Source organism: Pseudomonas sp. PS02290 (assembly GCF_029960075.1).
Lineage (GTDB): Bacteria > Pseudomonadota > Gammaproteobacteria > Pseudomonadales > Pseudomonadaceae > Aquipseudomonas.
Genome location: NZ_JASCOY010000016.1, coordinates 1 through 56,478, shown reverse-complemented (window position 1 = coordinate 56,478; position 56,478 = coordinate 1). Strand labels below are relative to the sequence as shown.

The following is a 56,478-nucleotide window of genomic DNA, read 5'->3' as shown; positions in this document are numbered from 1 at the left end:
CGGCCTGGCCGTAGATCGTTGACGCATTGAAGCGACTAAGCAGCATCTCTATTGCCTCGACTTCGGCCTCTGGCAGAAGAATGGTATCACCGTCAAAAAAGACCTGGCGGGTGCCTTTCAAAGCCTCCACAGCTTCCATGTAGCGCGATGGATCTACGCTTGCCAAAACCGAAGGGTATTCGGGGTAATCATGTTCCACGGCGTCGTTTCCTATTGTCCGTCAGGGTCAACAGCGACCCACGCTTTCGCCCCGTTGTAGTCGTCGCCACCTTCGGCCTTGAAGACCAATCCGTCCTTGTCCACCGCGTAGACGCCTGGGCGTTCGCTTGCCGGATCACGCAATTCATTCTTCCAGCCGTACACATCCCCCTCCCACACCAGGACGACGCCGCCGCGGTGCTCCTGATTCCCTGCTCGCCACCTGGCAGCGGTTGCGCGTAGCGCCTCGATCGGCTGTGTCATGGTCGTTTTCCTACCAGTCCGATCGTTGAAGGCGGTACGTGCCCGGAAGGTGGTTTTCAAAGTGGCTCAATTTCTTCTCGGCCTCGTCCTGGTCATCCGCTCGATCAATAGCGAGCCAATCACCATTTAGCTGACGCTCTTCGACAAACCACACCGGATCGGACTTGTCGTCCCCCAATGTCGATTGTCCATCGCTGCTATTGGCACATAGGTGCTCCAGCTGTGCCCTGTCTTGAAGACCGGTCTTTACAAGTACCGGAAATCCATTTTTTTGCATCTGCGCAGCGGCTTTAGCAAACACGTCAGGCTCGTTGTCTTTCATGCCGTACTGCTCCTTATGGGAGTACCTGGGCGGCAGATCCGCCGCGTTCAGCTCTACTTCAGCGCTTTGTTCAGACCATCACGCAGACAGTGCGCCTGATCGTCGTAAACTTCAGAACGATCCAGAACCTGACCGCTTGCATCCGTAACCTGCCAAACGCAATCACCGGAAAACACCTGGTCGACCAACAGCTCAAGAATCCGGCTGTCGTCAATCTGCACACTGAATACCAGCTCGAAGCCGTCTAGATCCTGTTGTTCAATGCTCATATTCTATTTCCGTAGTATTTGCGACTGTTGAAAACCGACTTAAGAAATAGGGCTTTCGACAGTCCCCGCGAACCGGGAAAGCTGGTCACTCGTAGATTTCGTTATGCAGCTCGTACAGCTCCGCGCAAAGTTCACGATAGCTTGCGAGCGTCATGCTAGGGTCTTCCGCACCGATGTCGTAGCCGACGTTGTCGATGTACCAGACCGATAGTTCATGCCTGGTCATGTTGCTGAAATCAGGCATGGTCGTTTCCGTGTCAGTGGATCGGCCCGGCGTACCGGGCCAATACCGTGTTAGGACTTAGCGTATTGGTCGAAGTGGTGAGCCACAACTTCTGAGTCGGCGCCGTTGTCCGAATCACTGCCATCCATCCAGAGCGCAACTGATTCGCCTTCGATCGACCTGAAATCCGCAGCTGCCTGGTGATCGTCGATGTCGTCACGGTCATGGCTAACGAAAACGATTTCCACCGGCTGCTGTGCGTAAACCGCGTGGATTGCTCCACCCGTGACATCAACAACGATCTTTACAGCAACTGGTAAACCCATTTTTCTGACCCTCAGTGATTTGCTTCAGTGAGGATAATATTAGCCTATAGACTAACTTGCATCAACAACATATTAGCCTATAGGCTAACTATTTGTACTCTCGTAGACCTCTCACCGCGTCGTCCCAATGCGTTGGACGCTCAGGATCATTGACGATTTTGCTAAGCGACACCGGGTGCTTACCCCAGTGCGCCGCCAAGTCCTTTCCGCTCCATCCCCGGCGCCGGTACTCGGCTTTGAACTCTTCCGGGGTTAACCTTTGAATCAACATCAAAAAATTCTCCGCACTATGTCGTGGTCCGATTGGGCATGATCACCCTCCCAGTCTTTCTTTTCCTAGCGCTTCAATATCTCTTCTTTAAATTCGGCTTCGACCGGGAAGCTTGTAGAACCGCGAGACTCAGGCTGATTTGCTCCTCGTGGAGCGCTCTGCTTGCTTGAACAATGTCCGGCAGCCGTGGCTATCGGCTCATTGCGCCGCTCCCTTCGGTACCGAAGGTGTACAGCCCAGCTCAAGCGGCCCGGCCAAGCGCGCCACATAGCGAGGCTTGGGATTGCGGGACCAATCATTTTCTTTCGCGCAAGTCGCGGCACAGAGCCCTGTTCTTGCTCGCACGTACATGGTGCGGACGACTTTCTCTTTCTTGCCCCGTCCCTGCACCAGATCCACGGCGTAAGTTTTCCACTCCTTGTTCTTCCAGAAGGCATGAGCGTCAGCTTCATCGCCAAACAGCATTCGCTCTTGCTTCGGTGCTGGAGTCTCGGCCCTTTCCTCTGCCTCCATTTGAGCCGCTTCTATGATCCTAGCTGCGGTGATCTGCGCATCCATGCCATTGCCCCACGACTGCTGCATGTAAAACGGCTGCGCCTCAATTATGCCCGAGGCAGCGGAACTACTGATGGCCATAATCTCGGCCACCGCCTCGGTCACTGAACCTTCCCACTCGAAATACTTCATCGCATCGTTCCTTGAAAGCCCCGGCAAACCGGGGCGAGCGGGTTAAGCTGCGAGCAGCTTCGGCACTTCACGCAGGGCGGTTTGTATCAAGGCGCTGAAGTAGCGCGCCGTGTTGCCCTCGGGGTCCGCTAAGACCGCATCCATGATTACCTTCGGCTCGACGTCAGATTTTTTCGCCATCAGCTCCAAGGCCTCCAGCGCGGCTAGGGTTGCGATGTTGGCCTTCAGTTCCTGTTTACGTTCTGCACGAATGTCACACACCGCCTCGTCGACCAGCCATTCCTCGGCTTCGAGGTACTGCCGCGCTACTTCACGGGAGACGTGCGCCGCCTTCACGACCGCATCAATTTTGGTTTGCCTGTTCATTCTGGAGCTTCCTCAATAATTCGCTTTGACGAGGAGGATATTAGCCTATAGGCTAATTCTTCACCACTAAAAATTAGCCTATAGGCCAACTATTTTTACTGACTTAGACTCCTCACCGATTTGCTCCTTACTGTGGGGCCCTGGTCACTTCAGTGCGAAAGGGTGGAAATCCCGCCTGGCCCGTCGGGGTGATCCGTATCCCCAGGAATAGCGCGGTTGTCCCATTGAAAAGACGCAACGGCGCTACTGCACGGAGTATATTTGCTACCTGGCAGCGTTTGGCTTGCCACCCATGCCCCAGAACTCAAGGAGCCGTAAATGCCAGCTGTAGATGAAGACCAATCGATTGCTGAGTGGGACAGAATTTTGGGCGCACTTTTCGACGGCGCCATACCAGTCAATGCGGAATGGACAGCGCCTGCCGAAATCGTGGCTGTACTAAACGCAATATCCAGCCGCTCAAACCATATGTTTTACCCCGACGGAGGAGGTATGGATCTGCTTGGTGCCCAGCTCGACTCAGAGGGCAACATTGAATGGGCGGTCGATGAAGGTGGCCTGCAGAGCTTCGTGCACGTTGCTCGCCCTTTGAGACTCACCTTTTGGAATCCAGGACCGTATGGTCATGAAGCGAACTTTATATTTGAAGTCGATGCGCTTGCGCCTGTAGGTCCGGAAGCTTCTAGAGGCGAGTATGTTGAAGAACTGACGGAGATTTCAGCCGGCGAGTATGAACCACTGAGCTCCTGGGAAAATGGTCACAGCCGGAACGGCGAACCGCTGGATGGCGCTCGCCGAGTGGTCAGGACAATCAAGGCCGCTCGCTATGCCATCTTTGGGAAAGGCTCTTTGTATAACCGTCACACCAGCACGGGTTTCGATGCCTATAGCGCGGTCCATAATCACCCGGGCAACTTCACCAGAATAGTCGAGGACATGGCTCAAATAGAGCTTTAAAGCCGATTGAGCAACAATCTACATTGTCACAAGGCCTCCAATATGATCGATGCTGGGGGCCTTCTTGATACAGAATCTGATGCACCGCTAATCGATCTGCTAAACACAAAATTCTGCTGCACCATGGACTCGCTGGCTCTCCTATAGCGTTAGTCCCCGCCTCTAATCGCTTCAATCAAACGTGGCCCCTGGTTGCGCACATTCCCGACGTCTTTGTTCACCTCGAACCACGTAAACTCCTCAGTTGGCCTGCAGCACTCTTTGGCGATCTCAGCGGCGCGCTCTGGCGTCGTCTGCGGGTCTACCCATTCCCGAGCGTGCTCTGGGCTCAGCACGACCGGCCGCCGATCATGAATGTCGACCATGCCTTGATCGCTGTTGGCCGTGATGATCACGAAACCGTCCTGCGGGTCCGGCTCAAGGCCGTGATGCACTTCTGCCAACGCAGCGAAGAACATAGGACCTTCCTCTTTCAGCCTGATGAAGTAGGGCTGCTTCTTCTTCGGGTCTTCAGGATCCTTCACCCATTCAAACCAGCCATTCGCGGGAGCCAGGGCTCGACCTCTTGGCCACAGCTGCTTGAAGAACTTCCCTGTCATCACCGTCTCGACCCTTGCATTGATCGGCGCCGGCCACTTCCCTTCACCTTTTGCCCAGAACGGCGACCATCCCCACCGCACCTTGTCCACGCTTAACCCTTCCTCAGTTGGCCTAATGATCTCCACGCGGGTCGAGGGCGCGACGTTGTAGCGCTCGATCGGCCACAGGTCGTATCCATTGATCACCAGCTGCTCTGGCGCAAGAGATTTGAGGTAATGGTCCATCGGCTCGTAGATCGAGTAGCGTCCGCACATAGGGTCACCTGTCGCAAATTGGCTTACACAGTGTTGACCGCAACCGCACCGCTTAGTTAACTGTACGCATATACAGCATCAGAAAAGCGAAGCCTCACCATGTACGTTCTCATCACTCCACGGCGCCAGATGGGCGTCGCCCTGCCTAAAGACCAGCTCAGCAAGATCCCGCCGTTCAAAGGCGACGTACAGATCGTTGAGTGTCAGTGCTCCGCCCTTGGCCGCATAACGCGTGAAGCATTCATCCTGAACAGCGTTAGCCATACGCAAGATGCTTTGCCACGGCTGCGGGATGCCAACGTGACGAGCATGGGTACCCAAGGTCTGATCATCTCCGGCATCGAGCAGGTGGATGAGGCATTTTACTTTCAGTCGTGGTGGTGCCGCTTTGAATGAAGATACGATTCCAGACCATCTCGACATTTCACTCGATGAGTTTCTGAACATCCGGGCGCCTGGCACTTACTTGGTGAAGGTGGAAGGCGACAGTATGGAGGGGGCAGGTATTTTCTGCGGTGATCTGCTGATCGTCGACAAGGGGATCTATGCCAAGGCAGGCCAGATCATCATCGGCGTCGTCAATCAGCAACCCTTGGTCAAGTACTTGGCGTTTGTGGGATATCACACGGTGCTGCGCTCGGCCAACCGCAAATATCCCGATCGCTTTATCATGGAAGGAGACGACTTCGATATCTGGGGCGTCGTCACTCACAGCATTCGGGATCACTGGAGGAATTGAGCATGGACGTGAAAGAGCGCGAGTTGAAACTCTGGAACAATCTGCTCGAGCATGAGGCCCGGCGCGAATGCGCCATCGATCACTGGGTTGGCGAGCTTTCCGGGCATGCCAAAGCTTTGTGCAGGTTGGGCATCATTGACGAGGAAGAGTTGCGGGAAATGCTTGATCTTGCCGACGCAGCTTATGCACACGTCTCAGAGGAGCTGGTACACCAGGAATGGCTTCAATCTGGCCGGCCAGCCCGGTGATCTGAGGGAATCACCCGCCCGGTACGCGACTGCTACAAAGTGAGGCCGTATCCTGCCCCACCCTCCCCTACCTGCTGATCTGTTCCTGGCGCTCGGCGCCGGGGCTGAACGCTTTGTTCCAACACCACTTTGAGCGCAGTGAAGCATCCTCCTGTGGTGCTGCCGCGTCTAATGACCTGCCCTACCCCGCGTCCTTAGCCGCCAGTTTGCTGCGGTCAATGGTCTTCAAGAATTCTTCGAATTCCTGCATCAGCAAGTTTGGATCGATACCCTTTTCACACTTCAATTCGAGCTTTTGACCGGCAAGTTTTATTGTTCCAATGCCTGCTACCGGACGTGGAATAAATACCGGACGAGCTTGATTAGAGCAGGCGGCAATTTTCAGGGCGATCTGCCGAAGTGCTTGCTCTTGCTTGGTCCCTTTTTCAACCATGCTCAAGACTTGTCGTTCGACAATATGAGCATCCTGCTCCGCTAAATCGACGAACTTTTTAGCGTAGTTGGCAGTAATTAAACCCGGGTGCTGGTCGAGGACTTTGCGGATCGACACTGGGAGCTTCATCAGGTCCAGGCACCGACTGACCACAGACCGGTTGATCCCCAAGCGGCGCGCAATGGCGCTTTGACTCTTATCGTTACCATTTTGCAGATATCGATCATAGCTACGAGCGAGCTCATAGTCAGTCAACTCTTCATGTTCGTTGTCTGCCAACGCGAGCAACATTGCCATGTCGTCGCTCATAGGCTTCACAACGGCTGTTATCCTGTCCCAGCCCAGGATAGTGACAGCTCTCCAACGTCTTTCACCCCCGACAAGCTCGTATCGTCCGTTTGGGAGGGGTCTCACAAGGATGGGTTTACCCAGTCCAATTTCACGGATTGACGCCACAAGCAGCGAGATAGCCAGCTCGTCAAACACTAACCGGGGCTGGTATGGCGAGACATCGACGCCTGAGACAACGATATCCTCCAGGGTTTGGTCTTTAGCTATCCACTCCCCGACCAGTGGTTCCTGGGCCTTCTCATCCAGCTTTTGAAGCATTGCCGCCCTCCCCTGCGCGCTCGACGGAGTTCCTTCAGGGATTTCAGCTGGCTTGCGAACACCAAGAACGCCCGTCTTCGGTTTTCCAGGGTAATCATTCGACTTCATATTTTTAGTCTCCAACATGCTGTGTTGCTAGTAGCAACACGGGTTATCTAATGTTGCTACTAGCAACAGCTCAAGCTGATGCGATTTCGCGCATTCTGTTGAGGATTTCCCGATGTACGTCCCGAATTGGACCGAGACTTTTAAACGTTGCCCCTTTCCACAGCAGCAGAGGGATCCCCTCATCCAAAGATTTGGTGTACTCCTCAGAGAGATAGATCTTTTCTTCCGTTACCCGGCCTGGAAAAAGCTCATTAAGCCGGAAGAGGTTATTGATCAGAGACGGCCGGTTTCGGATGAACATCGTCGGGATCGCAAGCATTTTGGGTGCGTAGCCATATTCCCGTGCAAATCGGGCGCACCAGTCGTTCAGCCGGAGAAGGGCCCGAAATGAAAACTTGTCCATCCTAATTGGACAGAGAAGTAAGTCGCTGGCCGCAACGGAGTTCTTGGTCAGCCGTGAACCGGCTGGAGCATTGTCGAAAATGATCAGGTCGTAGCTCGACAGGTCACAGCCAGGAATTTCACCCGATTTAGCCTGTTCGATCCAACGGGCATACCACATATCTGGGTTGTTCGAAGCGTCTAGGGCGACGCCTAAATCCTCGATGTAGGAATCCGCAGGAATGAGGTGGATGCCATCCTCGCCAAACGGTTTCTTGATGACCTCATCAAGAGTTTTCGGATCAAACGCTCGCATCCGCAGTAAGGGGCTGATCAGGTTGCCAAGATGACCGTCAACGAGTCGATCCTGTGGGATACCCATCTCGGTCAAGTCTTCCGGCCCCAAATCAGGGTCGTATCCCAGCATGCTCGAGGTGTCGCCCTGTGGGTCGTTGTCGATTATCAGCGTTTTCAGTCCAGCGAACTGTGCCGATAAGGCCAGGTTTACAGCTGTAGTTGTCTTATTCGTGCCGCCTTTCGGTACAAATATAGAGACAACCGTCTGGCGAGCCAGGCCTTTTGAATGCCCCAAACGCCGACGTAGCGCTGCGATTGCAAACAGGTCGGCAAGTCCATAAACCCGCGCTGTGGAAGAGCCCCGAGGTACTCGTCGAATCTCTATCCCGTTTTCCTCTTCAATGTCCTTTAAGCGTCTGGTCGTAAGCCCGAAGCATTCAGCAGCAAACTGCGGCGAAAAAGTTAAGCCTGCAAAGTCGACAAAGCTCTGCAGCTCCAGTTGGGATTCTTCGGTTGGATTCATGTAGATGGCCTTCTGCAAGTTGTGAAATTATTATAGTTCCTGAATCCCACCTGTAAAGCGATAGGTTCAGGAATAAACAATTATTTCATCGGAAAAGCTGAACCGTAGCCGTTGCTAGTAGCAACAACCCGGTCGCCCAGCTCCATGCTGGGCGACCTCGGCCGGTACCTAGAAGCTCATCGCCACCTGCCCGCCCTTATCCACAAAGCTGTCTAGGTTGCTTCCACGCAACGAGACAGCTTCGCTCAACAGCGAATGTGCGCTGTCGTCGTCGAGGTCCATCAGATATGCGTCGTCGATCAGTTCGCTGATCTCGCGGGGTCGCAAACCTGCGTCGATGGCCTGGCCCAAAAGGCGGGACGACAGACGATCGTACTTTGCGCACAGGGCAAACTGAGGGTTATCAAGTTGGTTATTGGCCATAAAGAAAGCGTAGGAAAACCCTTCAGGGGTTACGCTTCTCGCGTTCTTCGTCGCGAGGCTACGGCCTCCATACTTGAGGTGCATTTTGGAGCCTTCAACCGGCATAACTGGCGCAACAGGCAGGTCTGCGTTGAATCGACCCCAGAGCAGTGTCTTCTTCGTATATGGATCTCCCACGTGGCACGGATCGAATGACAGCCTCCATGCGGGCAGCCCCCCTAATCTCTCAATACGACCTACAGGGTTCTCTACAGCCCACAATGCTGGTTTGTAATATTCGATGACACGAAGGGTTTGGTGAACGAGTTCGACCGACGCCTTGGTTCGCCCGTCCAGATCCTTACTCCCGAAATGCCTGCAGCCCGAACGGGCGAAGTCTGTACAAGGGCAAGCAGCAAGAATGGCGAATACCTCTTGGCCGTAGAAGTCACCGAACCACTCTGCGAAGAACTCGACATTGAAATTGTTGACGTCGCCGAGCTCAGGGTTGTCCTGAATGTCAAAGCGATAGACCTGGTAGCCGGCTTCTTCCCATGGTCGGGACCATTCCCCGGAGGTATCGAACAGCGAAAGCACTACCTTGTCAGAGTTCTCCATGCCGGCTGATTGCCTTCTGGCATGAGCGATCCAGCCTTCAATCCGCTTACGGGCCTCGGCTGGCGGTAAAAAACATTGCGCTTTATCAGCCAGGCGAACTACATCGGACTTCAACGGATGGTCGAAAAGATGGTGAAAACCAGCCGCTTGCTCAAGGGCTTGAGCGTCCAAAAATCCCGATACCAGTGAATCCAACTCGCAAGCCATACCCATGCAAAATGCTCCTAGACTGGTGGAAAGCAGTGCAGTGGTAGCCGCCACTGCACTGATTTGTCTTGAGCATTTTAAATAATATACGTGCGTATGTACATACGTACGTACGTATTTAGGCGATTTGTTGCTACTAGCAACAGAGCTTTTGAACGGACGCTTATCAGTGGCCTCGTGAAGTGCGCCGGGTCTGATCGCGATATGAATCAATTCCCAACTTTACGCGCCGCAACCTTACAGCCTCTTTAGAACAGCCAATAACGTCTGCGAGCTCCTGATCCGGCTGCTTGCCCTGTAGATGATCGTAGGACGAAATGTCAGGCCGAGGTTGTTGGTAGGGAGCAACCCCTAAGGACTTGATCAGCTTAGAGACCTGTTGCAGAGGGACATTGGCAGCACTTGCCAGCATAGCGGCTGGGTATGAGCCAAGAAAGGGAATGAGTAGCGCTAAGGCATCCTGGTGGGGAGGGGGAGGGGTGTAAGCAGGTTTGCCGATCCTGATCCTTCGAGCACGGACAGCTTCGGTCGTTGTCCCGGCCATCTGAGCGATGACAGGATCCGACACTTTTCCCATCAGTCCATCGTAGCGCTCAAGCTTTGAGTACTTAGGCATTCACGTGCTTCCAGACCTGGACGCTGTAGCTACTGGTGGATGCCCCACATTTCGGCGAGAGCTTTCTCGATAAGGGCTGATGCGGTTGTTTTGTTCTTATAAGCTTCATCCCGCAAACGTTCATTAAAATCGGTTCGTAGGCTTATGGTTTTGTTAGATCGTGTAGGGGCTTCACCCTTTAGGGTCGTAGCTGCAGGTTTATCCTTCATTACTTTCACCTCGAAAAAGTTGAACCGGTCAGGCTTGAAGATTATACATGTACGCACGTACGCAAATACATACGTACGTACACGAATAGTGAATTACTTTGCCTGCTCGTCCTTATCGATCCGGTGCAGCACAGAGGCCCTTCGGTAATCCTGCAGTTGCTGGATTGTGTGGGAGAGATTCCGGATTACGTACTCAGGAAAACCCTTTTTACCAGCCTGATGTCGCGCTTCAAGTTCACTTATACGCACCGGGTCCAGTCCCAATCGAATGAGGGTAAGCTCATCACCCAACTCTAGAGCGCGATTTGCTTCAAGCATGATGCTCTGGGCCGATTGGAGCTTATCAATTTCATCCTGAAGGTGCTGGGCATCATCTCGGTCGACAGATCGCAGAGGAATACGCTTCATTTGTTCACTCCTAGACTTCGTTTTTCCCCGGTAGCCGCCGGGGGCCGCTCGACTGAGCCGCGCCTTTATTATACGTACGTACGTACGTATGTAAACAGAGTTCACAAAAAAGGCTGCATCAGCAGCCCTAAAATGTCGGCGAAATACGACTAGGTGGGCTCGGATCGCTCAAGAGATTCAAACCAGACAGCCTTGTCGGCATCGACTAGCTCACCCGCCAGAAGCTGATTGTTTCTGGTGTAGAAGACGATTTTATGTGGTTTGCAGGTGGTATCGAGGGCCATTCTGTAGTCGGGTAGTGAGTCCCGCTTGATAATCTTGCGTACATCAGCCCGGAAATGCCGCAGATCTTGCGTAGAGCCGCATTTTTTCTGCATCAACTCAATATCTGCCTTCCAAATTGCCTTGTTGCCTACATGCTTACGGGCAAGCTCGTATAGGCGTCGCTCAAGGGGCATTCTTAGCGCGAAATAGCGCCGGTCAATGGTCAATACCTCATAGTGGAGGAGCGCTTTGTACATCCAATCGGAGATCTGCACGACGCACTCAAGGACGCCTCTGCCGTTCCCGGTTTTCTTCGTGATGGTGTAGTCATGGATCCACCCAAAGCCCTTGGTCTGCTCCTCGCCACCAGTAACGATGTTCGTCTCGATCTGAGTGCCTTTCAGTCGACGGAGCATATCCAAAATATTCGCGTAAGCATTGCCGCCTGGCTCCCTACCGGTCCCGATCAGAAAGTCGTAAGAATCGAATTTGACTGTGTTTGATATGGGTAAGTTGGCCTTTCGGCCCTCGATAATCTGAGAGCCTATGAACAACAAAAGGTCTTTATCAAAGACCGTGGCCGCACCGATCACCGGAGGGATGATTCGGACGTGCTTGTTGGTGCCCGGCTGGTGATACTCCCGGATTGCCGTATCTGGAATGGTGGAGAGCGAGAAAAGCGGGAATTCCATGCTTGCCAGGTCGTCTTTTACCGGCCACTCGACCATATTGGCCTGGAACATGTCCGTCTGAACGTAAGGAACCAGGTTCGGCTTACGACCTCGCTTGGGTTTGTGCTCGAGTTCGTCACTCATAACTAATCTTTTTCTCCGAATCGCTAGAGTTTACACAGGAACTCGATCCTCGACGCTCCGGACGAGCTATGTTGAGCAGACTCAAGGGAGTCGCTATCATGGAAGAATCCAGACGCTCCTAGACGAGTTCACCCTGGTAGAAGCCCAGATCGGTAGCCGCCGTCTGGGCTTTGTTTCAACTGGAATCTACAAAGCCGAGTGGTCCGCTAAAATCACCATTTCGGAAAGCACGCAGATTTCACCGCGGATTTTAGCCAAAGTACCGCGCTGATCACCACGCTCCTTCCTTCCGGCTTCCATTTCTTTAATGTTCTCGTCATAGGTGAAGCTTGGCCCGGCCCAATCGCAGAGTCGGACAAAAGCCCACGCCTCACCTTCGCGGTATTTCCGGCTGTATACAGCGCTGGTAACCACGTATTCACGGCCTTTGACCTTCACTGTAGGCACAGATGGAACCGTGTCGCCGGCAGAAGAAAAGTGCATGCATGAAACGACGTTTTCCCAGCTGCTGTACGCCTCTGAAATCACTGAAACAGCGTCCCGAAAGCTGGGCCTGAAAAAGCACGAGCGCCAGGGCAAGAATTCAGCCCAGTATCGGCAATCGCCAGTGCTCTCCCATCCGTGAACAATGAGCGAGCCAACGCCTTCAACGTAGACGCCTATCACCTTTGATCGGGGGGCAGTACGTACCTTGCACTCAGCACCCGAGCCTAAGCCGGGAGTAGCTACGGCATTTAATCCCAGCCAAGTGCTGTCATTGAAATGCGCGACAGCACGCCACTGGGAAGGCCGGTCCTCAGGTGTAGACCCTTGAGAAATTGATTGCTCACTGGACTCAACGCCAAGAAGAAAATACGGCAACAGATCTAGTGGTACGCGCGAAACATTCGCCCGTGCCTGAACCACCAGGTGTTGATATTCAGCGAGGTTAAAACAAGGAAAATTCCAAGACCCAGGCTCACTAATAGCGATGTCGACACTCGACTCATCGAAGAACAATCCCATTTGTAACTGATTCATGTGATACCTGCTCCTAGAACATTAACCTGGTAGCCGCCAGGCGAGCTTCGCGACGAGACTCTAGAGCAAAGAATAACAGGGTTGCGTACGTACGTACATACGTATTCGACTAAAGGGGAGATAGCTAAGTCGATCAAGAGATCCGTGTGCCGAATCACTCCCCATGGACGTTAGGAACTGTCAGCTACGTCAATCAAACTATCTATAAGCACAGGCATGGTGGGTGTTGTCTCCCCCTTCGGGGTCGAAACCCCACCAGCAGGTATCTGATTGACACCATGCTTAACATGCGAGGTGGCGTCGATCTGGCTCGTACAGCCGGTGGTATTCCTTACTGAAGAGCGGGCCAACTCAGGCAGCGGTTGCAAAGCGACAATGACGTTTGAGCGTGTCTCGTTAATGACATGCCGGTATTTGGCCACGGTCTGCCTGGTGATCCCTGAGAGAGCGGCAATGGAGGCGATTGCTAAAGGCTTATCCTGGTGATGCAGAGCACGGCACGCTGCGCGGATTTTGGATTCCGTAGCTTGGTGACGTACTGCGTGGGTTCGTTTCGCTGAGAGCTTTTGCCGTTCTGGAAGGGGCGCCGACTTGTCCAGCTCCATGACACCCCTATGACATCTGCTGTTACCTGTATAGCGATTCCAGGTCCAACGACCGACCGATCGGACGGTGGACCGGATCGAGGAAGTGGGCAAATCGTCACGAAAAGAACCCCGGCCACCAAACTGATTGCTGTTGTGAGCATGTGCGGTGAGACGCTGCATGAAATGCTCGTAGCTACCATGCTCGCGCTCATTGTTGACGATGCTGTAGGCAAAAAATCGCAGGTTCTCGAACAGCATGCAGTGCCGTGAATGTGACACAGCATCCAGATCCGGGCCTCTGCCCCATGGGGTGATGGATTCCAGCTCAACGCACTCTGCTAGGTCTGCGAGCTCATAAACGTCGCTGTGCAATTCCCGGGTATGCCACCAGGGATGCCCCGGCGTTTTAGCGACCGGCCCACCATGATATTCAGGATCAGCTTTAAGTCGATCAACGAAAGCCTTGTAAATGGCTTTCATGTAACGGATTGGTTTGTCCCGGGCGCTATCCGACGTACACACCGGAATGATCGCGTAGTAGAGGTGACAAGACCCTGAATGACGGTTGCGGACAATGAGGTTGGGCGGTGGCAGACCTGCCTCGTCCCAGATGAGGGAGTTAGGGTGATCGAGATCGAAAATGAGCCAGGACACCCGATCTAGACGGTTTACCTGCATGTAGGGATAGCGAATCGCGTGCTCACGCGGGCGCACGCGCATAGCCGTCTTATTGTCGCTGCACCTGGCCAGATACGAAGCCTCCTCAAAGACTCTGTTTAGGGCGGTGTGGGCGATAAAGAAACGTGGGTCGACAGGCGTCTGCAGAGCACCAGGTTTGCCCGGATTCAAAGCAGGTAATCCGGAGTGAGAAACAAGGTATTTTCAGCGCGATAGAAATCGCGGTGTACCTTGCACGCGAAGGCGCAGGTGTCCATAATCGAGCTACCTAATCGGTGAGCCTCACGTCGACTATCTGCCAGGATGAGACGTGATGGCTCTTTTTTTTGCCCGGCGTTCGCCAGGGTGTTTGTGCGTACTCTTTTTCTTCAGCCGGGTAGGCCGATCTCCTCGGAGTGGTTTGCAGTGCTTCTAGAGGCCAAAGGCATCCACGGACAAGAGGGGAGGGGGGGTGCATGGCACCATTACGCCCCTTCAAAACCACTTACATGCATCTAGATTCCGGCGAAGGCTAGAGCCTGAAAAAGCCGACGTCAACCCTCTGTAACCCGCGTGATACGCGGCCTCCAGCATTTTCCGATGAGTCATAAAATCTTTTTTCTTTGCTGGTTCTGCAACGCTACGTGCGCGTGTTATGGCTAGGCCGTGATGGCTACAAGCCGCGTGAACGTTACGTTGGCGCTTGACCGTGTGTCGGCGATATACGAATAGAGCGTCGGCGATATACGACAAAAGCGTCGCCGGTGTACGAAACGATCTGTCGGCGATATACGAGTCTGGCCACAGGGAAATAAATTTTGTCGCCGATGTACGAGTAGAGCCTCAAACGCCCATCTATCGGCTTAGCCAGCCAATCCCGCTCGGATCGACCTGCTAACTCCTATCAAAAGATCGTTCTGGCAGGCGGAATCGCATCACCTGAGGCTACAAAATGTCGGCGATATACGACGGAGCTAGTGAAACGTCGGTGATGTACGACTGTCCATATCGCGTTTCTGAAAGCAATATGCCACTAATGGCGATTCCGTATCGTAAGCACCTTGAGAACCACATTCTGAGTGGGAGGCCTGATTTGAGGCTTTCAACATTGAACATTAGCTATTGACCGATTCCGCATCATGGTTAGAATACGGAAAACGGAGGGGATTTAATGACCGAATTGCGAGAGCCAACATCGGACGTTCAACGCGAAGCAGCGGTAGGCACAGGCAGCGACGACGGTCGCACGGAATATGAGCAGGAATTGCTCGCACTCGTGAAGACGTTGAACCAGAACGTCGATGCCGTAGACCCAGTGCTTCAGGAACAAAAGGATCGCAAGCGTCTTAGCAGTCTTTCGAGCTCCCTCGCGAAGTCGAACATAGTTCTGACATGGGGCCTTGTGGCCTCAGTGGCGCTCAACGGGATGCTTGGTTGGTTCGCTGTTCATCCTGATCGCCAATACTTTGCAGCAGATGGCACGCGAGTGGTTCGCCTGGTCCCACTTTCAGAGCCATATCTAAAACCAGCCGACGTAATCCAGTTCGCCCGAGACGCGATCAACCGGTCGCTGACAATCAATTTCCAGCAGTACCGCGGCCAGCTGGAAGAGGCGCGTGAAGATTGGACTCGTGAAGGATTTAAGCAATTTCTGCAACAACTCGAAGCTGGGGGATACCTGGACTCGATCAAGACCAAGCGCATGAACATGACCGTCACCGCAGGTACAGGCGTAATTGTTAGCGACCGGCTTGTCGACAACGTCTGGGTTCGCAAGGTGGAGCTTCCAATCGAGATAAAGCTGACTGGGCAGGTTACTGAACAACCCGCTCAGAACTTCATCGCTCTCGTGACAGTGACTCGCATTCCCACGCTCGATTCTCTAGTGGGCGTAGCCCTCGACAACATCGTCATCAAGCCCCGTTAAGGGAGGAACCATATGAAACGATTTCAGCTTGTAGTGCCGATGCTTGTCTTGGCAATCAACACTGCGTTTGCGCAAGACGGACAGGCGCCTCAAAGCGCTTCCCTGGTCCCCGGGGCGGTCCAGCAACCGGTGCAACAACCAGTGCAACAGCAACCAGCACCGCCTCCTGGACAGTGGGTTCAGGTGCAAGGACCAGGCACGCCTGCGAATTTTCCTGCAGCGCCAGGCCAATCTAATGCGAACGTAAATCCTCAGATGCAAAATGCTTTCCCGCAGACGAACTACGGCGCGGCGAACTACGTAGTAGGTGGCCAACCACAGGGCCAGCCGCAACCTCAAGCTCAGGGGACCGAAGTAAATCAGCCGCAGCAAAATGGTGTCGCACCTATGCCCCCTCTGCAGGCTCCAGCGGGTTCACCAGATTTTGACGAAGCCATGAGAGTGGTTGCTCCATTTACACCTGACCAAATTAGGGAGATGCGCGGAAGTCTTGAAGAAACTAGAAAAGCGAAGGCGTATCAGCCTGTCAGAGCTATCCCGAGAATTACGAGTGTCTCTGTCGACCTCAGCCCGGGTGCTTCACTGCCGGTACTGCGAGTGATGCCTGGAGAAATCTCTAACCTGATCATCCTTGATTCCACCGGCGCGCCGTGGCCTCTGGCAGTCACACCGAGAATTTCCAAACCAAACATTTTTACGGCCGAATGGTTGCAAGGTTCGCACCTAGTGGTGGTGTCGACCACATCCCCATATGAATCTGGGAACCTCGCCCTTTTTCTGCAAGGTTCTACAACCCCCGTTGTCATCAAGCTCGTGACTGGCGAACCTGACGGAAAAGGCGAGCAATCGCGGATCGTTGATGCACGCCTGGATGTGCGCGTTCCTGGCCGTGGCCCAAACGCAAAAGCACCTATGATGGGACCGGGCAAAATTGCTCTGTATGACGACACACTTCAAGCCTTTCTTGACGGGATCCCGCCCAAGGATGCCCGAGCCGTGACTGCGCATGGTGATGTCCCAACTCATACGAAGGTTTGGCAATACAACGGCGACATCTTTGTCCGCACTCAGCAAGACATCCAAACCGCGTTCGACCAGAGTTTATCTTCAGGGGATGGGACGAAAGTGTATCGGCTCCCGGCAACCCCGTTTGTAACACTGTCTCAGATGGGCCAGTCAGTTACCCTTCAACTTGACATCAACTGAGGTCCATATGAGTACTCAAGCTGATATCGGTCGCCAAACAAAAGTAATTGTCGCCCTGGCAGCGATAGTTGTCGTTGGCGGCGGCTACCTTGGCTATACGTGGCTCCAAAATCATAATGCGAGTAGTTCATCTGTTCGCGGAATCACCACTAATGCGAAGGGTACAAAAACCGAAGAAAGCGAACAATATCGTCAGGTATTGAACCGATATAACCAGTCGAATGCCCAACAAGCGGAGGCCAATGGCGGTTCGTACATGTCGGTGATGTCAGCTCAGTCCGTTAAGCCTGCAACAACAGGGACAAATCAGACGCAGCAACCACCGCAGATTAACTACTACTACCAACAGCCACAGCAACTGCCGCAACAAGTTGTTACTCGCAACAAAGAGTACGACAAGCTAATTGCACAACAGGTTACAGGCATGATGTCTGCATGGGTTGAAGCGCCACACGGTTCAGGCGCGCTGAGTGCTGACGCCGAGATTACCCAATCGGCCTACGCACAATCAATCATGCCTGCATCTATGGGCGCTACCGGCAGCGCAGGCGCCGGTACTCAACGAGGCGTTAATAGTGCAGGTGGTGGAAAGGAACCCGACATTGTGGTGGTTCCTGGCTTTACCTTAGCACCGTCAATCCTCAAAACCGAGATTGATACTGACGAGAACTCAATGGTGCGCGCCGAAATTGCGACCGGGCCTTTAGCCGGGGCTATTTGTTTCGCAATGGGCTACAAGCGTATTAACGAAACTGTGGACATGACGTTCAGTTATATGGAGTGGAAAGGGCGCTCATACAAAATTGCGGCTAAAGCGGTAGATCCAGACAGCATGAGGACTGCACTTTCAGGCGAAGTAAATAACCGTTACTTCGAGCGGATCATTCTTCCTGCACTCGCGATTGCCATTGGCAAAACGGGTCAGCTTTATGAGCAGGGTAGCGCTCAAAACATTATCACAAGTCAGGGCGCAGTAATCTCGACCTATCCCGAGACGCCAAACGGTGCGGCAGTGGCTGGTACATTTGCTGGCGGAATTGGGCAGCAAGCGGGCAAGGTTCTCGCCAATGACGGCGCGAATATGCCGCAAAAGCAAGTAATTCGACCTTTAGGGTCAACAATCGGGATTCAATTTATTGGCCCGGTTATGGCAAGCGACGCACTTGACAAAAATGCTATTCAAGCCAACCAAAAGGATGAATTGAATACGCTTAGCCAACCTGCTGGACAGCCAAAACCTCAATATCGCTTACCTCCTAGTGCAACGGGCAGCGGTGACGCAGAGGGTATGGGCAACGGGTATCCAGGCTACACCCCTGGTCTCGGTCAACCCAACATTATGAACTCGACTCGCTACTGAGTCAGCGCTGAAAGGATGCCAAGATGACAACACAGACAGCGGGCGACATGGATATATTTGCATTTTCAGCCCCGAAGGCAAGCGCGGTTCAACCGGAAGCTGATCCCCGATCAACTCAGGATTCTGTGCCAAACAGAAATAGGAACTCGTTTGTAGAGAAAGTTAAGCCATGGCATTTCATCGCAGTGCTTGCGGTGGTCGCGGCTATCTGGATCTTCGTGCCGAAGATTCTCCGCTCCAATGCATCAACTTCGCAGGGGCAACAATTCAGCACTCAAGCGACCCAGCCTACATACGTGCCGAATGAGCGCCCAATCCCGGCCCGAGCTGTTGAGGAGCCACTGAGCCCTCCGCAACCCGTTGCCGACCAAGTTGAAATGATCCAAGTAAAAAGCCAATTGGAGACTTTCGCGAAGGTCACTTCTGAGCTGCAGGGTCAGGTCAGAGAACTTCAGGCGAAAATCGCGGTGCTGGAGTCACGGCCTCTTGATACACCGCCGAAAGCCAAGGAGAGGCTGCAAGCTGTACGTAATCAGCCAGCCGTTCCAGCCAGTGCCACGTCCAAGGTACTCACTGGATACAGCATCAACACCGTATACACGGATCAAGCCTGGCTGGGACACGATCAGCGAACATTCGTTGTCCAGGTCGGCGATGTGTTTGATGGAATTCGTGTGCTCCGTATAGATCCTGTATCCCGCCAGGTTGTTACAAACCTCGGCGTGATCCGCTAAGGAGCAAGGTATGGATCTCGCGAGCATGATCATTGCGGCAGCGTCTTCGCTGACCAAAGTGATATGGCTACTGCTATGGAGCCTAGGTGCGCTCATCGGCTTGATGTACGCAGGCATGGTGCTTCGCAGGATGCAGCTCGCCAGCGTCCAACCGGGTCGCCGCCCGATATCTGCTGGCAGCACGGTGATGATTCTCATCATTGGAGCAATGCTATTCAACTTATCGGGGACTATAGGCACGGTCTGGACCACTTTCTCAGAGGGTCAGTCGAACTATGGTGCGATCTCATGGAGTGGCGCAGAGCAATTCGGCAAATTCAAAGATGCTGTAAATGCGGTATTGACCTTGGCAAGTCTGGCTGGCGGTTTTTTCTGCTTCAAAGGATTGATGCTATTGAAGAAAGCGAGCATCGATGGAGAGTCTTCAAACGGAGCGGAGGATCTTATCTGGCGTGCTTTAACGCACCTTATTGCGGGCGCTGGGCTGGTTCATGTAGACAAAATGATTGATGCGTTTCAACAAACATTCAAACTTTACTGGTAGCACATAACGGAGCGGTATTATGAAATTGAATCCTTTCGAAGCAATCGGCGATGTCGTACGTAAAGCGCACGTGCAGTTGGTCACCAAGACCGACGAGTACAGCCAGCACCCGGTACAGCGTCGAATCATGTTGGCAAGCGCCGGTATTACGATGACAACCATGTTTGTTGCCCAGGCACATGCTGAAGGTTTTGCTGACATGGGCACCAAAGCAGCGGAGCAGGGCGACTCGTTGAAAGAAAGCTTCGGAAAGCTTTTTGCAGTGCTGGGTTTTGGCGGTGCTGGCTGGGGCGGCATGAACATGTGGAAAAAAACTCAGCAGGGCGAGAACAGCCGAGTTACTGGCACTCAGATCTGGGGGCCGCTGTTGGGCGGTGCAGCACTCGGCGCGACCGGCTTCATGATGACTACTGCAGGTGAAACTGTGGGTATCGATGCCGGCCAACAAGGCGTTGTCCCTTAACCACTAGCAGAACAGGCAGTCTCAACGGCTGCCTTGGAGGTTTGATGAGCAGCGAAGATATTCAGTCAGACATGGTAGTCCCCGACGCTACGCTGGGTCGTAACTTCGAACGTCCAGCATTGCCGGGTTTGACATTATCAACCAAAGCGCAGGTCTGGGGAGACAAAGAGCCAGGTTCGATTGAGCCCGGTAAGAAATTGTTGAGCACAGAGTTGCGGAGCGAGGTATTACGCGACAGCAAGCATCGTTGCTACTTTTGTGGTTTCCCCTCGCAGAGCCTGGAAATTCACAATTTAAATCACAACCACCAAGATGTGCGCAAAGACAACCTACGCGCCGTAGATTCTCTATGTCACGGCTGGCAGCATCTTGGGGAGTTGGGGGAAGGGAGCGCATTCATCGGATACCTTCCAGGGTTAGTTTCTCAGGACGTTAATAATCTCCAAAGATGTATTTTAGTGGCCTTGGAAACAGGTGATGAATCGACTAAAGCTGATGCGAAGAAATTATTAAATTGGTTGGCTTCACACAGACAATACACCGAAGCGGCGTGGGGCACCTTTGAACCTAGCGTATTTGCTAATGCGCTGGTAAAGATGGAAGGAGTTGGGACCGATGTGCACGGTGTAGTGTTTAGAGACCTTGCGGTAATCTTTAATCCAGGTTCCTACAGCGCAAGCGCAAACCAATGGGCTCATGATGCTTACAAATCGACACCTACAGCATCTTGGCCAAATGTGTATCACGACATAATGAATGCGCCGAGCTGAAGGGGAAGGGTATGGGAGTTCTGGAGAAGTGCGTAGATGCTGTTGAGGGTGCAATTGAGTACCTTGCCCGACATCTCATCAATAAAGACATGACAAGCTACTGCGAGCTGATGACCGCAGTAGGTGTGACCGATGAAGACATTCGGCGTTCTCCAGATCTGAAGGACCCGTACACGCTGGTCAACACAGGATATTCGTTACTGACTGTTTTTGACCTCCAAGGCACCTTTCAGATGCTGTCTGAGCACGAATTTGCCGCGATGATTGAATCGTTACGAGTTCGAATGACTGGTTACATGAAGCGTTACGGACATTCGCTGACCTTTTCGTTCGAGCGCGATCCTGACCGGGCCAAAGACGAGTTAATGCGACTGGCGGAACCTCTGCTTAATACTGCTCGGAGGATTGGGCTCGAAACCGAGGACATCATTTTAGACCGGGTAATGCGTAATTACCCTTTGTGCTCATGGGAGCAGAATATTCTTGTTGTATACACACATCTTAGCGCTATGAGTTCCGAGGAACAAAAACGCGAGATGAATGCCCTTACGGCAAGTTTGGCAAAGCATAACGTGCCTCGGACGCAATATGGCCAGAATCCTGCGTTTGCTCTTTCCGCATTGAAGTATCGCCATGACACGATGGTCAAGCGTTTGCAGGATGATTTCGCAAACTGCGGCGTCGATGGTCAAAAGGGGATCATGATGAAACCTCTGACTGCGCACGAAGCCGTAAAGCGCGTCCGAATTATGATCAACCGCGAAGGTACCTCGCAGAAGTTCCGGCCGTCTCTACCTGGTGACCGCCACATGCCAAGCGGTCCAGAACGAGCTGACGACTATTCAGATCTTATTGCCCCTCGTTTGAGCTACCAGATCTGTAGCAACAATGTAGAGCCCGATGGTAATTACATTCGCACGGATAGACTCTGGCACGGCTCGTTTGGTATGGAACTAGGGCCGCAGGATCCACTTCCATTCAAGGAACTGTTTTCTGCAGTTGATCAGGTTGTCCCGTGGCGAATTCGCTTCGACCTCAACCCGAGCGGTCTGAACGAGGTCCGGATGCGGCGAATGGTTGCAGGTTTTGTAGGGCTGCTGCCAAGCAACCGCTCCATACGTGAGTCTTTCGCGGACCTGGAAAAGCTTCAGAAGGAAGAAGCGATTCTTTCAATGAAAGTTTCGGCTTCTACCTGGGCTCAGGACAAAGACACGGTTAAGCAGCGCATGTCTTCTTTGGAAAAATCATTGCAGTCGTGGGGTACATGCCAGGTTAGCCAGAACCATGGCGATCCGATGGCTGGCCTTGCATCCACCATCCCTGCATTCACCACTAAAAATACAGCGAATCGTCTGTTGCCCCCGCTCCCAGACGCTTTGGCTATGCTCCCCTTGCAACGGCCGGCAACACCTTGGGCAGATACCGGTTCATGGATCCTCAGGACTCCTGAGGGCAAAATCTATCCTGTGGGTCTGGGTAGCAGTATCCAGGACACTTGGATCGAGCTTTTCTCGGGGATACCTGGCTCGGGTAAATCCGTAACTGTAAACACCATGAACAACGCCGCGATCCATCGGCCTGGTGCGGTTCAGCTGCCGCTGATGACAATTGTGGATGTTGGACCGTCCTCATCTGGATTGATCCAGGTGATTCGCGACTCGCTGCCTGACCATCGAAAAAATGAAGCGGTTTACCTTAAGCTCCAAAACAGTGTTGAGTACGCTGTTAACCCTTACGATACGCAGCTCGGTGCCCGCGAACCCACAACACGGGAGCGTGAGTTTCTCGTCGATTTCATGAACCTATTGTGTACCGATACCGATATCGGCCGCGCACCTGCAGAGGTATCTCGTGTCAACGAGCGGTTACTGACCCTGGTTTATGACGACAGGGCCGGAAACGGAGCAAATCAGTACGAACCCGAAGTTGTTCCATTAGTAGACAAGATCCTACTCGAAACCGGGATTCTTGCTGAGCATGATGAAAAATGGTGGTCTACTGCTACCTGGTATGAAGTAACCGATATGCTGTTCGCCGCAGGCTACATCCAGGAAGCGACGATTGCTCAGCGGCAAGCATCGCCAGTGCTGTCTGACTTTAATGCGATGCTGAACAACGAAAGCATCCGACAAATGTTTGGGTCGATCCTTACAAAAAGTGGAGAGCCACTGCTCAACTACATGTCACGCTGTTTCGTGGTGGCAACTACAAGCTTCGCTTTGTTTTCCGGCCGGACCAGATTCGACCTCGATGCAACGACGCGTGTTATCTCAATCGACCTCAACGACGTCATTGGTTCGAAAACTGCTGAGGGAGCAATCAAGACGTCCTGTATGTACCTCTTTGCTAGACAACTTGCAGCGAAGAACTACTTTCTGCGCAAAGAGGAATTAGTAAAGGTCGTTCCCGAGTTATATGCCGATTACCACATCAAACGTGCAGACGACGTTGCCTCACAGCAGAAAATTATTGCTTACGATGAGTGGCACAACACCAGTGGCCTCGAAGCGCCGGTTCAAACCGTCATCAAAGATGGCCGCGAAGGTCGGAAATGGGGTATCCGAATTATCGCGATCTCTCAGTTCATGAATGACTTTCCGCAACCACTACTGGATGCATCTACTTCGGTGTATGTGCTACGCGGCGGGAACCGAAGTGATGAAAAGGTTCTTCGTGATTCTTTTCAGGTTTCCGACCAAACCATCAGCGAGCTTCATCGTAAATGTGTTGGCCCAACTGAAGAAGGCGCGAACATGCTCGCCATTTTCAAAACCAATCAGGGCACCATCACGCAGATCCTCACCAACACTACCGGTGCACTGGAACTGTGGGCCTTTTCTACCACACAGCAAGACGTTTCCCTACGCACGGCGCTGTATAGCCGGCTCGGATCTATGGCGGCGAGAAAGGTACTTGCTGCCAGGTTCCCCCTCGGTACCGCGAAGACCTACATCGAGCAGCTGGAGCTACGGGCGGGTGCAGAGCAAGCCAAATCGGTTGTTATGAAACTCGCCGATGAGATGACTACTGAGTACCGCAACCGTCACAAAGCAGGAGCACATGTCTAATGAACGCACTCAAATCTTCACCTCTTGCAATAGCAGTGCTGACGTTAGGCATGTTCGCTTCTAAGCCTGCCTACGCGATCTGTGACGGCTGCGTAGTTGGTGCTGTAGAAACCGCAAATCTCAGCATCACACTCGCCGTTAATGCCACAACTGCGGCCGTAGGCGCCATGGCGGGCTCGGTGAACACAATGCTGTATCAAGTGGGGACAGCCGTAACGCAGGGCAGCAACAAAGTTGCCAGCACCGTTGAGACAGCAGCTCGGGTTGAACGGGAATTTGCAGCGACCCAAGAGAAGAACCGCCGGTACGAGGATGCGCGGCAACGGTACTATGTCGCGAATTCAATCTGCAGCGAGTCCGCCTCAGGCGGCTCAGTGGACGTGAAGGCAGGCGTAGCCGCCATTAAGACATCCATGAGGTCTGGTGGCGGTAGCCAAACCGCGAACCGCAAGATTGCCCAGGCGCTTACGTCGCCGGCACCGGCCAGTGAAATCGACTCAATGCGCGCGGCGAGCATTCACGCTGATTACTGCGATACGGATGACTATGCTGCTTACGGCGGGGCGAGCGCATGCCCGAGCGTCTCCCAGACGATGCCAGGTGCCGACAAGCGACTTGACTCCATATTGATCGGCGCCGGCCCCAATGGAAAGAGTGCCGATCTAACCTTCTCCCAAGAACAGACAGACGCTGCGCAGATGTACACGCAGAACTCAGCCCGCCGATCGATCGGCAGCCAGCTTCGCAAAGGTGAGGCTGAAAGCGAGGCAGGGGCGCAGTACATTGGCCTGTTTCTTCAGTACGGCGCGATTCTCAATGCCGCAACTGATCCGCAGGACCAGCTCGTTGCCGATAGCCAGCCTAACCCGGCAACAAAGGACCTATTGGTCGATACGCTCAAGTCATCCTCCGCCCAGGCCTATTACAACAAAACGGCGTCCGCCAAGGCGAAAGCGACCGGAACTATGTCGGCTAGGGAGTTTGAGGCCTTTGAAGTCGGGCGCCGGTACGCAAACACCGAGTACCAAGCGGATCTGCAAAACATGGAAGGTGACAACCTGGTTCGTGAACAGATTCGCGTGCAGTCACAAACAAATTGGTTGCTGCTTGAGCTGCGCAACGACGTTCAGCGAGGAAACATCATCGACGGTCTCAATCTCGCAAGCAATGCACGCTCGGAGTTTGAGCCCATCCTGACCCAAAAAATGCGCGCTATTTCCGGGCGTATGGGAGGCAGCAAATAATGACGGATCATCAACCATCACGATCAAAGCAGGCCGCGTCCATCGCCCTGCGCATCATTCTCCCATTCTGGTCGATGAAGCAGACCGTGCGACTGGCCAAGCAAGAAGCTGCCAAAACCAAAGAAAATTGGGAAGCCATCAAAGACCTGTCTGCAGAAGCAAAGCAGGCGCTGTTTCAGAGCGACGGCGGCTCCGAAGCCGGAACCGAAGCTTTGACGTTCGAGCAGGCCATGTCCAACCGCAAGCCAGGTGCAATGTCAGTCGAGCAACTGCATCTCTATTTTTTGCGCAGGAAGCGTGCAGCGCTGCTTGCCGGAGCCATTTTTTGGATGTTTGGGTTAATCGGCGTTGTAACTGGATGTGTTGACGGTTCGACGAGGACGGTGATCCAAAGCCTATTGTCGATCGCTGCAGCTACACCGCTGTTTTTTGCTCTTGCCCTGAGCGCGCAGTTTCGACTCTGGCAGTTGGAGACCCGACGCCTTTCAGAGGATGAAAAAGGAGGGTTTGTTAATTTTCAGAATGAAAACCCAGATTGGTTGATCAAAACGCTCAACCCTCTGTACGGCAAACACCATGGAGCAGAGCTATGAGAGGGATTGCGAGTAAAAGCTTCTGGTTCTTGGTCGCTTGGATGGTTTCCATCCCCAGCTGGGCTGCGGATGGAACGACGATTAGCGAGATATCAGCCGCAGCGAAAAGAACAGGCGATAAATCCCGCGAAGCTCTGGTGGCGATATACGGCAATGTCGTGAATAACCCACTCGCCGGCGGCGACACCAGCGGGGACACCATTCTTGCGAGCATATTTCAGGTCTTCAACGGTGCCTTGTTAGTAGTCGGGGCGATTTGGGCTTGCTACATCGTATTCCGCAAGCTCACACGCACCGCGCACGACGGTTCTGTATTCGACAAACAACAAACGACGATTTGGGGGCCTGTACGCCTCGTTTGGGGCCTTGTGTCGCTGGTACCCACCGCAAGTGGCTGGTCGCTGTCACAGCTGCTTATGCTGTGGGGAGCCTCGGTCATGGGTATTGGTATCGCGAACCTCGGCGTCGACAGCGCGATAACAGCATTCAGTGACGGCACTTCGATGGTCGTCCAGCCAGTCATGCCTTCGACAGTTAGTCTCGGTCACAGCGTCTTTGAGGCCAATCTGTGCCTCCACGGGATCAACGCGGGTATTGCGCAGGCACAGGCGAGCGGCGCCTTAGTTACTCAGAATGGCTATGTTCAGCAGTCTTCAACCCAGACCGGGTTCATCCTAAAAAACGCGAGCTTTGTCTGTGGAGGTGCCGATGTCCAGGGCGACCTTGAGCCTCAGGCCGTGTCCACAAATTTCTTCGGCGGCACCATTGACGTGTCGGATATACGCAAAGCCCACCTGGCTGCACTGACGGCCATGCAAGCCAGCCTAAGCACCTCTGCTCAAAACTTTGTAAATGCAGTGATCCAACGGCAACTAGGGAAAACCACTGCCCTGCCTGACGTGGAGATGGCAGTTCAGTCTGCAGCCCAAGCATATGAGAACTCAGTAAACCGCGCGGCAGCTACCAAGCAAGGGAATATTGGGGAGCTGTCCAAAAAAATGACCTCCAGCATCAAAGAGGCTGGGTGGTGGACTTTGGGCGCCTGGTACCAAACGTTCGCTCAAGCAAACACAAAGCTGTCTGATGCAATGGCTGCAAAAGCGTCGGTGTTCGGCATGTCCTCCAGCGGAGATCCTGCGATCGTCAACGTATACGCCGCGGCAATGGAGGCTTACCAAGCGCAGCAACAGTCATCAACTTTCACGAGCACTCTGGGCACCCAAACCAGCGGCGATTATTCGAAGGGCGCCGGAGGTTCAGATGCGGGCAGCATCATTGGCAGTATTTTCTCCGCGCCTGGTCAGCGAATCGTCAATTATCTGGTAGATGTAAATGCTGGCGGGGAGGGCCTGGGCCAAGTCAACCCGCTGATCAAGATGAAAAATCTGGGCGATTACACGATGGTGGCGGCTGAAACTGCCATGGGTGGATACGTAGCCGCTAAAACCTTGGAAAAGGTGAAGGATGGCTGGAGCATAGCCGGGGCTTTCTCGAAGGTTGCGAACGCTGTTACCTCGTTGGGGGATGCTTTATCGGGCGTGCTGGATGCCGTCGGCCCTTTCATAATCATGCTCATCATCACCCTGTTTATCCTGGGCGGGACCTTATCCACTTACCTCCCTATGGTGCCCTTCATTATCTGGTTTGGCGCTGCAGTTAACTGGCTCGTCGTTGTCGGCGAAGCCGTGATCGCTGCACCTCTTTGGGCTATTACTCACCTGAACGGTGAGGGCGATGGTATGGGGCAAAAGACCACTCACGGGTACATCTTTCTGCTCAATGTGATGGTCCGACCAATCTTGATGGTGCTGGGGTTCTTTCTTGGCGGAGCGGCGTTGATTGCTGGCGGCACACTGCTAAATCAGTTGTTTGGAGTCGCATTGGCCAACGCACAATTCGACTCGATTACGGGCCTGTTTTCGATCATTTTCTTTTTGATGATCTACTGCTCGATGTGCTTGAACCTCGTGCACAGCTGCTTCAACCTGATCATGATCGTGCCTGACCAAGTGATCAATTGGGTCGGTGGCCACGCATCAGCAACCATGGGCCGTGATGACAACGAGAAGATGAAAAATGCGATGAACGTGTTCGGCAACAAGCTAGAACATCTCGCTCCACGTCCGGGTCCCTCCGGTGGCCGAAACAAAGGGCCTACAGGCGGTGACGGTATAAAATCCTAAAAGTCAAAATAACGGGGCCATATGGCCCCGTTATCAATGGCGGTTTGACCTGTCAATGGGTCGTGCTAGAATAAACATAGATTTCGTATCGTAGGCGTGATACGGATTATGGAGATCATTATGAATATTGCATGGTGGGTTCTTCGGCCATTTTATCTGATCGGCCTCGTACCGGTGATACCCGTGGCGCTGATCGCCTGCTTCGATTACCGGCGAGATCCAGATGTGGCGGGCATGTTGATCGTTGCAGGGCTGCTCTACATAGCGCTCGGGTACTTCATGTTCGCTATCGTCCCTCGCTTGCTGCAACGGCGCTTGGAGCGAAAAATTGATGCCTACAGACGCGATGGATTCAGACCTCGTTATGAGGCTTTTTCAGTGGCTTTCAACCGGTACGTGGGCTTCGACCCAGAGGAAAGGAAAGTCCTGTACGTTGACATCACAACTGGGCCAGTAATGGTGGGTTTTGACCAAATCGACAGTTGGGAGTTAAGCCCTGAGAAAAGTCCTCATCCGCTACTCAAACTGGTTACACGCCTTCCCAACCTGAGGGAGATCGGAGTGCGGATCGATCGTCCAGGTGCGTGGAAGTCCGATATGCATACGTTGTTCGGGTGAACCGTGCGACTGTTTTACTCAAAGGAATGGAGCTTTCCATGAAGTTTAAAATGACTGCGATCTCCCTCGCAGCGTGCTGTCTCATCGCGGGGTGCGACAAGCCTTCCCCGGCCCAGAAAGCCCCAGATGCGGCCGCCGGGCAACCCTCACTCCTCAACAGTCCAAAGGTCGCCAGTTCATCCCAGCTGAATCGTCCAGCAACCACACAGGTGTCGAGCTCCGCTGACGCCTCCGTGCCCTTGAACGAATACGTCGACCTCAACTCGCTTCCTGGCGGGCAGGCTCTTACGTTCTTGGTGCTGGCCAAGGCCCCCAGCAGCACAACAACTCAGCAAAAAATGGAATGGCTATCTCCAGGCTACCAAGCCACCTCGGATGCTTTCAAAAGGCAAGATATCGAAAAAGCCGAATGGCCAGCGGTAAGTGCACAGCTGGATGACTATGCGAAGAACGACTACTACACCCTGCCGATTAAAGGATCATCGGTAGTGCAGGGGATGGGTGTGCAAAATGTCATGGTGGGTCCCTATGACTTTTCGAGCTCTTCATTTCCGATCACCAGCTACGGCCAGTACTGCTGGGCGAACCCGGTGCGCAATACAGCGGGGATGAACCTGCAGATCAAACCATCTGAGGTCCCCTGCAGCATTGAGGTCGCAGACCAGACTAAAGCTCGGGAGATCGAGCAGGCGAGGGCGCAAGGTAACCTCGATCTATTGGGCACCCTGTATCTGTACGTTCCGAACTCGTCCGGTATGACTGCCACTGGCGAGGTTGTGCACGGCGTCATCGAGCTGCGCGATCGTCAGTCTTCTAAAGTGCTCACAACTGTCAATTTGTGATGGCCACCGTATAACTCGGAGGTGCATATGAAGCGACTAGTGAACCGCGAGCCCTGGTGGGAGCTTCCTCCAAAGCCTGGGCAAAACGAAACGGACTGCAGCTGGGGCTACCTGGAGCAATACGACGACGGCTCTTTCAAGTTCGACAATACGCAGAGGCCAAGCGATGAAGAAATCCGTCATCGCAAAGGCTGCAGAACAAATCCAAATCGTGAAGGCCCCACGAGTCAGAACGATTGAGCTATTTGAAAGGAGGCACTGATGAGTGCATTGAGCGTTCAAGACTGGCAGGCGGTCCTGAAGGAAATCGCCGAGCAAAAACGTCACAGACTGACCGGTAGTGAATACAAGGAGCTGGTTGGATTTATCGATGCCCAGCCTAAGGATGTAGAGAACCTGGTGCAGACCAGAAAACTTATTGCCCAGTTGGCGGAACATCAAGGGCCTGATGCTCCTGCCCCTTTTAGAGATCTTGGGCACAACAGAGCATTCCAAGTAGAGTCGTTGCCGGCAGCGCCTGCAGAAGGCGATGAACGTCTTCGCGAACGCGTCATTGCCGGCGAACGGGTGTTCGCATCCCGTGAGTTCAAACATACGTCTGAAGCCGCGCAACTGAATGAACGAGGAGAGATGGGGCGCCTGGTGCACGGGCACCGCCTCGATGTCATGCATAACACTGACGGGCCTGGAGATAGGTTCGACGTGTTTCAAGTCAAAACCTCGACTCACATCCCCTACAGCACTGGGATACCCGGGAAGCCGGTAGACGGAGAGCGTACGGCCCACGGGCAGTTCCATTCACTCGCCGAGGCAGGCGCAAGCATCGATCAGACAGTTGGTGTTAAACGCCACTCGCAGCTGATCCGTGAACGCCAGGCTGAATACGGTATCCACTGGAAAGAGGCACCACCTGCAATTCCCAAAGCACCGCGGCCGGCATAACAAAGCTCGTATCCGATCGGTGCAAGTAGCGCGTCAGCAATGAACACTTCAAGGAGCTCCCATCATGGCGAGAGGTGTAAATAAAGTTATTCTGGTCGGTACGTGTGGCCAGGATCCTGAAGTTCGCTACATGCCTAATGGCAACGCCGTGACCAACCTGAGTCTGGCGACCAGCGAGCAGTGGACAGATAAGCAAACCGGCCAGAAGGTCGAGAAAACCGAATGGCACCGGGTGTCGATGTTCGGCAAGGTTGCCGAGATCGCCGGCGAGTACCTGCGCAAAGGCTCGCAGGTGTACATCGAAGGCAAGCTGCAGACGCGGGAGTGGGAAAAAGACGGTATCAAGCGTTACACCACTGAAATCATTGTCGACATGCAAGGCACGATGCAGCTCCTGGGCGGCCGGCCACAAGGCGACCAACAAGGCCAAGGCGATGCGCCCAACTCAGCACCTCGTCCTCAACAACCTCGGCCCCAGCCAGGTCCTCAGTCCGACCGTGAGTCACGTCCAGCGCCACAGCAGGCCTCGCCGCAACCAGCTCCCGATTTCGACAGCTTTGATGACGACATACCGTTCATGGACCCCTACCGATTCAGTTGGCACCTGCAATGACGGATTGATCAAATTTGATCAATCCGTAGGGCCGTGTTAGCATTGGCTCCAAGAATAGCCCCCACGCCTCGGGCGGGACTTGTCCCGTACTGCGCACCAGGGGGTTAGTTATTTCTGGCCCCCATGCCCACGCAGGATGCTCTGGCATGCCGCAAGCCCCCCTCTATTTCCTCAAGCCTGCGAAGCCACCTAATGCGCTGCTGCGCCACCTTAGGCTAAAAGGCTTAGGCACACGTGGACAGCGAGAAAAGGCCCTGCACGCCCTAGAATTCATCGGCTATCACCGGCTGCTGATCTACATGCGGCCGCTGCAGGACCCGCAAAAGCGCTTCTTTCCCACCGTCCAGTTTGACGACATCCTACAGCTTTATGACTTCGATCGGCAGCTACGCCTCGTGTTCCTGGATGCGATCGACCGCATCGAGGTCGCGTTCCGCGCAGCGATCATTAACACCTTGGCCCTGGACAAGACTTGCGGTAGTCATTTCTACCTGGATGCCATCCACTTCAAGGATTGCAAAGCCCATCGTGACGTGATGAAACAGGTGCTGGGCCTTCCGGAAAAAAATGCCGCCATCAAGCATTACTACGAAAACTACAATACGCCGGCCCTGCCGCCTGTCTGGACTGTTCTCGAGGCGATGACCATAGGCCAGCTTTCGCGCCTGTTCAGCGATCTGCACCTTGACCATCGCAAAACTGTAGCGGCCAAATTCGGCTACGACGAGTCCGTTTTGGTTACTTGGCTGAAAAGCCTGACCATCCTGCGAAATGTCTGCGCCCACCATGGCAGGCTGTGGAACGCATCGATTACCGCAGATGCGCCGAAGTATGCCAAGGCTATTGCCGCTGAGTTTCCTAGCCACAATGATCGAGGCCGCATTTTTGCACGAGCAGTCGTCGTCCAGGCTTTGCTCGCAAAGATCGACCCATCCTCCGACTGGAAGGTACGGTTCAAGCAGTTGATGTCGACCCTGCCTACGGCCGTTCTAGCGAAAGCAGGCCGGACCACGGCTGAACTTGGACCAGTTCCAGGTTGGGAGATCCGCTTGTTCTGGTCCTGACTCAGATGAGCGACCGCCTGAGGCATCGAAGCAAGTTTGTATTTCTTTAGGTTAGGTGGGGAGTAATAAAGGCTGATGCAGGCAATCAATGAAATAAAAAAAGCTGCTCTTGAATGCAAAGAGGTTTTTTTAGACGAAAACCTGCTCACTTTAAATGAAGCGATGCTTGATGCTTTTTTTGACCAGGTCGGGGGTGTTGACACGTATGAAAACGTTCAGCTTTCTTCTATAAATACTGTAACCCATCGCAATGAATTTTCCGCTGATGGTATGACTTGGAGAAAGGCAGTAGATAACCTCCACGGGACTAACTGGGATTCCCGTGTGTTGGACTATTTTAAGGGTTCTCTTCAACATGTAAAGTTCCCGCCAGAAAATAGTGTCAACGAGCTGAAGCTGGGCCGATACGGAATTAAATATAACGTTGAGTGCGGGGTTCATCGGGTTATTGCAGGAAAGGCTTGGTTGGCACACCAATTCGGCGGGAATGCATACTTTTCAAATTGCCTGGTCAGAAGTCATGTTATAAATACTGAAGTGAGAAGCTTTTTGAAAGAGCATGGGCAATTTGGCCTGCTCATATATAAAACAAGTCTTCATCCTATGGACAAGATTTTCATCAATAATGCCGTACCTAGATACCTAATAGCTTCTTGTAAGTTTCCCTACAAAATGTACCTGCTCACAGAAGACGTTTGTGAGATAAGCAGGTTTAATCGCCTGAATCCATTAAATTGGTTGAAGATTTTATGTGGTACGTCTATCACCGAAAAAGATCGCTATCGCACACTTACGCCACAATACATCGAAGATATCCAGGCGTAGATTAATATCGTTCCGTGTTATTTTAGATCCGAGGCTGCACGCCCTAGTGTTCAAGCCTCCTAAAACCGCCCTAGGTGGTTTCTTTGCGCTATCCGGATGTCTGCTTCGAATAGTCAGCAACCCGGGTGTGTGAGACGCCTGCGATCAGCGCTATTAAATTGTTGGGTACCAGTCCGAGGAGGTGCCGATACCGCTCCAATTTGGAAACTCTTCGATAGGGCTGGATCCTTAGGAAAATCCGGCGTTGCTCGACAACTGAGACTGGCACATTCACTGCGCGGCTAACCTTAGGATCAGACATTGATCCGAGCAATGATTCAAACCCAAGCCAAGGGCCGTGGAAATTTGGCCAAAGGTTCTGTTGAACTGGTTGAGGATCAGCGGCCATAACCTGATGCAATCCAAATGCTTCCCTTATCGATGCGATGCTCTCCACGTCGACGCCTGAAAGCATGGAGACATCCTCATCCGGTACCAGTCCCAAAAGCTGCCTGAATGGCCTCACAGGGTGGCCCGGAGGCAATCTTTGACGGCGCTGCAGTGGATCAGGACGCTTAAATAGAGCTAAGCCCTCGCTCCGACGATAAGTTGTAACGCTTTTCACCGATGCTCCGCACACCCGGGCTATGGTCAGATCCGAGTTGTCAGCAAACATATGGCGATAGGGTTGAATCAACTGATTGATCGACCAGACCTCGATGCAGAACAGCTCACGCCGGCGCCGAATTACCGCTACCGAGGTGCCAGCCAACCCGGCAAGCTTTTTGTCGGTCATCGTTCCCAGTTTGCAGTCGTACCACCTGGCTAAACCGATCTTCGTCCAGTCAATCATTGCTTTCCGCTTCTCACTGTTGCGTCTCTCTTCCACGCCCTAGGAACCAATTTGTCCCAGGGCGTGGGCGTACCTGGTGCATACCTTTCCTAGGACCCGCCTGTATCTGCTTGGCAGTAGTCGGGGGGAGGAAGTTTGACACTTTTGTTTTCAGGCAAGGCCCAGACAAGTTGTTTCAGCATCGGATGCCAGCGCAGCTTGTAGCAGTGGCGTCCATGAAAGCGACTGCTTTTCGTCCCGACGGCTTCTGAAAACTCGTCGCCGGCTCGAGCCATTTGCTGTCCATCAAATGGACCTCCGATCACCAGGAGTTTTTGGCTCTCATCACGCGCCATGTAATTCATCCGTTTTGAACGATGCAACTACAGAGACAAAAATATCCGTTAGCAGCAACACAGTCGCAATGCTCAGGAAACCAAACCCCAGTTGACTCACCCAATGAAAACCCGTCTGCAGGCCTGCCTCAAGCAAGCCAATTGCGATACCCATAAAGAGCACCATCGCTATAGTCAATTTCATCTTCATTCCTTTGGATTATTGAGCGTTACACGCTGCATGTCAGCGGTGCCCCGGGGGAGGGGACCCGCTAACGAGGGCCGAGGTTCGTCAGGCTGCTGACGGCGCCTCGCACGCGCTGCGCCTGGAAACTAGTATCAGCGGATCGGGCAATGAATTTTCGTCCCGGATAAGAAGCGTTTTTCTCTGGGTGAACTCAGCCATGACCAGCTTTCGCTTTTTCAGCATCGACGTGATGCTGGATTGTGTGACTTGTATGGTTTTCCCGTTGCATGGGATCAGCAAGGACTCCCCTGGAAGGAGCTCTGCGAGAGCTTGTGAAATATTGCCGCAGGGTATTTTCAAAGTCATATGACGCTCCTAGACGCAGCAGATCCGGGGTAGCCGCCCCGTCAAAACCGATTGTACGTACGTAAGTACGTACGCATAGGCGTAATTTAGACTTTAACCTTCAGCTTGTCACCAAAAAAGATATCGATCAGCAACCTGATTCCCAACGCTACAAAGGCGCAATGGAGACTCGACTCCATCAGTTCGCGCTCAAGCTCCCTGCCGCTGAATTGCAACGCCATGCCGTACAAAATGAGCCCGAAGATAACAACATAGGCAACAGCCATGCTGAGGCGGCGGATTATGCGGATCAATTTCAACAAAACTGGGGACATGGTGGCTTCACTATTTTAGAAGTGGATCTGGCGGAAATTGGCGATCTGACCTTTTTCAAGCATGCGTACCGCACCACTTGTTTGGGGCCGGAGGTACTTCAAGTCTTTGATATCGATCTTCAGCTTGCGCGCAGCCTCGTCCCAGTCTGCAGTAGCCAGGTTGAGCAACAAAAGCGTGCCCGCATTCTTGATAAAGTCGGAGCTGAAGTGAGCAGGCGACTGGCCGGCCAGAAGTATTGCAAGGCCGAACTTACGCATCTCTGTGACGACCACATTGATTGGATTGGAGGCGTCTTCATCATTGAATTTCTTGGACTCGTCCAGGACGATCAACCGGCGAAGTTTTCCATGGGACTCCCCTCGCTGCATCATCTCTCGAATAATCGCCCGCATCCGAAACCGGACGAACATTTTTAACTCATCCTCGGACTGGGCAAGGGGTTTGATATTGTGCCGGCGAATCCTCGCATTCCCGAAAGGTGGGGGATTGGGATTGAAAATCCCCGTAGCAATCAGGTTCTCGAGTCGAGTAATGACGCTCAGCATTACGTCCTTACTGTGGTACTTCATCGCATCATCGAACTCTCGACCCGTTTGCAGGTTGTTGAGGAAGGTCTGGTGAGCCTCAGTCGCCTTAACCTTCGCCGTGTCGAGACGCTTCTCCAGGGCCTCTATATCATCGTCGCCATTCCGGCCTTGGGACTTGGCGAGATCCGCCCGACGTTTATTCATTGCAGCCATTGCTCTGCAGTAGTCCTCAAAGCAGCTCAAAGCCTGTTTGCCGTCATCCTGGTCGTCTATCCCCATCCACAAGGCGCGCAGCTTGCGTTTGGCGAGCCGCACAACATCAGAGAGGGTAGGGTAAACGGCTTTCAGATCTGCCCAGCGCTTGTGTTTGATGATGTCTTTGATTTCGTCATCGGAGGCTTCCCGGCGCTGCCAAGTGTGTGGCTTATCCACGTAAATACCGCGGGCTGCGTAAGCATCCGTGAGCAAGTGGCGCAGAACACCTTCCTGGTTGCCGCCAAGCTTTCTGGAGGTGCTGTTCATAGCTTCAATCACATCATTGACAGCCCTGCGCACGCCCCCGTAGTGGGGGTCTGTGTTCAACACCAGCGGGTTGAAGCCATAACGTGTTGCTTCGCTGAAAAGGACTGTTTCGGCACCTGGAATCTCGATGTCGCCGTGATAGTCGAAGATGTCGATTTCGACCTGTTCATCCATGTTAGTGACGAATTCTCTGATCCAGTGCGTCTTGCCTGCACCGGATGTTCCTGCCACACCGACGTGATGGTTCGACACGGCATCGGGGCGCCAATAAATAGGCAGCTCCACCTGGTCCTTGGTGAACTTCCAAAAGTCGTTGCCCAGCTTGATTGCTGTCATCGTGCCTCCTTATTAATCATATGCATCTTCCGGGATCTCAAAATCCTCCCCGTCGTCGCCAAGCATCTCATCCGGTTCCAGCTCAGGTTTCGGTTGATGGAAGTATCCAGACATGCCCTGCGCTTCCGCTGCATGAAGCGCTTTTCTTGCTGCCTGGAACAATGCAATGCCACGCTGCTCAGCCGGCACGTCGAAACGCTGGATACTGTCCAGATGCCGCGCAGTTGCTACAACCTGTTCTAGGATCGGATCATCCAAGGCTGGATAGTAGGGTTTCTCGACCCGGCGAAGCTGTGCGGCGATGTAATCAACAGAGTGGGTATCCTGCTTGCTGATCCGCTCAGCGCTGTGTGGCAACCGGCTGTAGGCCGGCCGTTCGACCTGCAAGAATCGATTGATGCGCGCAGCAAGCTTGCTGGTCTTCTTGTGATCATCAGGGATGTAGAAGCTTGATGCTGGGATCACAGCCTCCTTGAAGATCAGCATTCCCTCTCCGGCCTGTAGCTTTTTCAGCTCCCCAAGCTCGATCTTGTTCCGACGCTCGATGTTGGCTGCACCCTGCGCTTGGTAAGCACCACCAGTGTTTTGGTCGTACCCACTGAGAACGCTGTAATACGCCTCCCCACCAGCCTTGCGAATGTAATCGTAGGTGTCCTCCGGATCTTCCAATGCCAGCACCCATTTCACTTTGGTGTTGGCCAGCATGGAAGGGGCTTCGTCTGCTGCCTCGCCTCGTTTAAGGCCCTGAATATCCTGTACGGCGGCGACCATCATGAAGCCGAGGCTTCGCGCTTGGGCAAACATCACAGCGATGCCTGCGGCGAAGTAGTAGGCCAGCTCGTCACTGATGATCAGGTATGGATTAGGAGCATTGGTAGCTTTGGTATCGAGGACGTCTGCACGAGTCCCCTCTAAGCGGTAGCCAAGGTTCTGGGCCATCATTAAACGGATTGAGGAGATGTACAGCTTCCCCAGCGACGCAGCCTCGGACGCTGACTTTTCGAGCGTCGGGATCATGACCGCGATCAGACGGTCATTGAGGAGCACATCGAGCATGTCAATTTCGGGGAATTTGTCCGCAAAAATATGACCGTAGGTATCCATCATCATCGACAGAGTGCGAGCGAACTGGCCGGTCAAATAACCGTGCTGGTTGAACACCTCTGCATCCCATTTGGAGGGATCACCTGCGAGCTGCGGATTGAATCCAGGTAGACCTGTTTCAAAGTAAGCTTTGATCGGCAGGTAGGCCAGCTCAGGGATCAGCCCTTGCTGACCCTCGATGTAGAATTGAACAAGGTTTTGGAGTGCGAGGTAGTGGCGGATCACCCCGATGGAGATTTCGAGTTCACCTTTGGCGCGCTTGTAGCAGAGCGTACGCAGTAGCGCATCGATCATGTTGAGAGCTTTTTGCTGCCATTGAGCACCGTCACCGCTGGCCACCGGTAGCAAGGAGGCCATCAACTGCAGAAGGAAGTCAGCTGCAGCGTCACCGAAGGGATTCATGGAGTTCGATTGCGGTTGATTCGCCGCATGAAGACCAGTCTCCCTGGCAACCATGTGTTCAAAGGGGTCCATTCCACCTGTCAGGTAGTTGAGGATGAGGAAATCGTCCTCTCGACCATGCCGGCGCGCTAGTGACCAAAGGCAGAAGGCAAGATTGGAGTCAGCTTTCCCGTCCCCATACGATGCTCCAGTCCCCCAGCAGATTGCGTTGTAATACATGCCCATCAGCGTTTCACTTTTGCCCGAACCTGTGGTGCCGGGCAAAAAAAGGTGAGTTCGGCAGTCTGAGTTGTTGAGCCACAGCTCGCGGCCTTCATCAGCGCTAGCTGCAATGCCGTCCGTATTTGGGGTACGGAGAAAACCGAGGTACATGATGCCGCCTGCCGCTAAGAGCTTTCGAAAAAGCCTCGACTTTGTGAACAGGCCCCAAAGGTAATTTTCCTCTACCAACTCTTCGTAGTAATCCGTTCGATCCAATCCGCCGATGTCTTTGGGCATCCGAATCGGCATACGGAATTTCTGGTCCTTGAAGGCCATGATCATCATGGACAAGAACAGGATCCAGACCGGCCACAAAACTGGCTGGTAGACCAGCAGTCCAGCTATCACTAGCAGTGCAAGCTTGAAGTTGTTCGGGCGAAACAGCGCAATATTGAACCTGGTCCAAGAGCTGCGCACGTCCCTTGATATGCGGCCAGGTTTGATCTCATGTTGTGAGTCGAGAGACATCTGGTGATCTCCTAGGCGGGCAACGCCATACCGATCGTTCTTTCGAACTGAGCAGTAAGAGCCTGTTTGTAGAGGGTTGCCTCACGTACGCGGGCGAGAATTTTGCGAGCCTTTTCAGCGGCGCGTACCTGCGATTCAGGTACGTCCAGGTCAAGGCCATGTTTGACGAAATCGGCCAAAAATCGGCTCAGCGGATACGCGCGTAACAAGGCATCGTTCCATGCTCCAAGCCCATGTGTCCCGATCAGTTGATCGGGATCACTGCCCTCGGGTAGAAACAGGAACTGGACTGTTTTACCGTCGCGAATTTCCTCTAAAACTACTGCAGAGGCACGTAAGGCTGCAGACCGGCCAGGCTTATCCCCATCGAAGGCAAATGTCACCGTATCGGCATGGCTGAATAGTTTCCTTGCCTGTGTGTTCGTCAGGGCGGTCCCCATGGGGGCTACAACCCTCCGGTCCCCGGCTTGGTGAGCGGTGAGCACATCGAAGTAGCCCTCAACTACGATAGCGTGACGGGCGCTGCGGATTGCCGTCTTGGCCACGTTCAATGCGTACAGCTCGTTGCCTTTATGGAAAAGCTCAGTTTCAGGCGAGTTCAGATACTTCGGTGTCTTGTCAGGCTTTTCGATCATGGAGCGCCCTGCAAAACCAATCAAAGCACCACTGTCGTTGTGGATCGGGATCATGATCCGATTCCGAAATCGGTCGAAAAGACGACCGTCTTCCGCACGGATCGCCAGTCCGCACTCAATGAGGGTTTCTGGGGTGTGACGCTTGACCAACAGCTCAACGACGCCGGTGGCGACGGTACCCAGCTGGTAGGAAGTAATCGTTTCGGCCGAAAGCCCGCGGGTGTTTGTTAGGTATTGGCGACCAGTCGGACTGCGTTCGATCCCCCCTGAGTACAAACTGGCCGCGTCTTGCAATGCCTTGTTGAAGGACGTCAAGCGACTTCGGCGCGCCTGTGATTCGGCCGACTCATCAGCCTGAGATTCAGGGGCCGAGATGCCTGAGTCAGCCGCGACCGCGGCAACGGCTTCTTGAAAAGGGAGTTTGTGAAATTCCATCATCCACTTGATTGCATCGCCTTGCGCAGGGCACGCATAACACTTGTATGTGCTCCGCTCAGGCGACACTTCAAAAGAGGGTGTTTTTTCCCCATGAAAAGGGCAGCACGCTTTGAACGCCTTGCCTGCCTTTTTAAGGGTGATGTCTCGTCCTATGATCCCCACCAGGTCTGCGTCCTCACGCACACGGGCAAGGAATTCATCGGTGTACCGGATGTACTTGCCCATGAATTGCCTCACTGCGCCTTTGTTTGATCCAGCCACTGCGAAATGGCTCGGGAGGTATTTGGGAGGGTCAGCGGGGTTTGTTCGCCGTTCGCGTTCACCACGGTGGGAGTGCCCAAGAAATTCAGCTTGCGGAATATTTGGTCATTGGCGGCCACTGCGGCTTCGCCTTCGGGGCAGGTGGGTGCGTCGAGGCGATCGCCCTTGACGATCTTCTTCCAGTAGTTGGCGCGTTCTTCAGGCTTGGCACAAAGCATCTGCGCAACCGAAGTGCTGGAGTCAGGCCCGCCAATGACCGATACCGGAAAAAGCTGGATGGTGTAGTCGGCAGCAAGCTTTTCAAGTTCGGGTTCAAAATCGCGGCAATGTGGGCATGACGGGTCCGAGAAAACGTAGACAGTCCCCTTGCTCCCCTGAGAAAGCTGTACAGCGTACTTACCAGCTTTGGTGCCAGCATTGATGGCTTGCTTAACGATTGCAGGGTCAGCGGCTGGTGGGAGCCCGGGGATGTTGCCCAGCTGCAGATTCTGAGGCTGTTGTGATGGTGCAAAGCCAGGCTGCGCTGCAGCTGGGTTGAACGCCGGCTGCTGGTTCAGCTGTCCCATGGTTCCAGGTGTCGCTTGCGGGGTGATGCCGGTCATTCGGGCCGCGTACATGTTTAGACCCATGGCAAGGATCAGACCGAACGCTGGCAGCAAGCCCCACTTAACGACACCCTTCACACGACCGATTATCACGCGGCGCCGTGAAAAACGGTCGAGCGCATGTTGCATTGCTTCAAAGGCGTTGCCGGCCAGGGCATCGGATCCGAACTCTTCAAGCAAACACTCATGATTTGCCCCTTCTGCAGAGCGAGACCAGAGCAGACGCTTTCCATCCAGGCGTACCTGAAGACTGTCATTCAACGAAAGCGCAGTAACAGCACGGCGTTCGCCGGTAGATCCAAAGTGGACATGAAGAGACGTATCGTACTGGCGAATTCTGTCGCGATTTTTCATTGTGTTTCTCCTTGGCGGGCGACTAAACCTAATTTGGCGAGGTAATGTTCGACGCCATCAATCGCGTCATCAATGCATGGCTCAGTCAGGCGATAGCCCACGTTTTCCGCGAACTCTTCCCACTGCATCTGTGTGAAAACCGCACATTGTTCAAGAAAGGGCGCTTTGCGCAGGCCTATGTTCAACGCATAGAAAAGGTTGCGGTCCATCCCCTTCAGCCATCGAAACTGGGAAGAGGGCAACTTGCCGCTTTTAGAGGCAAGCTTGTGCATGGCGAACAGCATCGTTCGGGGGTAAGGGTGTCTGAGGAGCCACGCTTGGGCGTCAGGGTGCGCTGAGTACTTTTTGAACGCTGCGTCAGTCAACCCTAGATTTGGGTAGCCTTTTTTCCCTTCAAATGTCCCTGTGTGACAAGAGCGATTGAGGTCGTCCAGAAGTTGTTGGGCTACACGGATGTCTTTCCCTTCCGAGAAGAGGCGAGCGCCGAACACAGCAAACATGGCTCGTTCCGTCGGACTCAATTCGTTAAGTGAAGCGATCGGCTTGCCTAGAAACTCAATCATGAGTTGGCCGCAGCGCTCACGATCTAACTTATGATTTACGATCAATCCTTGCTCGAGCGTCCATTCTTCTGGATGGGCAGCACTGCGATGCTCGACCGGATCATCGTTCAGCAGCAGCGTCTGAGGGTTGCCGTAATACAGCGAGGGAATGATGGCAGGAGAGTGCTTCGACATAATCCACGGCAGGGTTTCTACCGTTACCTTCCGGCGAGTTTTATTCATCGGATGACGGTGAGCGGCAGCGAAGCCTCGGGCGATGATCACTAGCGGGATCAGGATGTAGAAATATCCAGCTTTGTTAAGCATGCTTAAAAGCGCGGTGAAACTGACCCTTGAAGGGTACATGGCCATGGCAGCAGCCTGGGCACGCCACTCTCGGATAACGTCAGGCATAAATGGCCAATCGAAAACGGCGAGCTGATACCAAACCCATTTCAAAGCCCAGTAGCTGATAGTCCCGTGCCACCGGTGCCAAAACATCCATCCGAACGCAATTGGTAGGGCAATCAAAACAAGCCACACAACGCCCATCCCCTCAGATTGATTTTGTCCATGTCTAGCCATTAAACCTCCTAGAACTTGAGCGAATTGTTATAGACACGCTGGATGTATGGGTATTTGTACTTCGGTGTCCTAGAGTGGTAGTGCCCGACACCATCCCAAAAGCTGCCATTCGCCTGGTTGATCTCGTAGCGCAAAATGTATGCAGCGGCACGCGCGGACCAGCAGAAGTTCTGCGTGATCATCTGAGGTGAGACGCCAAATTCGCGCTGTAATCTTTGGGCCCATACGGTGTTGATCTGGAAAGGACCATGGTCGACCGTGCCATTTGTGTTGGGGCTCAGAGTCCCTGTGCTTCCGCCTTCCGTCATCCAAAGCGCGATCATTACCCTCAAGGGCAAACTGTAATCTCGCGCCGCTTCAACCATACAGACCGGCACAGGCGGCTCAGCCACTGGTAATGGAATCATCGTTTCGTCCTTTCTCGATCCCTAGCAATGGGCTATAATTTTCCGTATGGTAGCCATTCTACGGAATCAAGGCAAGTTGAATCAGCGTTCTGCGATTCCGCAAAAACGCCGATTTCAGCCTCATTCAGGAAGGAGTTTTTGATGGAAAAGGTTTTGTGGATCGCCGAGAAGGAATCCCAGCTTTCTCAGGGTATTTATTCGGCCATTCCGGGCAGCACTGAAAATGAGGGGCCAGGCTGGGCACGGCGAGGCGAGCAGTGGTTTATTTGGCTGGATGGCCACGCTTTTCAACAAGCCCCACCTGATCACTACCTTCCTGACGATGTGCCTTTGACAGCCGGGAAAAAAAAGGTCTGGCGAATGTCTGATCTTCCTATTATCCCGGGAGCCAGGGCTTGGAAGCTTTTGCCAGATCCACGCAAGAAGGCTCGTATCGCAAAGCTTAAAGAGTTGTTGCAGTGGTGTGACGTAGTTCACCACCTCGGTGATTCTGACGAGGAGGGCCAGTGTCTTGTGGATGAAGCGCTCGAGTACTTTCAATTCAAAAAGCCCGTACGGCGCGTGCTGATCAACGACTACAACCCGACCAAAATCAAAGAATCGCTTGCCAATATCCGCGATAACACGGAGCCGCAGTTCACTGGCTGGCGGCGGTGGGGTCTGGCGCGCAGTCGCTATGATTGGTTGCTGGGCATGAATGGCACTCGAGCGATGACCTTGCGCGGCCGTGAAGTAGGGCAGCAGGGGTTGCTACCGGTTGGTAGCGTGCAAACGCCTCTTCTCTACATAGCGAGGGAGCGCGATAGGCTGATCGAGGAGTTTCAGCCTCATGCCTATCAAGTCGTCACCGTCCAACTACGACCAAGTGAAGGACCGGAGTTTCAAGCTCGGTGGAACCCGCGGCCAGAACAACATGGCATGGATGAAGATGGGCGTGTGATCGACGCTCAAGTCGCCTCCTCTATCGCAGAGCGGGTCAGGGGTCGTCCTGGCTCAGTTACCCAATGTGCTATTACCGAAAAAAGTAAGAAACCTCCACTGCCTCTCTCAATGAACGAGCTGCAGATGGAGGGTTTCAGTCGATATGACTATTCCGCACTGGAAGTCATGGAAGCGGCTCAGAAGCTGTATGACACATACAAGGTCATGACATATCCGAGAACGGATGTCCGATACCTATCAGAAGCCCACCATGATGAGGCTGGTGCAGTGATTGCGGCTGTGCTGCAAATTCGTCCTGATCTGACCCAGCTTGCTGACCACATCGATCGATCTCGAAAATCAGCAGCGTTCGATGATGCGAAAGTTCGCACGCCGACCGGCGAGCCAACTCCCCACCACGGGATAGTGCCTGCGATTCCGGAAAAAATGGTGAGCCCGGCCGAGTGGACCGCTTGTGAGCGTAACGTTTACGACTTGGTTGTAAGGGCGTATCTAGCTCAATTTGCCAGCGACTATACGTACCAGGCTACGACACTGCAGGTCGACATTGATGGGGAGGCTTTCGCGGCGAGTGGTACCACCCCTGTGCAGCTGGGTTGGAAGGCCATCTATCAGGAACCACCACCATTAGACGGTGTGGAACAGACTGAGGACAACCTTCCATCTCTGACGCTGCCAAGGCTGAATGAGGGCGACAGCGTTTCCTGCTTGTCCTGCAACATGGTCGAGCAAATGACTACGCCGCCACCGCGATTCGACGACAACATGCTGCTTGACGCGATGAAGAACCTGCACAGGTACGTAGTCGATCCGGAGCTTCGTAAACTGCTGAAAGAAGGTGAGGGCATCGGAACTACCGCGACTCGCGCAGGCATCATCGCGGACATGAAAAAACGTGAGCTCTTTGTACCTGCGCCGAAGGGTAAGAAAAAACTCATGACGAGTGCACAGGCCAGAAACCTCATCGACGCTCTGCCCATGAAGGTGAAAGACCCTGCTCAGGCAGGGCATTTCAAGCAATCCCTTGATCAGGTCGCCAGTGGCGCACTCACCCACGCAGAATTTATGGAGTACACCGAACGCTTCGTTCGTGAAGTAGTAGAAGTTGCCAAGGTCGCCGAAATGGCAGCTCTTCCCCCTTCGGCAGGGGAGCAGATCCCTTGTCCCAATTGCTCAGGCGAACTGCAGAATAGAGGGAAGCGTACTGCTTGTAGCCAATGCCAATTTGTCCTTTGGCACGAAGCGTTCGGGAAGCTACTGGGTGCAAAAGATATTGAGGCCTTGCTGAAGAGGGGCGAAACACGACTGCTTCAGAACTTAATAGGACGTGAGAAGAAAACGAAATTCTCCGCTCGCCTGTCCTTAGATCGTGCAACCGGCAAGACCAAGCCTCTGTTTGATCAGCCTGGATCTGCTACAGCCAAGGCTGCCATAACGCATAAGGAACAAATCACGCTTTCACCGCTAAACTGCCCTCGATGTTCGGCCATTCTCGAACCTTCAGGTAAGACACTCGAGTGCCCATCGTGCCAGTTCAAATTATTTTCAGAATTGCTTGGCAGAGCGTTGAATGATGCCGAACTCAAGGCCCTGCTCAACGATGGAATCACCGAGAAGCTCAGTGGTTTTATCAGCCCAAAAAATAACAGTGCCTTTTCTGCAAGACTCAAACTCAACCGTGAAGCCTGGAAGGTAGAGTTTGAGTTTGAAAAGAAAGCGACTGACCGTGCCTAGCGCCGTGAATTTCATTGCATATGGAAAGGATCAATACATGTTTATACGTATGTTGCCGCTGTTGATTGGAATTCTGTTTGCGGGGTGCGATCAGGTGGAAAAACTGCCTGAGCAGGAAGGTGTGCAGCGACAGCTGATCCAAGGGATGCACGCCGAGTTTTTCAAGGTTGCTGATGCCAATAACACCTGGTTTGAGGTTGCCATTTCGGTCGACAACAGCAAAACATTCAGGATGCCGGTTTTCTTCTCTCAGAACGGAAAGCTCGTAAAAGTTACTGACTCACAAGCTCAATCGGTTTTTGATAGCTGGCTCAAAGAGCGCGCAAAAAACATTGCAGCGTTCGGCTCGCTCGATGAGCAGAGCGGCATGAAAGATCCATTCCTTGCGCTCGATGTGAATCGCTGGGAGAAGAAGTAATGTTCAATGAAGAAGACATGAAGTTTGTGCCTGCTTATTACGCGGCGAATGGCAAAGGCCAAAGTGTGCCCTTCATCGTATCGTTGATGATGGTCGATGATCAGAACAAAGCGGCCTTGCCCCCTGCTGTTTCAGCGTCCATAGACAGAACGCTAAGCATCACAGGAACGGAAGGGGTGGCCTTTGCCAATATTTACAACGTCGAGCCACTCGACATCGTTGTACCCGCTCATATCGACCGAGCGATGAAGATTTTCGGCGCTCTCGTACTGTTCCGGTGCCAGAGTCCTGAAACAGCGGAAAATTTGATGGGGGTGATGAATCAAGCCTACACCCTTACCTTGGTCAAGGATCAGCGGAGCGATTCTGATGAATAGGCAGCGTCTTTGGCGTACCACGGTGGCCATTGGCAGCTCGCTCATTGGGCTTTCCTACGCAGTGCTTTCAGTTCGTCACGGGTTCGGCGTCCCCGGCGAGCTGGTTCACGCAGCCCTGTTCCTTGCGGCAGGCATTGCTCTGCTTCACCACACATTCAAACGACAGCAAGAGGGCTCCCAGATGCCAGGTCCATTGACTAGCCAGCAGATTGCAGAATACGAATGCGCGATGGAGACCATCGGAAACGCCATCGCGGCTCGTTCACAGGCGATCCACGAAGAAAGATCCAAGCCTGCGCCTGACGCAAAGCTTCTCTCAAAATTGCGTCAGGAGCAGGCCGACCTTGTAATTGAGCGAAGCAAAATATCCCTTGATGACGTCGACACCGTGCGTCGAGTCATTGCGAACTATGGAGCCCAGGTACGGGCTCACATTTAAGGACTGACCATGGACGATCAGAACAGAGGGTTGAGCGTTGATTTGGTGCAACACGTGGTTGACCGCTTTTTGGACAACTACAATGGAAATATTCAACTCAGAGCTATTGTCGTTGCGAAGCAGGAGGACATTTATGGACCAGAGTTATCCCGGGAAAAAATTGGAGTCCGAATCGACGGAGCCTACCACCCAAAAAACGCATTCTTCACCATTGTCGCTTCCAATATGGGTGACGAAGGGGCCGTCCTCAGAACCTTGCGCCACGAGCTCCTCGGGCATTATGGGCTCAACACCTTCAATCCCGAGGAAAAAAAGGCGCTCCTGGATCGAGTTCTTGAAACGCGCAATGAACCGTCCCTAAGCCATATTTGGGCCGATGTTGATAAAAACTACCATGACAAAAGCGAGCTACACCGCGCCGAAGAAGTCTTCGCGTTCGTGGCTGAGGAAGAGCGGACGTTTCTGGGGAAGGCCTGGGACCGAACCCGCGCAGCGTTCCAGCAAGTACTCAAGGCCACGGGGCTGGTAGACGAAAAGTCTCTAACCATTCACGAGCTGCGCGTCGAGGCACTGGCCGTCGCTAAAGGCATTAAAAATGGCGATCGGCATCAACAAACCTTCCCTAAAGACGATCAATCGCAGTTCCGGCTAGAGACCGTTGAGCATCAGCTTATTTTTGAAGACATTGCACTGCACGCGATGATGTTGAGTAAGCCTGTAGAGAACCCCGTTGCAATAATCCTCGGGGGGCAACCGGGTGCTGGAAAAGCTGCGCTTAGCAGTTATGCCACGGCTGAACTGGGTGGCAATTCAATCAAAATTGACGCTGACGAGCTGCGTAAATATCACCCTCACTTTCTGAAACTGATGCGTGAAAACGACCGTGACGCAGCGGATCTAACCCACCGCGATGCAGCAGGCTGGGCAGTGAAGCTTACAAACCTAGGCATTAAAGAACACAGGAACCTGGTCATCGACGGAACGATGCGCGATCCAGAAAGCTTGGCCAAGCTCTGCAGCAAGTTGCAATCAGCAGGGTACCGAATCGACGCACGTGTGTTGGCCGTTAATGATCTGGTTAGCCGTCTGAGCATTCACCATCGGTACGAGCTGCAGCACGAGGCTAATGGCTTTGGGCGTTGGTCCAACCGTGTCAACCACGACCTGGCTTTTACAGGACTTCCCCTCACTGTTGATCGCCTGGAAACCGGCAAGCTGGTCGACAGAATGCACGTTACAAACCGAAGCGGTGAAGATGTCTATGACAACTATCGGATTGCGGGCGACTGGCAGCAAACGCCGGTGCAGGGTCGAGAGCATGTGGACGCCGAGCGCTCGAGAGCCTGGACGCAGGCCGAGCGTTCATCATTCGAGCTGACCCTTGATTTCGTGAAAGCGAAGATGGTTCGCCGTCATGCAGGCGAGGGGGATCTGGCTGAGCTGGCATCACTTCGGGCCGAATACAACCGCACCCTCGCACCTGCTACTCAATCAACCCCCGTATCCCAAATCAAACCGCGATAGCGCGGCCTGTGCCTACACGCTCAGAATTTACGCACGGCTGCCCCCAAATGCTCGGAAAAATTGTACTCTGTTACGCATTTCGTATAATGACTATGATACGAACTATCCGGAGTGCTATACGATGCGTAGGAAAAGGCCGTCCCCGGATCAACGCCAGTTGGGTTTTGATTTCGCCTTTCAAGAAACCGTAGACACAATCGAGACCCTCGAATCAGGTCTTGATATCGATGACGACCAAGGAGAACACCATGATCACAAGCCAAACCCAACCATTGGAAATCGCCAGTCGGGAATTGAGCGCGGAGACGATCAAGGCAATTCGTCAATCTCCGTCGTTCGGCCCGCAGTCTTGGAAAATTCTGGATCGTTGGGCCTTCAACAGCCCGACGCAGTTGAAGCAGCTGGAGAGCGAGGGGGAGCTGGTTCTGTTGGGGAAAGTGTTGGAGCAGCAACGCTTGGAGCTGGAGGCAATTCACAGCCTCCCAGCGGAGCACAAAGCCGGTCTGACCGAGCACGAAGTGCTGGCACTGCAGGAAGTGAGGACCGAGCTGTAACGCCGACTGATTACGCGATCAGCGCAGCGGACTCGCTTGGTTCAGGTGGAGCAAAAACCAAGTTCCGGAACAACGTCGATGCGATTCAGCTCCTGCAGCATCTACGGGATCAGGATCGGGCAGCGGTACCAGCAGAACAGGCAATACTCGTCAAATATGTTGGATGGGGAGGGTTGCCTCAGGCTTTCGACCATCGCAATCAGGCTTGGCAACGGGAGTACCAGGAACTAGGCGCGCTTCTCAGCCAAGATGAATTCGAGAAAGCTCGGCGTTCAACTCAAGATGCTCATTACACCTCTGCCGCTGTCATTGGTGGGATCTATGAAGGCATGCAGCGGCTGGGATTCCCGGGCGGTAAGATCTTCGAGCCTGCTGCCGGCACTGGCAACTTTATTGGCTTGATCCCCGAATCGCTTCGGAAAGAAAGCCAGTTTACTGCGGTGGAGCTCGACCCTCTGACTGCGGAGATAGGCAGGCATCTTTACCCCACTGCTACCTATATCAACCGGGGCCTGCAGGATGTTGTAGTTCCAAGCGGTTATTTTGACGCTTGCGTGGCCAACCCTCCTTTCGGCTCCCAGTCCCTCTACGATCCTCATCACCGCGAGCTGAGCGGGTACTCGATCCACAACTACTTTCTCGCCAAATCCCTCGACAAGCTCAAGCCAGGTGGCGTGATGGGGGTCGTCGTCAGCCGCTATTTCCTCGATGCCGCCAATGGTAAAGCTCGTGAGCACATAGCTGAACAATCGCATTTCCTTGGTGCGATTCGGCTGCCGAACAATGCTTTCAAAGAGAATGCGCTGACTGAAGTCACAACCGACATTGTGTTTTTCCAGAAGGCGCAACCAGGTGAGAAAACTGACAAGCGCTGGGTAAATGTCGGCGATATACGAGATCGTGAGACCGGTGCCCCCATCACGATCAACCAGTATTTCATCGACAACCCTCAACAGATGGCCGGTCGCATGGCTGTTACACGGAACATGCACCGCGACACCGCCGATCTGATCGCTGAGCCGGGTCGGGATCTTGCCTCCGAGATCTCGACTCGATTGGAAGCATTGCCTCGTGACATTTACACAGCCGGCCCAACAGCGGCCGCGACTGACGCGTCCGAAGAACTGCCTGCGCTGGTCCTCCCTGAAAACCTGAAGATCGGCTCCTACTTCGTCACCGAAGCTGGCCAAATTGCTCGACGCCTTCCCGACCAGCTGGCCCAGACTGATTACCAACTCATCACACCCAAAACCGAACGTGCCGGCGACCGAATCAAAGGCATGATCGAGGTCAGGGATGCTCTCCGAGCTCTTATGGCGGCAGAGCAGTCTGAAGGTCTTGATGCCGGCCTTGATCTGCACCGCGCACGTCTCAACACCGTGTACGATCGTTTCATTCGCAAGCATGGCCATATCAGTAGCCAGGCTAACCGGTTGGCCATGTGCGAGGATCCTGAATACCCATTGTTGAATGCGCTTGAAAGCAATTACGACCGGGGCATCTCTGCGGACATGGCCCGCAAACACGATGTAGCTGCACGACCTCCAAAAGCTGACAAAGCTTCCATATTTAACCGTCGAGTGATGACACCCCGGCAGGAAGTGCGGCACGTCGGCTCAGCGAAAGATGCTTTAGTCGTATCCATGAACCAGGTCGGCCGTGTGGATCTGGAACGCATGGTTCGCCTCTGTGGGCAGTCCGAAGAAGACATCATCGCTGACCTTCGTGGATTGATTTACTTCAACCCTGGTAAGGACCGCTGGGAGACAGCGGACCAGTACTTAACCGGTAACGTGAAGGCAAAGCTTCGTGGGGCCATTAAAGCTGCAGAGCAAGATCCGCGCTTTTCGCACAACGTGGACGCCCTACGACCGGTTCAGCCTGCCGACATCGATCCTGTCGATATCTCCGTCCAGCTGGGTTCAACTTGGGTACCTGATACCGTCGTCGACAAATTCGTGGTGCACATCCTCGGTGACGTACACAGACGGATCAGCTACCAAGCAGCGCTAGGGAAATGGATCGCTGATATTGGTCAGGGTGACAACACGACGTGTCGCGTTACCTGGGGCACTGAAGCGTACCCTGCAAACAAACTGATTGAAGCGGTACTGACAAACCGATCCATTCAGGTCAAAACCGAGGTTGGTCGGGATGACCGCGGCCAGCCCATCATGCAGGTGGACGAAACACAAACCGCGGCCGCGAACCAGAAAGCGGATGAATTACGCCAGGCGTTCGTAGACTGGATCTGGGAGGACAAAGATCAGCGTGTGGAGCTGGCCAGGCTTTACAACGACAGGTTCAATACCAATATTCCATCTCGGTACAATGGATCTCACCTCCAGTTACCTGGTGCGTCACTCGACATCACGCTGCGTCCTCATCAGAAGGATGGGATCTGGCGGGGCATTCAAGACGGCACGGCGTTGTTCGATCACGTCGTCGGCGCCGGCAAGACGCTAGTGTGCGTTGGCACCGTCATGGAAAGTAAACGGATGGGCCTGCTGAACAAGCCGATGCTGGTTGTGCCCAACCATTTGCTGCTGCAGTGGAAAGACGCCATCTATTCACTCTACCCAGACGCTAACGTCCTGGTAGCTGAAAAGTCGGATTTTAAAAAGGAAAATCGCGAGCGCCTGTTCGCCCGTATAGCCACGGGGGATTGGGATGCGGTCGTGGTCGCCCATAGCTCTTTCAAAAAAATCGGGATGCCTCAAGACACCCTGGAAGAGTTGCTCCAGGAGCAAATCAACGACCTGAGCAATGCAATCCTCGATCTCAAGAGCGATCGCGGGGACCGCGTGACCATCAAAGAGATGGAAAAAGCCAAAGAGCGGATGAAGGAACGTCTGGAGAAAAAAGCCGATACAGGCGCTAAAGACCAGGCAGTGACCTTCGCAGATCTGGGCGTGGACGCGCTCGTTGTCGATGAGGCGCAGGAATTCAAAAACCTGTTCATCACCACTTCGCTGAGCCGGATTTCCGGTCTGGGGAACCTAACCGGTTCCGAAAAGGCGTTCGATCTCTTCGTCAAATGCCGGTACCTGCAGCAGAAGTACGACGGCCGAGGCGTATTCCTCGCGACCGGGACGCCTTTGAGCAACACAATCGCTGAGCTTTACACCGTTCAACGGTACATGCAGTACGACGAACTGAAAGAACGCGGGATCGTACACTTCGATGCCTGGGCGTCTACCTTCGGCCAAGTTGTCACCGGCTGGGAGCTGGATGCCACGGGGGTGAATTACCGGCTCAATTCAAGGTTCTCCAGATTCCAGAATGTGCCAGAGCTGAACACGATGTACCGAACATTTGCGGACGTCATCACCCGGGCAGATCTGCAACAACAGGCCGCTGAACGTGGGACTCGTTTTCCAGTACCTCGGGTTAAAGGTGGTCGTCCTCAAAACATCATCGTGGAGCGTTCCGAAGCACAAGCCCAATACATGGGGGTTCAATCACTGGTCCTGGATGATCACGGCAAGCCGATTCACCGTGCTGACGGCGGAGCTATCCGGAGCTGGAACGAGGGTTCAATCATCTACCGTATGGAACACCTGCCTCGGGACCCGCGGATCGACAATCCACTGAAGATCACAAACGATGCCAGGAAGGCTGGTCTGGATTTCCGTTTGATCGATCCTGATTCTGAGGACTTCATTGGCAGTAAGGTGAATGCATGCGTGGAGAACGTTTACCGCATCTGGGAGGCTTGGGATGCTCGTCAAGGCACTCAGTTGGTATTCTGCGACCTTTCCACCCCTAAATGTAACGGCTCGCGTTTGAAAACGGCCGGGCTCGCAATCGATGCAATTTCCAGCTCAGATTAACTGCGGCTGACGAAGCCCTCGGGCTCACATTAGCTGCGAGCGAGCTTGCATTCAGCCGCGCCGGCTTGCATTTAATCTCAATGGGCTCACGCTTTCTGCAACTGAACGCCCCTCGCTCAGACCGTCCAATAAACCAGGGTTTGTTGGACGGCCGTCTCTCAGCAGGCAACCCTCGCGCAAACCCGCATTGCTGACATCCAGCTACAGTCTCCAGCTTTCAATATCCGACTACACTGGACTCTCACTGAATAGTTGGACAAAGCCATGTTGATTGGATACGCCCGTGTCTCGACCTACGACCAACTCCTCGATCTGCAACGCGATGCTCTGGCGAAGGTCGGCTGTGAGCGCGTGTTCGAGGATACATCCAGCGGAGCCAAGGCCGAGCGGGTTGGTTTGACCGCCTTGCTGGCCACGCTACGCCGTGGCGACACCGTGGTGATCTGGCGCCTGGATCGCCTCGGCCGCTCGCTGAAGGATCTGATCCGACTGGTCGAACAACTGGACGCCGCCGGCGTCGGCTTGCGCAGCTTGCAAGAAAACATTGATACCGCCTCGATTGGAGGCCGTCTGGTATTTCACCTATTCGGCGCCTTGGCCGAGTTCGAGCGCAACCTGATTCGCGAGCGCACCCAAGCCGGACTATCCGCTGCGCGGGCCCGTGGCCGCAAGGGTGGGCGCAAGAAACGGCTCGATCCGGCTAAGCAAGAACTCGCCCTGCGTCTCTATCACGAGCGGAAACACACCGTGGCGGAAATCTGCCGCATGATGGGCATTGGCCGCTCGACGCTCTACAACTATCTGACCGAGGCCGAACGCAATGCCCAGCGGGCAGCATAAGGCCATCCCAACCGATTCGCTGATGCAGTTGCGGCAGCGGCTCGACCGTCTGCCGAAGAAAAGCCCGGAACGGGCCGCCCAGGTGACTGCGATAGCTGAGTTGTATGGCGTGTCCCCGAGCACTGTGTACCGGGCGCTGAACTTCATCCATAAACCCCACGCGGCCCACCGGGCCGATCACGGTAAACCGCGCGTGTTGCAGCAGGCCGAGCTGGAACGCTACTGCGAGCTGATTGCAGCGCTGAAACTGCGCACCACCAACAAGCAAGGGCGGCACCTGTCTACCCGCCGCGCCATCGAGTTGCTGGAAGACTACGGGGTGGAGACCGTGCAAGGGTTGGTCAAGGCGCCTAAGGGTGTACTCAGCCGACCAACCGTCAACCGCTACCTATCCCTGTGGCGACTGGATCAACCGCGGTTGTTGCGGCAGCCGCCCGCGACGCGCTTTCAGGCGGCACACAGCAATGACTGTTGGCAGTTCGACCTGTCGCCCTCTGACCTCAAACACATCGATAAACCGGACTGGATCGACCCGGCCAGAGGTGAGCCAACGCTGATGCTGTTCAGCGTGGTGGATGATCGCAGTGGTGTGGCCTATCAGGAATACCACTGCGTATACGGCGAGGACGCAGAGTCGGCGCTGCGCTTCCTGTTTAACGCCATGGCGCCGAAGGCTGACCCCACCTTTCCGTTCCAAGGCCGCCCCAAGATGATCTACCTGGACAATGGCCCGGTGGCCAAGCGCCGCGTCTTCCAGAACGTCATGCAGGGGCTGGGCATCGAGTGGCAGACACACATCCCGGCCGGCAAGGATGGCGCCCGTACCACAGCCCGCTCCAAAGGCAAGGTGGAGCGCCCTTTCCGCACGGTGAAGGAAGCCCACGAGACGCTGTATCACTTCCACAAGCCTGAAACCGAAGCGCAGGCCAACGAGTGGTTGATGCGTTATCTGGTGCGCACCTACAACGCACAGGGCCATCGTTCCGAGCCGCATTCGCGGATCGAGGACTGGCTGGCTAACCTGCCCGCCGAGGGCCTGCGCGAAATGTGCACCTGGGAGCAGTTCTGCCGGTTCGCCCGCGAGCCCGAACGACGCAAGGTTGGCGTCGATGCGCGAGTCACCATCGACGGCACGGCCTACGAGGTGGAGCCCGACATGGCCGGTGAGTCCGTGGTGTTGCTTTGGGGCTTGTTCGATGGTGAGCTCTATGCCGAGTTCGAGGGGGAGCGCTTCGGGCCTTATTACCCAGTCTCCGGGCCAATTCCACTGCATCGCTACCGCGCATTCAAACGCGGCAAGGCCGATGAACGATCCGAGCGCATCCGCTCGCTGGCTGACCAGCTTGGTCTACCCATCGCCGCATTGGCCGGCGACGATGTGCGGCTGACACCTCCCGCAGCTCCCATGGCACTGCCGCGCCAACCCTTCGATGCCGAGGCGCATGAATACCGGTTTCCCAGCGTCATCGCAGCCAAGCTCGCCATTGCCGATGATCTGGCGCAGCCGTTGGCTAAGCTCTCACCCGAAGATCAGGCATTCATCCACCAGGTGCTGAGCGAAACCCTGACGCGCCGCATCGTGTTGGAGCGCGTTCGGGGCTACTTCCGCCACAAGAAAGCAGGAGAAGAACATGCGGGTTGAAGTGATGCAGCACTACGGACTGACGTTGCCGCTGAACCAGGCCGGCTACTTTGAGACCGCCCACCATCAGCAGTTGATCAAGGACATCAAGGGGGCGATCTTCGAGGGGCGCCTGATCGCACTGTGCGGCGTCATAGGCAGTGGCAAGACCGTGATGCTGCGCCGGCTTCAGCAAGCGATGGAAGAGGAAAAGAAGATCACGGTCTCCAAGTCGCTGGCCATCGAGAAGCACAGCATCAAACTGGCCACCTTCATCGCCGCGCTCTTCTACGACCTCTCCTCCGAAAAGCAGGTACGCATCCCGACCCAGGGCGAAAAACGTGAGCGTGACCTGCGCGAGCTGGTGAGGAAGAATAAGCGCCCGGTGGCCCTGTTCGTCGATGAGGCACATGACCTCAACGGCCATACGCTGACCGGCCTTAAGCGCCTGATGGAACTGGTCGAGGACGGCGACGGCCGATTGTCGGTGGTGCTGGCCGGGCATCCCAAGCTGCGTAACGACCTGCGCCGCCCGACGATGGAGGAAATCGGCTACCGCACAGATATTTTCTCGCTCGACGGCATCGCCGGCAGTCAGCGCGAGTACATCCACTGGCTGCTGGAAACCTGCACTGCGGGGAAGGTCGAACCCGAGTCGATCCTGAGTGAAGACGCCATCGACCTGCTCGCCACCAAGCTGCGCACACCATTGCAAATCCAACTGCACCTCAGCATGGCATTGGAAGCCGGCTACCTGACTGGCGAGAAACCCGTCTCGGCGGAGCTGGTGGAATCAGTGCTGTCGCGTCAACTGGATGATCTGGAACCGACCCTGACGCGCCACGGTTACCGCATCAAGGATCTGGTAGATCAGTTCGACGCCAGACCCAATGAGATCAAGGCGCTGTTCAGCAACGCGCTCGATCCGGCGCGCGCCGCTGAGCTGCGCGACAAGATGCTGGCGGCGGGGCTGCCGATCTGAGCGCTGGGAAATTGTACGTTTTGGGGTTTTGGGTTTGGGGAGCAACGGAATAGAAAGTGCACTTAAGCCCTGCCATCTCCTCTCAGCGCCATAATCTAGGTCCTTCTCAACTCCATTCCCCCCTTGATTCCGTACTTAAATACGGAAGTAGAGTCGAATCGTGGGCTGAAAACCTGAGAGGAGATTGCTGTTATGAAATACCTAAGACTGCTGCTGATAGTTGGTTCGACTCTGCTGTCATCCACCGTATGGGCCGAGAACGGAGCCGATCGAGCGCTTGAGTGGAGGGCCGCTATGCACGACAAGGCTGAGGCGGCCTTGGTGGCGGAAACCGCCAAGAAGATTGAGCAACTGGGGGCCACGGCGGCTGGCCGTGTCGAAGAGCAGCCCGCCTGTCCACCTGCAAGGTAGGACATGAGCGACTGCTGCACGATCCGCTCGACCAGGCTCAGCGTGAGCCTGCCCTGATGAGGCGCAAGTGCAAATAGCAGTACCAATCTGTGGCCTTTGCAATTGCTCCTTTGGCCATTCAGCGGCGCTCATTGAGCGCCGCTTTTTTCCAAGCTCAAGCCGACAAACAGGGGCGCCTCACAAAACTGGAGATCGTAGGTCAGCACGGCTCTTTGTTTCCATGCAGCGAAACGATCAGCGGACAGGAAACAGTCCCGTGACTCGCACAACAGTCGTGAACCAGCCGCGCCAAGACTGACTCGATCCGCTGCAAATCCGCGAGTTTCCCACGTACATCCTCGAGCTTCTGCTCGGCGAGCACACGCGCTTCGTCGCAGTGAGCGCCGTCATCCAGCCTCAACAGTCCGGCCACTTCATCGAGGCTAAAGCCCAGTCGTTGCGCGGATTTCACGAATTTCACCCGTGCGA

General features: G+C 54.1%; 60 protein-coding genes (1 of these 60 only partly in view). 32 read left to right on the top strand and 28 right to left on the bottom strand.

From position 1 onward, the window contains the following. The 8 genes from QMX88_RS10350 to QMX88_RS10315 form a co-directional block, all read right to left on the bottom strand. Window positions 1–199 carry the 5' portion of a hypothetical protein gene (locus QMX88_RS10350; protein WP_280319674.1) on the bottom strand. Its footprint begins 188 nt before the window's first position, so the window shows 199 of its 387 coding nt (coding positions 1–199); it begins with the start codon at window positions 197–199; its stop codon lies off the left edge, out of view. Between the two features lie 11 nt (window positions 200–210). Beyond that, a complete protein-coding gene (locus tag QMX88_RS10345; protein WP_280319671.1) occupies window positions 211–462 on the bottom strand; it encodes an antirestriction protein ArdR in 252 nt (83 codons plus the stop codon). Window positions 463–472: 10 nt separating this feature from the next. Then, window positions 473–784, bottom strand: a complete 312-nt coding sequence (locus tag QMX88_RS10340) for a hypothetical protein (protein ID WP_280319668.1) — start codon at window positions 782–784, stop codon at window positions 473–475. A gap of 53 nt (window positions 785–837) precedes the next feature. Continuing rightward, window positions 838–1,053 (bottom strand): hypothetical protein, encoded by a 216-nt coding sequence (locus QMX88_RS10335; RefSeq protein WP_280319666.1) that lies wholly within the window; start codon window positions 1,051–1,053, stop codon window positions 838–840. A gap of 85 nt (window positions 1,054–1,138) precedes the next feature. After that, window positions 1,139–1,297, bottom strand: coding sequence for a hypothetical protein (locus QMX88_RS10330; RefSeq protein ID WP_280319664.1), 159 nt, complete (start codon window positions 1,295–1,297; stop codon window positions 1,139–1,141). A gap of 50 nt (window positions 1,298–1,347) precedes the next feature. Continuing rightward, complete coding sequence (locus QMX88_RS10325; RefSeq protein ID WP_280319662.1) at window positions 1,348–1,602, bottom strand: hypothetical protein; 255 nt, start codon at window positions 1,600–1,602, stop codon at window positions 1,348–1,350. Between the two features lie 469 nt (window positions 1,603–2,071). After that, window positions 2,072–2,560, bottom strand: coding sequence for a hypothetical protein (locus tag QMX88_RS10320; protein WP_280319659.1), 489 nt, complete (start codon window positions 2,558–2,560; stop codon window positions 2,072–2,074). 42 nt (window positions 2,561–2,602) lie between these two features. Continuing rightward, window positions 2,603–2,926, bottom strand: coding sequence for a hypothetical protein (locus tag QMX88_RS10315; protein ID WP_280319656.1), 324 nt, complete (start codon window positions 2,924–2,926; stop codon window positions 2,603–2,605). A gap of 318 nt (window positions 2,927–3,244) precedes the next feature. Here QMX88_RS10315 and QMX88_RS10310 point away from each other — a divergent pair, with 318 nt between their 5' ends. Beyond that, window positions 3,245–3,883 carry a hypothetical protein gene (locus tag QMX88_RS10310; protein ID WP_280319653.1) on the top strand — a complete coding sequence of 213 codons (639 nt, stop codon included), beginning with the start codon at window positions 3,245–3,247 and terminating at the stop codon, window positions 3,881–3,883. Window positions 3,884–4,032: 149 nt separating this feature from the next. Here QMX88_RS10310 and QMX88_RS10305 read toward each other — a convergent pair whose 3' ends face one another. Then, the gene (locus QMX88_RS10305; RefSeq protein WP_280319651.1) at window positions 4,033–4,737 is read right to left on the bottom strand and encodes an SOS response-associated peptidase; all 705 of its coding nucleotides are present in this window, start codon (window positions 4,735–4,737) and stop codon (window positions 4,033–4,035) included. A gap of 99 nt (window positions 4,738–4,836) precedes the next feature. On the opposite strand from QMX88_RS10305, the gene QMX88_RS10300 reads away from it, so the two are divergent. The 3 genes from QMX88_RS10300 to QMX88_RS10290 are packed head-to-tail and all read left to right on the top strand — an operon-like array spanning window position 4,837 to window position 5,724. Then, complete coding sequence (locus QMX88_RS10300) at window positions 4,837–5,133, top strand: hypothetical protein (RefSeq protein ID WP_104685777.1); 297 nt, start codon at window positions 4,837–4,839, stop codon at window positions 5,131–5,133. Then, a complete protein-coding gene (locus QMX88_RS10295) occupies window positions 5,126–5,476 on the top strand; it encodes a LexA family protein (protein WP_280319644.1) in 351 nt (116 codons plus the stop codon). The genes QMX88_RS10300 and QMX88_RS10295 overlap by 8 nt, the downstream gene beginning before the upstream one ends. Before the next feature lie 2 nt (window positions 5,477–5,478). Then, complete coding sequence (locus tag QMX88_RS10290; protein ID WP_280319641.1) at window positions 5,479–5,724, top strand: hypothetical protein; 246 nt, start codon at window positions 5,479–5,481, stop codon at window positions 5,722–5,724. 181 nt (window positions 5,725–5,905) lie between these two features. Here the strand turns inward: QMX88_RS10290 and QMX88_RS10285 are convergent, their stop codons facing one another. From QMX88_RS10285 to QMX88_RS10255, 7 genes are all read right to left on the bottom strand, one after another. Next, a complete protein-coding gene (locus QMX88_RS10285; protein WP_280319639.1) occupies window positions 5,906–6,874 on the bottom strand; it encodes a ParB/RepB/Spo0J family partition protein in 969 nt (322 codons plus the stop codon). Between the two features lie 70 nt (window positions 6,875–6,944). Then, window positions 6,945–8,075, bottom strand: coding sequence for a ParA family protein (locus QMX88_RS10280; RefSeq protein ID WP_280319636.1), 1,131 nt, complete (start codon window positions 8,073–8,075; stop codon window positions 6,945–6,947). Between the two features lie 168 nt (window positions 8,076–8,243). Continuing rightward, window positions 8,244–9,308: a DNA cytosine methyltransferase gene (locus QMX88_RS10275; protein ID WP_280319633.1), complete on the bottom strand. Its 1,065-nt coding sequence runs from the start codon at window positions 9,306–9,308 to the stop codon at window positions 8,244–8,246. Window positions 9,309–10,220: 912 nt separating this feature from the next. Further along, window positions 10,221–10,535 (bottom strand): hypothetical protein, encoded by a 315-nt coding sequence (locus QMX88_RS10270; protein ID WP_280319630.1) that lies wholly within the window; start codon window positions 10,533–10,535, stop codon window positions 10,221–10,223. 149 nt (window positions 10,536–10,684) lie between these two features. Continuing rightward, on the bottom strand, window positions 10,685–11,614 hold the full coding sequence (locus QMX88_RS10265; protein WP_280319627.1) for a replication initiator protein A: 930 nt from the start codon (window positions 11,612–11,614) through the stop codon (window positions 10,685–10,687). A 186-nt stretch (window positions 11,615–11,800) separates the two neighbouring features. Further along, window positions 11,801–12,634, bottom strand: a complete 834-nt coding sequence (locus QMX88_RS10260) for a hypothetical protein (RefSeq protein ID WP_280319624.1) — start codon at window positions 12,632–12,634, stop codon at window positions 11,801–11,803. A gap of 170 nt (window positions 12,635–12,804) precedes the next feature. Further along, complete coding sequence (locus QMX88_RS10255) at window positions 12,805–14,070, bottom strand: replication initiation protein (protein ID WP_280319622.1); 1,266 nt, start codon at window positions 14,068–14,070, stop codon at window positions 12,805–12,807. 979 nt (window positions 14,071–15,049) lie between these two features. Here QMX88_RS10255 and QMX88_RS10250 point away from each other — a divergent pair. From QMX88_RS10250 to QMX88_RS10170, 17 genes are all read left to right on the top strand, one after another. Beyond that, window positions 15,050–15,805 (top strand): DotI/IcmL/TraM family protein, encoded by a 756-nt coding sequence (locus QMX88_RS10250; RefSeq protein ID WP_280319619.1) that lies wholly within the window; start codon window positions 15,050–15,052, stop codon window positions 15,803–15,805. A gap of 12 nt (window positions 15,806–15,817) precedes the next feature. Beyond that, on the top strand, window positions 15,818–17,011 hold the full coding sequence (locus QMX88_RS10245; RefSeq protein ID WP_280319616.1) for a DotH/IcmK family type IV secretion protein: 1,194 nt from the start codon (window positions 15,818–15,820) through the stop codon (window positions 17,009–17,011). A 7-nt stretch (window positions 17,012–17,018) separates the two neighbouring features. Continuing rightward, window positions 17,019–18,371 carry a conjugal transfer protein TraO gene (gene traO, locus QMX88_RS10240; protein WP_280319613.1) on the top strand — a complete coding sequence of 451 codons (1,353 nt, stop codon included), beginning with the start codon at window positions 17,019–17,021 and terminating at the stop codon, window positions 18,369–18,371. Between the two features lie 23 nt (window positions 18,372–18,394). Beyond that, window positions 18,395–19,105 carry a hypothetical protein gene (locus tag QMX88_RS10235; RefSeq protein ID WP_280319610.1) on the top strand — a complete coding sequence of 237 codons (711 nt, stop codon included), beginning with the start codon at window positions 18,395–18,397 and terminating at the stop codon, window positions 19,103–19,105. A gap of 10 nt (window positions 19,106–19,115) precedes the next feature. Next, window positions 19,116–19,649, top strand: coding sequence for a conjugal transfer protein TraQ (traQ, locus tag QMX88_RS10230; RefSeq protein WP_280319606.1), 534 nt, complete (start codon window positions 19,116–19,118; stop codon window positions 19,647–19,649). Window positions 19,650–19,668: 19 nt separating this feature from the next. After that, complete coding sequence (locus QMX88_RS10225) at window positions 19,669–20,112, top strand: DUF6750 family protein (RefSeq protein ID WP_280319603.1); 444 nt, start codon at window positions 19,669–19,671, stop codon at window positions 20,110–20,112. 44 nt (window positions 20,113–20,156) lie between these two features. Next, window positions 20,157–20,882: an HNH endonuclease gene (locus tag QMX88_RS10220; protein WP_280319600.1), complete on the top strand. Its 726-nt coding sequence runs from the start codon at window positions 20,157–20,159 to the stop codon at window positions 20,880–20,882. An 11-nt stretch (window positions 20,883–20,893) separates the two neighbouring features. Beyond that, on the top strand, window positions 20,894–23,950 hold the full coding sequence (locus QMX88_RS10215) for a hypothetical protein (RefSeq protein WP_280319597.1): 3,057 nt from the start codon (window positions 20,894–20,896) through the stop codon (window positions 23,948–23,950). After that, the gene (traW, locus tag QMX88_RS10210; protein ID WP_280319595.1) at window positions 23,950–25,194 is read left to right on the top strand and encodes a conjugal transfer protein TraW; all 1,245 of its coding nucleotides are present in this window, start codon (window positions 23,950–23,952) and stop codon (window positions 25,192–25,194) included. Before QMX88_RS10215 ends, traW begins: the two co-directional genes overlap by 1 nt. After that, a complete protein-coding gene (locus QMX88_RS10205) occupies window positions 25,194–25,787 on the top strand; it encodes a hypothetical protein (protein ID WP_280319593.1) in 594 nt (197 codons plus the stop codon). The genes traW and QMX88_RS10205 overlap by 1 nt, the downstream gene beginning before the upstream one ends. Then, window positions 25,784–27,970 carry a DotA/TraY family protein gene (locus QMX88_RS10200; RefSeq protein WP_282368846.1) on the top strand — a complete coding sequence of 729 codons (2,187 nt, stop codon included), beginning with the start codon at window positions 25,784–25,786 and terminating at the stop codon, window positions 27,968–27,970. Before QMX88_RS10205 ends, QMX88_RS10200 begins: the two co-directional genes overlap by 4 nt. A 120-nt stretch (window positions 27,971–28,090) precedes the next feature. Continuing rightward, complete coding sequence (locus QMX88_RS10195; RefSeq protein WP_280319588.1) at window positions 28,091–28,588, top strand: hypothetical protein; 498 nt, start codon at window positions 28,091–28,093, stop codon at window positions 28,586–28,588. Window positions 28,589–28,626: 38 nt separating this feature from the next. Then, window positions 28,627–29,430: a hypothetical protein gene (locus QMX88_RS10190; RefSeq protein ID WP_280319585.1), complete on the top strand. Its 804-nt coding sequence runs from the start codon at window positions 28,627–28,629 to the stop codon at window positions 29,428–29,430. Between the two features lie 261 nt (window positions 29,431–29,691). Beyond that, complete coding sequence (locus QMX88_RS10185) at window positions 29,692–30,372, top strand: hypothetical protein (protein ID WP_280319583.1); 681 nt, start codon at window positions 29,692–29,694, stop codon at window positions 30,370–30,372. Between the two features lie 64 nt (window positions 30,373–30,436). Then, window positions 30,437–30,985 (top strand): single-stranded DNA-binding protein, encoded by a 549-nt coding sequence (locus QMX88_RS10180; RefSeq protein WP_280319580.1) that lies wholly within the window; start codon window positions 30,437–30,439, stop codon window positions 30,983–30,985. 146 nt (window positions 30,986–31,131) lie between these two features. Beyond that, window positions 31,132–32,049: an Abi family protein gene (locus QMX88_RS10175; RefSeq protein WP_282368839.1), complete on the top strand. Its 918-nt coding sequence runs from the start codon at window positions 31,132–31,134 to the stop codon at window positions 32,047–32,049. Between the two features lie 75 nt (window positions 32,050–32,124). Then, window positions 32,125–32,874, top strand: coding sequence for a hypothetical protein (locus QMX88_RS10170; RefSeq protein ID WP_280319909.1), 750 nt, complete (start codon window positions 32,125–32,127; stop codon window positions 32,872–32,874). A gap of 88 nt (window positions 32,875–32,962) precedes the next feature. Here the strand turns inward: QMX88_RS10170 and QMX88_RS10165 are convergent, their stop codons facing one another. The 11 genes from QMX88_RS10165 to QMX88_RS10115 all read right to left on the bottom strand — a co-directional run bounded on the left by QMX88_RS10165 (window position 32,963) and on the right by QMX88_RS10115 (window position 42,335). After that, window positions 32,963–33,706: a hypothetical protein gene (locus QMX88_RS10165; protein ID WP_280319906.1), complete on the bottom strand. Its 744-nt coding sequence runs from the start codon at window positions 33,704–33,706 to the stop codon at window positions 32,963–32,965. Between the two features lie 89 nt (window positions 33,707–33,795). Beyond that, complete coding sequence (locus tag QMX88_RS10160; protein WP_280319903.1) at window positions 33,796–34,041, bottom strand: hypothetical protein; 246 nt, start codon at window positions 34,039–34,041, stop codon at window positions 33,796–33,798. Beyond that, complete coding sequence (locus tag QMX88_RS10155; protein WP_280319900.1) at window positions 34,031–34,225, bottom strand: hypothetical protein; 195 nt, start codon at window positions 34,223–34,225, stop codon at window positions 34,031–34,033. The genes QMX88_RS10160 and QMX88_RS10155 overlap by 11 nt, the downstream gene beginning before the upstream one ends. An 87-nt stretch (window positions 34,226–34,312) precedes the next feature. Then, complete coding sequence (locus tag QMX88_RS10150) at window positions 34,313–34,573, bottom strand: hypothetical protein (protein WP_280319898.1); 261 nt, start codon at window positions 34,571–34,573, stop codon at window positions 34,313–34,315. Window positions 34,574–34,659: 86 nt separating this feature from the next. After that, a complete protein-coding gene (locus QMX88_RS10145; RefSeq protein WP_280319895.1) occupies window positions 34,660–34,887 on the bottom strand; it encodes a hypothetical protein in 228 nt (75 codons plus the stop codon). Window positions 34,888–34,902: 15 nt separating this feature from the next. Next, window positions 34,903–36,273: a hypothetical protein gene (locus QMX88_RS10140; RefSeq protein WP_280319893.1), complete on the bottom strand. Its 1,371-nt coding sequence runs from the start codon at window positions 36,271–36,273 to the stop codon at window positions 34,903–34,905. 12 nt (window positions 36,274–36,285) lie between these two features. Then, the gene (locus tag QMX88_RS10135) at window positions 36,286–38,508 is read right to left on the bottom strand and encodes a TraM recognition domain-containing protein (protein WP_280319890.1); all 2,223 of its coding nucleotides are present in this window, start codon (window positions 38,506–38,508) and stop codon (window positions 36,286–36,288) included. Between the two features lie 11 nt (window positions 38,509–38,519). Beyond that, window positions 38,520–39,806 carry a DNA primase gene (gene dnaG / locus QMX88_RS10130; RefSeq protein ID WP_280319888.1) on the bottom strand — a complete coding sequence of 429 codons (1,287 nt, stop codon included), beginning with the start codon at window positions 39,804–39,806 and terminating at the stop codon, window positions 38,520–38,522. Window positions 39,807–39,814: 8 nt separating this feature from the next. Beyond that, window positions 39,815–40,801: a DsbC family protein gene (locus QMX88_RS10125; protein WP_280319885.1), complete on the bottom strand. Its 987-nt coding sequence runs from the start codon at window positions 40,799–40,801 to the stop codon at window positions 39,815–39,817. Continuing rightward, window positions 40,798–41,928: a secretion/conjugation apparatus DotM-related subunit gene (locus QMX88_RS10120; protein WP_280319882.1), complete on the bottom strand. Its 1,131-nt coding sequence runs from the start codon at window positions 41,926–41,928 to the stop codon at window positions 40,798–40,800. Before QMX88_RS10120 ends, QMX88_RS10125 begins: the two co-directional genes overlap by 4 nt. 8 nt (window positions 41,929–41,936) lie before the next feature. Further along, window positions 41,937–42,335, bottom strand: a complete 399-nt coding sequence (locus QMX88_RS10115; RefSeq protein WP_280319879.1) for a lytic transglycosylase domain-containing protein — start codon at window positions 42,333–42,335, stop codon at window positions 41,937–41,939. Window positions 42,336–42,476: 141 nt separating this feature from the next. Here QMX88_RS10115 and QMX88_RS10110 point away from each other — a divergent pair, with 141 nt between their 5' ends. From QMX88_RS10110 to QMX88_RS10060, 11 genes are all read left to right on the top strand, one after another. Beyond that, window positions 42,477–45,011, top strand: a complete 2,535-nt coding sequence (locus tag QMX88_RS10110; RefSeq protein ID WP_280319876.1) for a type IA DNA topoisomerase — start codon at window positions 42,477–42,479, stop codon at window positions 45,009–45,011. Window positions 45,012–45,048: 37 nt separating this feature from the next. Further along, window positions 45,049–45,429, top strand: a complete 381-nt coding sequence (locus QMX88_RS10105) for a hypothetical protein (protein WP_282368828.1) — start codon at window positions 45,049–45,051, stop codon at window positions 45,427–45,429. After that, window positions 45,429–45,806 carry a hypothetical protein gene (locus QMX88_RS10100; RefSeq protein ID WP_280319871.1) on the top strand — a complete coding sequence of 126 codons (378 nt, stop codon included), beginning with the start codon at window positions 45,429–45,431 and terminating at the stop codon, window positions 45,804–45,806. The genes QMX88_RS10105 and QMX88_RS10100 overlap by 1 nt, the downstream gene beginning before the upstream one ends. Then, a complete protein-coding gene (locus QMX88_RS10095) occupies window positions 45,799–46,245 on the top strand; it encodes a hypothetical protein (RefSeq protein WP_280319866.1) in 447 nt (148 codons plus the stop codon). Before QMX88_RS10100 ends, QMX88_RS10095 begins: the two co-directional genes overlap by 8 nt. Before the next feature lie 9 nt (window positions 46,246–46,254). Then, complete coding sequence (locus QMX88_RS10090; RefSeq protein WP_280319863.1) at window positions 46,255–47,769, top strand: zeta toxin family protein; 1,515 nt, start codon at window positions 46,255–46,257, stop codon at window positions 47,767–47,769. Between the two features lie 248 nt (window positions 47,770–48,017). Next, the gene (locus QMX88_RS10085) at window positions 48,018–48,323 is read left to right on the top strand and encodes a hypothetical protein (RefSeq protein WP_280319860.1); all 306 of its coding nucleotides are present in this window, start codon (window positions 48,018–48,020) and stop codon (window positions 48,321–48,323) included. 173 nt (window positions 48,324–48,496) lie between these two features. Then, a complete protein-coding gene (locus QMX88_RS10080) occupies window positions 48,497–52,156 on the top strand; it encodes an Eco57I restriction-modification methylase domain-containing protein (protein ID WP_282368812.1) in 3,660 nt (1,219 codons plus the stop codon). Window positions 52,157–52,420: 264 nt separating this feature from the next. Then, complete coding sequence (locus QMX88_RS10075) at window positions 52,421–52,996, top strand: recombinase family protein (RefSeq protein ID WP_110765430.1); 576 nt, start codon at window positions 52,421–52,423, stop codon at window positions 52,994–52,996. Between the two features lie 4 nt (window positions 52,997–53,000). Beyond that, a complete protein-coding gene (locus tag QMX88_RS10070; protein WP_216641847.1) occupies window positions 53,001–54,638 on the top strand; it encodes a DDE-type integrase/transposase/recombinase in 1,638 nt (545 codons plus the stop codon). After that, on the top strand, window positions 54,628–55,599 hold the full coding sequence (locus QMX88_RS10065; RefSeq protein WP_099593675.1) for an ExeA family protein: 972 nt from the start codon (window positions 54,628–54,630) through the stop codon (window positions 55,597–55,599). Before QMX88_RS10070 ends, QMX88_RS10065 begins: the two co-directional genes overlap by 11 nt. 192 nt (window positions 55,600–55,791) lie before the next feature. Beyond that, a complete protein-coding gene (locus QMX88_RS10060) occupies window positions 55,792–56,010 on the top strand; it encodes a co-regulatory protein PtrA N-terminal domain-containing protein (protein ID WP_099593694.1) in 219 nt (72 codons plus the stop codon). Between the two features lie 199 nt (window positions 56,011–56,209). On the opposite strand, the gene QMX88_RS10055 is transcribed toward QMX88_RS10060, so the two are convergent. Beyond that, a partial coding sequence (locus QMX88_RS10055; protein WP_282368804.1) for a MerR family DNA-binding protein occupies window positions 56,210–56,478 on the bottom strand: 269 nt, incomplete at its 5' end.

Excerpts from the sequence above, each read along its gene's own strand:
- QMX88_RS10285 (WP_280319639.1), bottom strand. The coding sequence starts at position 6,874 with ATGAAGTCGAATGATTACCCTGGAAAACCGAAGACGGGCGTTCTTGGT.
- QMX88_RS10200 (WP_282368846.1), top strand. The coding sequence starts at position 25,784 with ATGAGAGGGATTGCGAGTAAAAGCTTCTGGTTCTTGGTCGCTTGGATG.
- QMX88_RS10235 (WP_280319610.1), top strand. The coding sequence starts at position 18,395 with ATGACAACACAGACAGCGGGCGACATGGATATATTTGCATTTTCAGCC.
- traW (WP_280319595.1), top strand. The coding sequence starts at position 23,950 with ATGAACGCACTCAAATCTTCACCTCTTGCAATAGCAGTGCTGACGTTA.
- QMX88_RS10120 (WP_280319882.1), bottom strand. The coding sequence starts at position 41,928 with ATGGCTAGACATGGACAAAATCAATCTGAGGGGATGGGCGTTGTGTGG.
- QMX88_RS10215 (WP_280319597.1), top strand. The coding sequence starts at position 20,894 with ATGGGAGTTCTGGAGAAGTGCGTAGATGCTGTTGAGGGTGCAATTGAG.
- QMX88_RS10220 (WP_280319600.1), top strand. The coding sequence starts at position 20,157 with ATGAGCAGCGAAGATATTCAGTCAGACATGGTAGTCCCCGACGCTACG.
- QMX88_RS10110 (WP_280319876.1), top strand. The coding sequence starts at position 42,477 with ATGGAAAAGGTTTTGTGGATCGCCGAGAAGGAATCCCAGCTTTCTCAG.
- QMX88_RS10260 (WP_280319624.1), bottom strand. The coding sequence starts at position 12,634 with ATGAATCAGTTACAAATGGGATTGTTCTTCGATGAGTCGAGTGTCGAC.
- traO (WP_280319613.1), top strand. The coding sequence starts at position 17,019 with ATGAGTACTCAAGCTGATATCGGTCGCCAAACAAAAGTAATTGTCGCC.
- QMX88_RS10135 (WP_280319890.1), bottom strand. The coding sequence starts at position 38,508 with ATGTCTCTCGACTCACAACATGAGATCAAACCTGGCCGCATATCAAGG.
- QMX88_RS10085 (WP_280319860.1), top strand. The coding sequence starts at position 48,018 with ATGATCACAAGCCAAACCCAACCATTGGAAATCGCCAGTCGGGAATTG.
- QMX88_RS10275 (WP_280319633.1), bottom strand. The coding sequence starts at position 9,308 with ATGGGTATGGCTTGCGAGTTGGATTCACTGGTATCGGGATTTTTGGAC.
- QMX88_RS10125 (WP_280319885.1), bottom strand. The coding sequence starts at position 40,801 with ATGAAAAATCGCGACAGAATTCGCCAGTACGATACGTCTCTTCATGTC.
- QMX88_RS10265 (WP_280319627.1), bottom strand. The coding sequence starts at position 11,614 with ATGAGTGACGAACTCGAGCACAAACCCAAGCGAGGTCGTAAGCCGAAC.
- QMX88_RS10115 (WP_280319879.1), bottom strand. The coding sequence starts at position 42,335 with ATGATTCCATTACCAGTGGCTGAGCCGCCTGTGCCGGTCTGTATGGTT.
- QMX88_RS10075 (WP_110765430.1), top strand. The coding sequence starts at position 52,421 with ATGTTGATTGGATACGCCCGTGTCTCGACCTACGACCAACTCCTCGAT.
- QMX88_RS10290 (WP_280319641.1), top strand. The coding sequence starts at position 5,479 with ATGGACGTGAAAGAGCGCGAGTTGAAACTCTGGAACAATCTGCTCGAG.
- QMX88_RS10100 (WP_280319871.1), top strand. The coding sequence starts at position 45,429 with ATGTTCAATGAAGAAGACATGAAGTTTGTGCCTGCTTATTACGCGGCG.
- QMX88_RS10270 (WP_280319630.1), bottom strand. The coding sequence starts at position 10,535 with ATGAAGCGTATTCCTCTGCGATCTGTCGACCGAGATGATGCCCAGCAC.
- QMX88_RS10180 (WP_280319580.1), top strand. The coding sequence starts at position 30,437 with ATGGCGAGAGGTGTAAATAAAGTTATTCTGGTCGGTACGTGTGGCCAG.
- QMX88_RS10145 (WP_280319895.1), bottom strand. The coding sequence starts at position 34,887 with ATGTCCCCAGTTTTGTTGAAATTGATCCGCATAATCCGCCGCCTCAGC.
- QMX88_RS10300 (WP_104685777.1), top strand. The coding sequence starts at position 4,837 with ATGTACGTTCTCATCACTCCACGGCGCCAGATGGGCGTCGCCCTGCCT.
- QMX88_RS10190 (WP_280319585.1), top strand. The coding sequence starts at position 28,627 with ATGAAGTTTAAAATGACTGCGATCTCCCTCGCAGCGTGCTGTCTCATC.
- QMX88_RS10175 (WP_282368839.1), top strand. The coding sequence starts at position 31,132 with ATGCCGCAAGCCCCCCTCTATTTCCTCAAGCCTGCGAAGCCACCTAAT.
- QMX88_RS10155 (WP_280319900.1), bottom strand. The coding sequence starts at position 34,225 with ATGAAATTGACTATAGCGATGGTGCTCTTTATGGGTATCGCAATTGGC.
- QMX88_RS10165 (WP_280319906.1), bottom strand. The coding sequence starts at position 33,706 with ATGATTGACTGGACGAAGATCGGTTTAGCCAGGTGGTACGACTGCAAA.
- QMX88_RS10245 (WP_280319616.1), top strand. The coding sequence starts at position 15,818 with ATGAAACGATTTCAGCTTGTAGTGCCGATGCTTGTCTTGGCAATCAAC.
- QMX88_RS10060 (WP_099593694.1), top strand. The coding sequence starts at position 55,792 with ATGAAATACCTAAGACTGCTGCTGATAGTTGGTTCGACTCTGCTGTCA.
- QMX88_RS10195 (WP_280319588.1), top strand. The coding sequence starts at position 28,091 with ATGAATATTGCATGGTGGGTTCTTCGGCCATTTTATCTGATCGGCCTC.
- QMX88_RS10335 (WP_280319666.1), bottom strand. The coding sequence starts at position 1,053 with ATGAGCATTGAACAACAGGATCTAGACGGCTTCGAGCTGGTATTCAGT.
- QMX88_RS10140 (WP_280319893.1), bottom strand. The coding sequence starts at position 36,273 with ATGACAGCAATCAAGCTGGGCAACGACTTTTGGAAGTTCACCAAGGAC.
- QMX88_RS10170 (WP_280319909.1), top strand. The coding sequence starts at position 32,125 with ATGCAGGCAATCAATGAAATAAAAAAAGCTGCTCTTGAATGCAAAGAG.
- QMX88_RS10330 (WP_280319664.1), bottom strand. The coding sequence starts at position 1,297 with ATGCCTGATTTCAGCAACATGACCAGGCATGAACTATCGGTCTGGTAC.
- QMX88_RS10095 (WP_280319866.1), top strand. The coding sequence starts at position 45,799 with ATGAATAGGCAGCGTCTTTGGCGTACCACGGTGGCCATTGGCAGCTCG.
- QMX88_RS10310 (WP_280319653.1), top strand. The coding sequence starts at position 3,245 with ATGCCAGCTGTAGATGAAGACCAATCGATTGCTGAGTGGGACAGAATT.
- traQ (WP_280319606.1), top strand. The coding sequence starts at position 19,116 with ATGGATCTCGCGAGCATGATCATTGCGGCAGCGTCTTCGCTGACCAAA.
- QMX88_RS10250 (WP_280319619.1), top strand. The coding sequence starts at position 15,050 with ATGACCGAATTGCGAGAGCCAACATCGGACGTTCAACGCGAAGCAGCG.
- QMX88_RS10320 (WP_280319659.1), bottom strand. The coding sequence starts at position 2,560 with ATGAAGTATTTCGAGTGGGAAGGTTCAGTGACCGAGGCGGTGGCCGAG.
- QMX88_RS10160 (WP_280319903.1), bottom strand. The coding sequence starts at position 34,041 with ATGGCGCGTGATGAGAGCCAAAAACTCCTGGTGATCGGAGGTCCATTT.
- QMX88_RS10340 (WP_280319668.1), bottom strand. The coding sequence starts at position 784 with ATGAAAGACAACGAGCCTGACGTGTTTGCTAAAGCCGCTGCGCAGATG.
- QMX88_RS10090 (WP_280319863.1), top strand. The coding sequence starts at position 46,255 with ATGGACGATCAGAACAGAGGGTTGAGCGTTGATTTGGTGCAACACGTG.
- QMX88_RS10225 (WP_280319603.1), top strand. The coding sequence starts at position 19,669 with ATGAAATTGAATCCTTTCGAAGCAATCGGCGATGTCGTACGTAAAGCG.
- QMX88_RS10325 (WP_280319662.1), bottom strand. The coding sequence starts at position 1,602 with ATGGGTTTACCAGTTGCTGTAAAGATCGTTGTTGATGTCACGGGTGGA.
- QMX88_RS10305 (WP_280319651.1), bottom strand. The coding sequence starts at position 4,737 with ATGTGCGGACGCTACTCGATCTACGAGCCGATGGACCATTACCTCAAA.
- QMX88_RS10105 (WP_282368828.1), top strand. The coding sequence starts at position 45,049 with ATGTTTATACGTATGTTGCCGCTGTTGATTGGAATTCTGTTTGCGGGG.
- dnaG (WP_280319888.1), bottom strand. The coding sequence starts at position 39,806 with ATGGGCAAGTACATCCGGTACACCGATGAATTCCTTGCCCGTGTGCGT.
- QMX88_RS10280 (WP_280319636.1), bottom strand. The coding sequence starts at position 8,075 with ATGAATCCAACCGAAGAATCCCAACTGGAGCTGCAGAGCTTTGTCGAC.
- QMX88_RS10345 (WP_280319671.1), bottom strand. The coding sequence starts at position 462 with ATGACACAGCCGATCGAGGCGCTACGCGCAACCGCTGCCAGGTGGCGA.
- QMX88_RS10065 (WP_099593675.1), top strand. The coding sequence starts at position 54,628 with ATGCGGGTTGAAGTGATGCAGCACTACGGACTGACGTTGCCGCTGAAC.
- QMX88_RS10315 (WP_280319656.1), bottom strand. The coding sequence starts at position 2,926 with ATGAACAGGCAAACCAAAATTGATGCGGTCGTGAAGGCGGCGCACGTC.
- QMX88_RS10185 (WP_280319583.1), top strand. The coding sequence starts at position 29,692 with ATGAGTGCATTGAGCGTTCAAGACTGGCAGGCGGTCCTGAAGGAAATC.
- QMX88_RS10205 (WP_280319593.1), top strand. The coding sequence starts at position 25,194 with ATGACGGATCATCAACCATCACGATCAAAGCAGGCCGCGTCCATCGCC.
- QMX88_RS10150 (WP_280319898.1), bottom strand. The coding sequence starts at position 34,573 with ATGACTTTGAAAATACCCTGCGGCAATATTTCACAAGCTCTCGCAGAG.